Raw genomic sequence first — 52428 nt, 5'->3', positions numbered from 1 at the left:
GTTCGCTTCTGATCCCCACAGCGGGTCTTGCCGGGGCGCCAACGGTCTCATTGCGGCCTGTTGCCCGTGGCGCCGAGTTGAGCGGTGCCGAACGCATCATTCAGGCGGCGCGATTGAAGGGCGAAGTGGTCTTCGCCGTGGCAGACGTAAAAACCGGCGCGCAACTGGAGGAATTCGGCGGGGCCCGCGGCTTGCCGCCGGCCAGCGTCGCCAAAGCCCTGACCGCGCTTTACGCGCTGGACGTTCTGGGGCCGGACCATCGGTTCGAAACAAAGCTGATCGCAGATGGTCCGATTGAAAACGGGATCCTCAAGGGTGATCTGATACTGGTCGGAGGCGCCGATCCGGTATTGGATACCGATGCTCTGGCCATGATGGCCGCCAACCTGCGCAAGGCCGGACTGACCGAGGTTCGGGGGGCGTTCAAAGTGTACAGCGGCGCATTGCCCTATGTATTCAGCATAGACCCCGGTCAGCCTGATCATGTGGGCTATAGCCCTGCGATCAGTGGAATTTCCCTGAACTTCAACCGTGTGCATTTCGAGTGGAAACGCCAAGGGTCCAGCTATGACGTGACCATGGACGCACGCAGTGCCAGTTATAGGCCGTCGGTGGACATGGCCGCGATGCGGATCGAAAATCGCAACCTTCCGGTCTACAGCTATCAACCCAGCGCGCGGCAGGACCGCTGGACAGTTGCCAAGGGCGCGCTGGGTAATGGTGGCGCCAGGTGGTTGCCCGTGCGCAAACCGGGTTTGTATGCCGGGGATGTGTTCCGCACTCTGGCCCGGGTGAACGGCATCGTCCTGGGGCGGGTTCAAGTCACACGCGAGGCCCCCAGCGGCACCGTTCTGGTCACGCATCAGAGCGATGAACTTACCAGCATAGTGAAAGGGATGCTGAAATATTCGACCAACCTCACGGCCGAGATGGTGGGGCTGGCTGCGACCGTCGCGCGGGGTAGGCGGCCGCAAACACTGGCAGAGTCCGCGGATGAGATGAATCGCTGGTCGGCTCAGACCTATGGCGCGTCCGGTATTGCTATGGTGGATCATTCGGGGTTGGGCGATGCTTCGCGAATGGTGCCGTCTGGCCTGGTCAAAGTTCTGGTGGCCGCTCAGCAACATGAAACGCTGCGACATCTGTTGAAGCCGTTTACCCTGACCGACGCCAAAGGCCAGCGGATCCAAGGGCACCCGATCAAGGTCGACGCCAAGACCGGAACCCTGAACTTTGTATCTGGCTTGGGCGGGTATCTGACCACCGCCGAAGGATCCGAGTTGGCCTTTGCGATATTCACTGCCGATCTTCCGCATCGGGCGACCATCGCGCGTGAAAGCCGCGAACGCCCTGAAGGCGCGCGCAGCTGGAATCGCAGGTCTCGCAAACTGCAGCAGGCCCTCATCGAGCGCTGGGGCGCGCTTTATGGCAGCTGAATCCGATCAGACGGTGTGACGCGCCCGTGCGCCGCGCTCGATCGCTGCGGCGTGCAGCCGATCGATCTCCAACTCATACCGGATCTCTTCCAGCAGCCGCAGTTCGGTTTCGGCCAGCGAGCCGTCGGCGGCGGCGACATCGCAGGCCAGAGCATAGGCCGTTTCGTTCAACCGCTCAGGCAGGTTGTCCCGGATCAGACCAAACAGTGCGTCCAGACCATCTTCCTGCTCGAACAGATCAAACACGATCTGCGAAACCCGGCGCATACGGTCGATATCGTAGTCGGCAAACACAGGCAGCATATTCACGGCTGTCTCGATCTTGACCAGTTCGACGGTGCGGATGTTCTCGTCCGAGGCTGAGACGGCCACCATGATCGCCACAAGGCAATCCTGCGGCGACATCGGGTGGGAAACGGGTTGGGTCATGGGAACGTCCTGCTTGGCTGTCTTTGATCGCGCACGATATGGGGCAGGGCCCGCGGGTTCAACACCTTGTTTCGCCGGCGACCGTAGTCTGGAATTGCAAGTACGGCGAACGTTTACCAGCAGAGTTGCGCGTTTGCCGCCCATCGGTCACAACGTGGTATGTGTTTCGTAGTTGGTCCGCGCAGGGGCCAATTCACCCTGAACAACAGATCTGACGGAAACGGTTGAACGAATGTCATTGAGCAGCAGAAAAATCAGGAAACTCTTTGGAAAGACGCCGACGGACCCAAGGCAGTTTTTGACTCACTATACGACTACCAATTCCGCGGGCGCTGAAATCGGCGTCTGGATGGGCGATTTTTCGGAGATGGTTCTGAGTACGGGCAGCATCGCGAAGTATTACCTGATTGATCCCTACGAGTTCATGCCGCAATTCCCGAACAGGATGTATGGGGGGAAAGTCGCGCAAAATCAGGGCGACATGGACGAAATTTTTGAGCGGACGCAGTCTAGACTGGCACATTTGCCTGGCGAAAAGATCTTTGTTCGGAAGAGATCCGCGGAAGCGGCATCCGCGGTGCCCGACGAAAGCCTGGATTTTGTCTACGTTGACGGCAACCACTACTATGACGGTGTTCAGGCGGATATATTGTCGTACCTAGGCAAGCTGAAAACCGGTGGTTTTCTTATCTTCGATGACTGGAACTGGCATGATGACGAGGGGAAAGCCTCGGTGAAGCAGGCCGTCTGCGATTTTATTGCAGCCAATCCTGGTTGTTTGCAATTGGTTGATCTGCAAGCGGGTCAGGCCGTGTTCCTGGTCACGAGCAACCGTCTGAAATCGTAGCAGGGGCGGCGTTTCTCGCCTGTGGTCATTGACTCACGCTGCATCTGCGCAATAGGAGATGCCGGTCGGTCGCATTGAGCGACCCTCGCTGATTTCCCGATGGAGAACGAACGAAATGTCTGAACTGCGTGAAACCGCCATGACGTCAAAGGCCTGGCCTTTCGAAGAGGCGCGCCGGTTGCTCAAACGCTATCAGAAGTCTCCACCGGAGAAGGGCTTCGTTCTGTTCGAAACGGGATATGGCCCGTCGGGCCTGCCGCATATCGGCACTTTCGGTGAGGTGGCACGGACCACGATGGTCAAGCGCGCCTTCGAGGCCCTGTCGGACATTCCCACCAAGCTGATCTGCTTTTCGGATGATCTGGACGGAATGCGCAAGGTCCCCAGCAACGTGCCGAACCCCGAGGCCCTTGAAGCCTATCTGCAGCAGCCGCTGACTTCGGTCCCTGACCCGTTCGGCGAGTATCCCAGCTTTGGCGAACACAACAACGCCATGCTACGTCGGTTCCTTGATACGTTCGGGTTCGAATACGAGTTCTATTCGGCGCGCGACTTTTATCGTTCGGGTCAGTTCGACGAAATCCTTAAGCGTGCAGTCGAACGTTATGACGACATCATGGCCATCATGCTGAAAAGCCTGCGCGAGGAGCGTCAGCAGACCTATTCGATCTTCCTGCCGATCCATCCGGAAACGGGCCGGGTCCTTTATGTGCCGATGAGAAAGGTGTGCGCCGAGACCTACACCGTCACCTTCGATGATGAAGATGGCAAGGAGTGGACGCTGCCCGTGACCGGCGGCAATGTGAAGTTGCAGTGGAAGCCGGATTTCGGGGCGCGCTGGGCGGCGTTGGGCGTCGACTTCGAGATGTATGGCAAGGAACATGCGACCAACGAAAAGATCTATGACGCGATCTGCCGGGCGCTGGGCGGCCGTGCGCCCGAGCATTTCTCGTATGAGCTGTTCCTCGATGAAAACGGGCAGAAAATCTCGAAGTCGTCCGGAAACGGTGTTTCAATCGACGAGTGGCTGACCTATGCGCCGACCGAGAGTCTGGCCTATTTCATGTATCAAAAGCCGAAGACGGCAAAGCGGATGCATTTTGACGTCATCCCCAAGGCGTATGATGAATACCATCAGCAGTTGCGTGCCTACCCCGGGCAGGACCTGAAGGCTCAGTTGAACAACCCGGTCTGGCACATTCACGGCGGTGACGTGCCGGAATCGACGTTGATCGTTCCCTTTGCAATGCTGTTGAACCTCGCGTCGGTTTCAGGTGCCGAGGACAAAGAGACGCTATGGGGCTTCATCCGCCGCTATGCGCCGGAAGCCACGGCCGAAAGCCACCCGGACCTCGACAAGGCTGCCGGTTTTGCAGTGCGCTACTTCAACGACTTCGTGAAACCGACCCGCAAGCATCGGGCACCGACGGAGCAAGAGCGCGAGGCGCTTGAAGCCCTGAAGTCGGCGCTTGAAGCCTATGACGGTCCGGTCGAGGACGAAGCTCTGCAATCTGTGGTCTATTCCATCGGCCGCGAGCGCTTTGACCCGATGCGCGGCTGGTTCACAGCCCTTTATGAGGTGTTGTTGGGCGCCAGCCAAGGCCCTCGGTTCGGCGGGTTCATCGCCCTTTATGGCGTCCCCGAAACGATTGCACTGATCGACAAGGCCGTGGCCGGAGACCTGGTCTGATTTGACCACATACTGCATGGGGCTACCTTTCCGGCAGGAGGTGGTCCCATGCGTCGACTTTTGCTTGCAGTTTCCCTGAGCGCCGGTCTGGCAACAGCCGCAGTTGCCCAAAGTGGCGACATCGAAGCCAATATTGCTGCGCAGATTGAAGCCTTGAAGGCCGATGACTTCGCCACGGCCTTCACCTTCGCCAGCCCCAACATCCAGACAATGTTCCGTACGCCCGAGAATTTTGGCGCGATGGTGCGCAACGGCTATCCAATGGTATGGCGCCCAGCTGAGATCCGATTTCTGGAATTGCGGCAGATCTCAGGGTTCTGGTGGCAGAAAGTGATGGTGGTGGATGCGAACGGCCGGGTTCACATCCTGGACTATCAGATGGTCCAGCTGGAAAACGGCTGGAAGATCAACGGGGTGCAACTGCTTGGCAACTCCGACCCATCCGCCTGACGCAACACCCACCGTCACGATGATATGAGCGACGGTTAATCCCTTTTCGATATTCAGACCAGCGTGTCCGGGCGGCTTCCGGATCCGAAATCTGGCATGCGCCATAGCCTGAAGAGTGGGCGCGTTTGGGAAAGGGTATTCAATGAACAAGGCAATCACCGACGGCATCGTTTTCACGCCGCCGCAATTCGCGAATGGTCTGGATGTGTGGTCCAGCGGCGACGGCACTCCGGGCTCACCGACCTATGACGGATCGGGAACGGGAGTGTTCGTGCCTGCAGATGCGGAGTTTGGCGGTTGTCTTGAGATACTGAAGGTCAATCCCACGCAGCAACTGCGGTACATGGGGCAGACGCCGCTTCTGCCGGGCTGCTATTTGCAGATCAAGGCGCGGGTCAAAGCGATCAGCGGGCCATTGCCGCAGGTCCGGATCGCTGGATGGGCCGGAGGGGCCGGCGACGTGCACCTTTCCGGACTGACCGAACAGGGCCCGGCCATTCAGCTGTCGGCCTATGGCGTGGTGCACGAGGTCACCGCCATCGTCGGGATTGGACAGCGGCCGGGCGTGGACATGCCTTGGGGCATTTCGGCGCTATACGGGCATTTCGGCCTCGATATCGAGGGGGCAAACGGCGCGCTCGTTCGGATCGATGATATCGAAATTACCGATGTCACCGGGATCTTCTTGCGCGACATGATCAGCCTTGTGGACGTGCGGGACTATGGCGCGTTAGGAGATGGTGTGGCCGACGACTCGGCCGCGTTCGAGGCGGCAGACCAAGCCGCGGGAGGTCGCCGCATCTATGTGCCGCAGGGAACCTACCACCTGGCACAGGATGTTGGGCTGGACGCGGAGGTCGACTTTGAGGGCACGGTCACGATGCCTGATGACAAGATGCTTCTTCTGACCAAGAATTTCGATCTGCCGACTTACATCTCCGCCTTCGGCGATGAAGCCCTGGCCTTCAAAAAGGCGTTTCAGGCGCTGTTGAACAACTCGGATCATGAATCGCTGGACCTGGGCGGCCGCAAGATCTCGGTGTCCGAGCCGATCGACATGCAGGCCGCCGTACCCAATCGCGGCAGCTACTCCACTCGCCGCGTGATCCGCAACGGGCAGTTCGACGTCAAGAGCAGCGCCTCATGGGACACCGAGACCTTTACCTCTGTCGCAACATACGATCCGGCGGATCCTTACAAGTTGTCCGGTGTGGCCAACGTGGCCAATATCCCGCTCGGGTCGTTGGTTCAGGGCAGCGGCGTTGGACGTGAGATCTATGTTCGGTCCAAGGATGAAGGTGCCGGTGAGATCACCTTGAACGCACCTATCTATGATGCGGCTGGCACGCAGACATTCACGTTCGTTGCTTTCAAGTACCTGTTGGATTTCTCGGGCTTCAGTGCGCTCCAGAAATTCGCCATGGAAGACATCGAGTTTCAATGCAACGGGCGCTGCAGCGCGATCCGCCTGTCGCCGGGCGGGAACACGTTCGTTTTGAAGAACTGCTTTGTTAGCCGTCCGTTGGATCGCGGCATCACTTCAATCGGGGTGGGGTGCCAGGGCATGTTGATCGACGGTTGCCAGTTCCTGTCCAGTGAAGAGTCTCTGGACGTGCCCGACCGCAGTTCGATTGCCATCAACGCCAATGCCAACGACGTCAAGCTGCGCCACAACCGCGCCGTTCGTTTCCACCACTTCGCGGTTCTGGGCGGAGACAACAACCTGGTTCTGGGCAACCACTTCTTTCAGGGCGACAGCGTGCCGAACGGTGTGCGCAATGCGGGTTTGGTGATGATCGGGGCCTACAACAGTTCTTCGATCGCCGACAATTATATCGACAACTGTTTCATCGAGTGGAGCAATGAGCGCGATGCCGAACCCGACTACACCTCGGGCTATTCCTTCAGCGCCATGAGCATCACCGACAACATCTTCTATTCAAGTGACGTTGCCCCGTGGTTCGCCTATATCGTCGTGCGCCCGCATGGCGTCGGGCATTTTTTGAACGGAATGACGGTCACGGGCAACAAGTTCCGAACGGCGAACGGGTCAATCGACCGCGTGGACAAGGTTGATACAACTTTTGCCGATCTGAATCCTGATCGGCATGTGAATGTCACGTTCGCAGACAACACGTATCACAACGTGACACTCAAGACCGCGAACCCGCTGCGGGTCCGACACGAACAGAATACGGCGGCCTCTGCCTGGACGGTGGACTCGGATGGTGCATTCCCCTTTGGTGGGCAGGCCCGCAGCTGTGACAGCGTCGTCGTGCTGGACGGGCTGAGAACCGCCTTTGGAACTCTGCGCTATACGGCCCCCTATGTTCAGTTGCAGCAAGGGACGAACCAGGACCAGATCAAGTTGCGTTGGTCCGAGGCCTTGAGTGGTGAAGTTTCGGTGATCATGCGGATCGAGGTCTGATCCGTGTCGGCCGGTCGCTTTTGGGGCGGCCGGCGCGCAGCATTCAGAACTCGCGCCACAGCGCGAATCTCAGGCCTGGCCTGTCCCGGGCGGCGTTGCGCTCGACCCCGATTATCCAGGTGTTGGGGCCGCTTTCGGATCGAAACATCGCCGAGGGTCGCGCGCTCCAATAGAGCGGGCGGCCAGGTACATAGGACGTTTCGATCTGGAGCAGGGGATTGACCCGACGGTGCGACGACAAACCCACTGTCAGGTCCAGTTTTCGGATCAGAGCGTCATGGCTTCGGTACTCCAGCGCGGCATCAGCCGCCAGCCAGCCACTGCCATATCGGGCCTGAAATCCTTTGCCCCAAGACAGGGTTGCCTTGTACATCGCCCATGCGCGGGTTTCACGGTGATGCGCGCCGACACCCAACTCGGCCGCCAGACGCCCACCGTTGGAAAATTCGGCAACCGGTAGGCGCGCAAACACCACGGCGTGACCGTAGAGTTCTTGATGCTCTTCCGCGTCCAAACCCAGCGTCAGATTTGGGCGCATTCCCCATTCCCCATAGAGCGAGGACTTGAAGCGGATGCCCTTCCCGGGCTCGGAAAACGCCGTCAGGGCCAACGATGTGAACGAGGCGCCTTCTTCACGAAGCCATGCCCCGGCCAAGGCCGGAGTCGAAAACACAAGACTTGCACACAGGAAGGCGATCAGGCGGTCCATTTGCGCAGGATCATCAACCTTGGTTAACGGAAGGTTAGCGCACGGTTCATTTTTCGGAAACTTTTTCGCGCCAGTTCAACGAAAGGCAAGACGTTTGAAAAACCTGTGCTAGGCTTGGGTCAGACAAGGGAGATGACCGATGCCGAAGATATCAAAAGACGCCAGTGTTCAGACCGTTATCACCACTTTCGAAATGACCCCCGGAACCTGTCAGGACCTGCTGGAAGCGTTGACCGACGCCTATGCGAACTTCATTTCCAAGCAGCCCGGTTTTGTCGCGGCCGGACTGCATGTCAACGATGCCCAGACCCGAATCGCGAACTATTCGCAGTGGGAGCGGCGGGAAGACTTTCTGGCCATGCTGCGAACGCCTGAAATGCGCGAGCGCAACCGCAAGATCAACGAATTGTGCAAAAGCTTCGAGCCGGTGATGTACGACGTGGCCGAAACATTTGACTGATCCTGACCTGAATCAAGGTCAGAAGACTTTGGCTACTGCTATCTGAACGCGAAACTCAAGGAGACGCCAGCCATGTATCACAATATTCTTGTCCCGATTTCCTTCGATGCCGAGCGTGACACGTCGGGGCCGCTGAAACTGGCCAAGCTGTTGGCGACGCCAGATGCCAAAGTGACCCTGTTGCATGTTGTCGAGCATATTCCGGACTACGCAATCTCTTACATGCCGGCCGAATACCTGACCGAAGCGCGGCGCGCGATCCAGGATGAGCTGAACATTCTGGCCGCCAAGCTACCGAACGCCAAGGGCGTTGTGGTCGAGGGCCATTCGGGGCGCACGATTCTGGATTGGGCGGAAACCAACAAACCTGACCTGATCATCATGGCGTCGCACCGACCGGGGATGCAGGATCTGTTGCTCGGCTCGACCGCGACACATGTGGTGCGCCACGCCAGTTGCGCAGTTCACGTCGTTCGCTGATTTGATGGCGGGCAAAGGTCTTCGCGTGTCATCTTCCACGCTTTGCCGAACCCGCCATTGAGAAGCCCATCGACAATCTCGAAACGCACAAAACGGAAATCTGCGAAGTCGATATATAGTCCGGCCTTCGGACGCTGTGACAAGTAGCTTGCCCGAAGCGCGGTATGCTCCTCGGTCGCCCGTGGGATCGGGCGCGCCGTGCAGTGCAGGGTCAGCCGGGGATGGGTCAGTGGATCACCTTTGTCAGCGGGCTCGCCGATCAGCAACGCGCAGGCCGGATTTGCCTCCAACGCGCGTGAGTGCTCCGCCAGATCCGAGATCAGGGTGAGCGGCCATCCAGCACTGTCGGTGGCCAGTGCGATGCGGCTGATCGACGGCAGTCCGTTGTCCGGATGTACCACGGCAAGCGCAGCAAAACGGGCCTGCGTGATAAGATCAAGGGCCAGTTCCCGCGCAGTCTCGTCGACCGGTTGAAATGGGTTTCGAGTGTTCACGTGGCGCCCTCGCTGGATTGCGTCATTCCGATGCCTCGGCTTTGCCACATAGTTGGTGTATCGCCAAGTTTATGAAGCTGAAGACAACCGTATACAACGAACCCGCACCAGATCCGCGCTTGGCACGTCGGCAGCGTAAGGCTGATGCCCTGCGCCGACATGCGCTGTCCCCGCTGCGCATTCTGCTGATGGTGCTGGCCCTGCCGCTGACGACGGGGATGATCGCGCTGGGTGTATATCTCCGGACCTCGGATCTGGAGCGGACCGAAGCCGTGATGCACCTTGTGGCGCTGGCTGGTTGCGACGCGGCACGCTCCGTTGGTCTTGGACCGATGCGCGAGGGACAGCTTGGATACCACAAACGCAACGACCCTGACGGCGACGGGATCGCATGCGAGTCCAGTGTCCGCGCCGCAACGCGGTCGGCTGTGCCGGTCCAGGCTCCTGCGTCCACGCAAAGCGCGGCGCCCAAACCGCGGGCTGTCGGAAACGCCAAATTTGTCCGCCCCTGACGGTCCTTGAAGACACCTATCTTCATGGTTGAACCTTTTCTCGCACATGATCGCGTTGCCTGTGTCCCTGCGTGATTTGGGCAGGACGTGGTAGGATCATAACGTCCGCTGGCAGTTTGCCGCGGTTCGGGGTCTGGACCCCATGCGAGGGAGGACAACCATGTTTGCACGCGTTACCCAGTTCAAGATGAAGCCCGGCACCCGCGAGGCCGCCACGGCCCGAATGAACGATCTTAAGGATCAGATCATGGGCATGCCCGGTATGCACTGCTTTACGAATGTGATGAACGAGGATGGCAGCGGCTATGTGATCTCGGTCGTCGAAAGCGAGGCGACATCAAACGCAAACGCCCCCAAGGTTGCCGAGTTGTGGGGCCAGTTTGCCGAGTATCTTGAGGGGCCTCCGACGCCGATGGGGTATGATGTCATCGCCCATTGGGACAAGGGGTGACATCGGCCGCCACTCGGGGATGGCCGGATGCCTTACAAGATCACACCGCGTATTGCCGCCGAGCTTATCTCGCACGAAGCGATCGTGCGCGAGGCCTATCTGGATTCCGTTGATGTCTGGACCTGGAGCGTGGGGATCACGTCGGCCTCGGGCCACACGGTCTGGCCGCGTTATCTGGACAACCCCCAGACCTTGCGGCGCTGTTTTGAAGTGTATGAGTGGGCCATCCGCACCAACTATCTGCCTGCGGTGGAAACGGCCTTTGCCGGCCACGCCCTGACCGAGGCGCAGTTGGGCGCGGCCTTGTCCTTTCACTACAACACCGGGGCCATAGACCGGGCCGTTTGGGTGCGCAGATGGAAGGCCGGGGATGTGGCCGGTGCTCGACGCGCGATCATGTATTGGCGGCGGCCGCCTGAAATACGCCCACGGCGGCGCAAGGAGCGCGCTCTGTTCTTCGATGGCGTCTGGTCGGGCACCGGCACCGGAACCGAGTACCAGGTGCGAAAACCGTCCTATCGGCCAGACTGGTCCAGCGCGGCAACGGTGCAGATCGGCGACGTTCTGCAAGACCTGTTCGGTTAGGCCCGACAGGTCATGCTTGCTTGCGAAATCCTTGCCGGACGGTCAGGATCGGCGTCATGACCCGGGACGAATTCAACACCTTCTGCGCCTCTCTGAAGGCCACAAGCCACGTCGTGCAGTGGGGCAATGCGGATGTGTGGAAGGTGGGCGGCAAGGTGTTCGCGATCTGCGGCTGGAACGACGGCACGGACGCCTTTACCGTCAAGGCCACCGACCTGGCCTATGAGGTGCTGCAGGATCAGCCCGGCATCCGGCCCGCGCCTTATCTGGCCTCACGCGGCATGAAATGGCTGCAGGTTTACGACGAACGCGGGATGAGCGATGCGTCCCTGCGCGACCACATCGTGACGTCCTACGAGATGGTCGTGGCCAAGCTGACGAAAAAGATGCGGGCGGAACTGGGGCTTTAACCCTTCATCGCCTGCAGCAGTTCGATCAGCCGCTTGCGGTCATCGTCATCGGCATAATCGCCCGCGGCCAACCGTTCAGCGATGCGCAGGCGCAGGCGCTCGTGCTGGGTGCGCACTTCCTCGCCTGCGGTTTCGGCCAGCGTCTTCATGATCACCGCCACCGCCTGCTGCCGCTTGGTGGTGGGGTTGGCGATGTAATCGACTAGGCTCTGCTGCCCGGAATCGAGGATGTTTTCGGCCAGCGCCCGCAACTGTTCGCCATTGGGCAGCAGCGGGGCGGGGGTGCCTTCGGGCGGCAGGATCTCGGGTGCGCTACGCGGGGTTTCAGCCAGGGCGTTGGCGCCGTCGACGAAGGCCTCGGTGATCATCCGGGTGATCTTGATCGCGCGCGGGTCCTTGAACAGGGTCGAGGCGATGGCCACGCCGTAATCGGTATAGACCCAAGGGTTGACCCGCCGCCCGCCGCGGCCTTTGGGCTTTGAAATCACATTCCGTGATATCAAATCGGCCACCTCGTCGTCGGTCAGTTGAAAGCGGTAGCCCTCGAACAGGTCCTTGTTGCGCGAGACGGCCTGATTGAAGGCGCTGACGGATTTTCCGTAGAACCGCGCCAGATCCTCGGCCAGCACCACGCGGGTGCCGCGCACCCGGTGAATGGCACTTTGAACCTGATGCGTGGAGGGCAGGGTGTTGGCGTTCGTCATGGGAACCGTTTGGAATCACAATTTGTGATTTCAAACGTGGAGGAGGGGGCGCTGAGCTGCAAGGTAGAAGTGAAGGGATGTTTAAAGATGGAGCCTCACCAAATCACGCACTCAAAAATCCGAAGTGACGGATTGGAAACCCATCTTAAGCTTGCTGACATCAGTACGGATGCGTGTTACGATCAAACAGTTGGTTAATAAATTGCGAGAAATGCGTGAGACACTCTAAGATCTTACTTTTCTGTGCTTTTTCGCTCTTAACTTTCGAGGCTGATGCGGCAGAAGAGCGCAACGAGGATGACAAAAAGGCTATTTTGTCGTGCGAAGAGTTGCAGAAAAAAGTAGACAGCAATGAGCAACTAAATACTGAAGAAAATGACATCTGGATATTTTGCGGCCCCGGAATGGGTTTTCCTATTCAACCAGATGGTGTTCCCGGTGGCTTGCAGGCGCATCAACCTCCTACGGGATTCTTTGACCGGAATTGGCGTTTGTTTCCAGAGTTTGGGTTGGGAGGCGAAGCTTGATAGGTATTTCGACAATGCTTGCCGCATTAGCAAAGGCAGGCAGTTTGTTTCTTTTGGCAATAGTCTTTGCGGTGCTGATTTACTCCGTTCTGAAACTTTTCCAAACCAAATTTGAACTAACGGAAAAAGAAATACGAATTTGTGCTGCGATAGCAGTTGTTTTTGGATCGCTTGCTTTGGCTGCGGGAGTTTTACTGGGGGCATCTAGGGAGAGTGCGGCTGATGCGCTTATCCCAGCGTTGATTACGTTCATTGGGGGTATAGCGGTTTACCTCATCGGAACCACTGCTGCGAATGTACTAAGAATAGGGGTGTCTGTAGTTTGTTTTTCGTTTTTGTTGATTGTTGGGACGACGCTTGGCTACTACGAGCGTTACGAAAGTGATCTCCAAGCATTGGAAGACCAATATGACCTTCGCATTTTGAAGTGGAAAGCGGACGTCGAATACAGAATTAACACCTACCGAAAAAACAAAGGACTGGGACCCGCATTCTAAGAGATAACGGCTCAGTTTATCTCTTCCGCCGCTTTACATTCCCACCCCGCTGCCCCGGCCGCCCGGCTGTTGACCGCCCCTGTGACCGGACCGCGTCTTCCGAGGCCTTCTCGACCGCCCATTGCCGCGCCATGGGGTCGTCGGCGACGGCGAGGTCGACCGCTTCCAGACGCTTGATCTCATCCCGGATGCGGGCGGCTTCTTCGAATTCCAGGTTCTCGGCCGCTTTGCGCATCTGCTCGCGCAACCCGTCCAGATGGGCCTCCAAGTTCGCGCCATGCATCGGTTTGTCGATGGTGGCGGTGACGCGGTTCATGTCCACGTCGCCGGCATAGAGACCGGCCAGAACGTCCTCAACATTCTTCTTCACCGTCTCGGGCGCGATGCCATGTTCCTCGTTATAGGCGATCTGCTTGGCGCGGCGGCGGTTGGTTTCCTCCAGCGCGCGCTCCATGCTGCCGGTGATGCGGTCGGCATACATGATCACCCGGCCCTCGGCGTTGCGGGCGGCGCGGCCGATGGTCTGGATCAGCGAGGTTTCCGAGCGCAGGAAGCCTTCCTTGTCCGCGTCCAGAATGGCGACCAGACCGCATTCGGGAATGTCGAGCCCCTCGCGCAGCAGGTTGATGCCCACCAGCACGTCGAACGCCCCCAGCCGCAGGTCGCGCAGGATCTCGATCCGCTCGATTGTGTCGATGTCGGAATGCATGTAGCGGACCTTGATGCCCTGTTCGTGCATGTATTCGGTCAGGTCTTCGGCCATGCGTTTGGTCAGCGTGGTGACCAGCGTGCGGAACCCCTTGGCCGAGACCTTGCGTACCTCGTCCAGCAGGTCGTCGACCTGCATCTCGACGGGGCGGATTTCGACCTCGGGGTCCAGCAGACCCGTGGGGCGGATCACCTGTTCGGTGAAGACTCCGCCGGTCTGCTCCAGTTCCCACTTGGCCGGCGTGGCGCTGACGAAGACCGACTGCGGGCGCATGGCGTCCCATTCCTCGAATTTGAGGGGGCGGTTGTCCATGCAGGAGGGCAGGCGGAACCCGTGTTCGGCCAGTGTGAACTTGCGCCGGTAGTCGCCGCGGTACATGCCGCCGATCTGCGGCACGCTGACGTGGGATTCATCGGCAAAGACGATGGCGTTGTCGGGGATGAATTCGAACAGCGTCGGGGGCGGCTCGCCCGGTGCGCGGCCGGTCAGATAGCGCGAGTAGTTCTCGATCCCGTTGCAGACGCCGGTGGCTTCGAGCATTTCCAAGTCGAAATTGGTGCGCTGTTCCAGCCGCTGCGCTTCCAGCAGTTTGCCCTCGCCCACCAGCTGGTCGAGGCGCTGGCGCAGCTCCTTTTTGATGCCGAGGATCGCCTGCTGCATCGTCGGTTTCGGCGTGACGTAGTGCGAGTTGGCATAGACGCGGATCTGCTCCATCGTGTCGGTGCGCTCGCCGGTCAGGGGGTCAAACTCGGTGATCGCCTCCAGTTCTTCGCCGAAGAACGAGAGTTTCCACGCGCGGTCTTCCAGGTGGGCAGGCCAGATTTCCAGGGAATCGCCCCGCACCCGGAAGCTGCCGCGCTGGAAGGCCTGATCGTTGCGGCGGTATTGCTGAGCCACCAGATCGGCCATCACCTGCCGCTGGTCGTATTCGTTCCCGACCTTCAGATCCTGCGTCATCGCCCCGTAGGTCTCGACCGAGCCGATGCCGTAGATGCACGAGACCGAGGCCACGATGATGACGTCGTCACGCTCGAGCAGCGCCCGGGTGGCCGAGTGGCGCATCCGGTCGATCTGTTCGTTGATCTGCGATTCCTTCTCGATATAGGTGTCGCTGCGCGGCACATAGGCTTCGGGCTGGTAGTAGTCGTAGTACGAGACGAAATACTCGACCGCGTTGTCCGGGAAGAAGCCTTTGAACTCGCCGTAAAGCTGGGCCGCCAGCGTCTTGTTGGGGGCCAGGATGATGGCGGGGCGCTGGGTTTCCTCGATCACCTTGGCCATGGTGAAGGTCTTGCCGGTGCCCGTGGCACCCAGCAACACCTGATCGCGCTCGCCGTCCAGGACACCGGCGGCGAGTTCCTTGATGGCCGTTGGCTGATCCCCGGCCGGTGCAAACTCCGTATGCATGACGAACCGCTTGCCGCCCTCAAGCTTCAGGCGGGCGCGGACATCGTCCACGGTCAGCTGGGTTTTGTCAGAATGTGCATAGGGCATCGGCAGGCTCCGCTTGGGCTTCTTACATTTGTTCTTATTTTGTCCGCATGCAACCCCTGCAGCGCCGGTCATTTGCATGGCCCTGCGGCATTTGCAATCTTGTCCCCGCCCGCACTCTGACGCATAAACGGTCGCGACCAACCGAGTATGGAGAGGCGACATGCGCGCACGGATTTACCAGCCTGCAAGAAATGCGATGACGTCGGGTATGGCCAAGACCCGCAAATGGGTTTTGGAATTCGCGCCTGCGTCGGCGCGCGAGGTTGATCCGCTGATGGGCTGGACATCGTCTTCTGACACGCAATCCCAGGTTCGCCTGAAGTTCGACACCAAGGAAGAAGCGTTGGACTATGCCAAGGATCATGGCATCGAAGTTCTGGTCAGCGAACCGCACAAGCGCAAACCCAACCTGCGCCAGCGCGGGTATGGCGAGAATTTTGCAACAGACCGCCGCGGTCCCTGGACCCACTGAATGATTGACATCCGCGAAGCGGATCCGACTTCGGCTGCCCTGCGGCCGGTGGTCGAGGCGCATTTCGCGCACAGCGAAACCGCGGGACCCGCCGAAAGCAATCACACGATGGATGCCGAGGCGCTCTCTGGGCCGGGTATTCGGTTCTGGGCCCTGTTTGACGACGACGAGCCTGTGGGGTGCGGCGCATTGAAGGCTTTGCCGGACGGGACGGCCGAGGTGAAGTCGGTCCATATCCTGGCCAAAGCACGTGGGCGCGGTTTGGCGCGGACGATGATGAACCACCTGGCCGAATGCGCACGCGCCGACGGAATCTCTGCTCTGGTTCTGGAAACCGGCGCTGCCCATCTGGCCGAGTACGACGCCGCACGCAAACTCTATGAAGCGTTGCGATACAGCTATTGCGGTCCGATCTTTGGGTATCGGGACGATCCCAACAGCGCGTTCATGCGCTTGGCTCTTGAACCCCGGCCCTAAACCGATCAAGAAGGGCCCAGCGGTCCCGTAGCTCAACTGGATAGAGCAGCTGACTTCTAATCAGCAGGTTGAGGGTTCGAGTCCTTCCGGGATCGCCAGTTCCTGATCCTAGTGACGTTCGACATCCAAAGTCCGTTTTTGCGACAAAAAACGGTTTTTTGAATTGAACTCGAATCTGCTTTGTTTTTAGCGCAGTTCTTTCAACAACTTGTGCGCCGTGTAGCGGTTCGTTCATTCCGGCCGGGTTCGATGGCGCAACCCAATCAGGATGCATTGACACGCAGCATGTTAGATGTTCCCTAATCGTTCCACAGGTTCCGGAACCTTTCACACCCATCAGCCCCGCCCGCCCCGGCGGTGTGGACACCAGCGCGGCAAGCCCTGTCGCGCCACGAAAGGATTCTGCGATGCCCCGTGCCACGACCACGATTCCATTCCATGCGCTGCGGTTCGAAGACGACCTGCCGACGCTGCACGAGGTCGAGCGGCGCCTGAAGACATTTCTGCGCGGCCTCCGCAGGCAACGCCAGGCGGCCCAGACCGGTGACGATGAAGACGGCCGTGACAAGATGGATCAGTTCTTCGACTATCTGAATGAGGCCGATCGGCGGAAGATCCGGCGTCGCGCGCACCGCTACGTGCAGCGGCTGGACGCCCTGTCCGGCCTGTCTCATCTCAGCGAGGAGAACCGTGCGAAGCTGACGCCCTTGCGTGGCGGGCTGCCGGTCACCCGCATCACCACCGAACACGAGGCGGATGAGATCGCCGCCGCGCTCCACGCCGAGATGCCCTGGATGGCGCCCGCCAGCGAAGCCGTCTGGCACGGGCTGCGGGCCTCGGCGCGCGAGGGCCTGCCGGGTGTCCGGTTCACCCCGCTCGTCCTGATCGGCCCGCCCGGCATCGGCAAGAGCTTTTGGGCCCGGCGGCTGGCCCATCATCTGGAGGTGCCCGCGACCAAGATTGACGCAACGGGCGAGCCGGCGTCCTTCGCGCTCACCGGATCCCAGCGCGGCTGGGGCAGCGCCCACGCGGGCAAGCTGGTCAACACGGTCTTGAACAGCCGGCATGCCGGACCTCTGGTGATCATCGACGAGATAGAGAAAGCCGACGAGGTCCACTCCAACAAAGGCACGCGGCACACGCTGACGGACGCGCTCCTGCCGCAGCTGGAGCGGATGACGGCAGCAACCTGGGAATGCCCGTTCTTCCAGGTCAAGATGGACATGTCCTGGGTCAACTGGGTGATGACGGCGAACAGCAGGCAGGGCCTGCCGGAACCGTTTCAAAGCCGCTGCGTGGTGCTGGACCTGCCGGATCTGACCACGGGGCAGCTAAGGGACTTCGCCATGACCGAAGCCGCGCGGCGGAACCTTCCCGCGCCTGCTGTCGACGCCCTTGCCGCCATCTTCGAGACCGGTGCCGTCAGGCAGAGCCGCCCAAGCCTGCGCTCCGTCGCCCGGATGCTCGACCGCGCCGAGACGCTGGCGATGCGCCCCTTGCTGCATTGAAGACACCGCCCTGACCCATGTGACCATTCCGTACCAGACCGGCCCCCCGTGGTTCTTGGCGACCTGCATTTCGCCCGCTATCAGCGCCATGGGCTCGATCCGATCAAGGCCTGGGGGCTTGAGGACATCCTGTGGGAGGCCGATGTGCTCACCTTGGGAAAACGGCTGCTGCGAAAGCTTCAACGCACGGTTCCGCGATGAACTGCACAACGGCGAGCTATTCTACGGCCTAAGGAAGCCAGAATTCTGATCGAGTAATGGCCTGTCCACTACAACGCCGTCAGGCCACACAGCTCACTGGGCTACTGTCCGCTCGCGCCAGAATGCATCGTGCCGGTGGACCAGAGGCCGATAATGTACCAACAATCAAACCCCACCACCCGACGGGGGCACGCCAAGTGCCTCAATTAGACAAGCCACAAAACAAGGCAACATGCGATTGATCCGAGGGACAGGCTCCCAACAACCAACTGCAAGTGGAAGCGAGATGCCGGTTGGGCGCTGTGTGCTTCCAATCGGGAATACACGCGGCGGGCGTTCATCCAGGCTCCCCAATAGATCAGCAGCGAGATCAACACAAAAAGAGTGGCTGCGGCTTTCGCCAGCCACTCGGGCTCGACGGCGGAAAATACGGCCTTGAGCCCAAGGGCGATGGCTACGCATGCCATTCCGGTTCTCATCCAGCCTGCAAATGTGCGCTCATTTGCCAAAATCGTGCGGTCTTCGGCCCAGTCGGTCCGCTCCTCGGCCAAGTTTTGGCTTTTCGTGTTTTTTCCAGACATTGCCGCCCTTTGGACTGGTCACCAGATTGAAATGTGCAGGCTTGCCGGTTTTTCGGCAAGCCTGCGCAAGACCTTAAACGCGCACGGTTGGGTCGCAAAACGACACACGCGCCCGGGCACCCCGTCAGCTTGATTTGGAGATCGCCCGCAGCATCCACGCTGCCTGCTCATGAAAAGCCGAACGTTCGGTCGCCAGATCTTCGGTCACGACGTCTTTGCGGCTTCCTGCAAGCTCGGTCAGGGCGTGCAGGCGGTGCGCCACTCGTTCGTGATCAGCAGCCAGATCTTCGATCATGTCGGCGGCGGACAGGTCCCCTTCGCGATCTTTGATGGCCGAGAAATCGAGGATGTCGGACATACGCGAGGGTGCCAGATGACCCAGCGCGCGGATGCGTTCCGCGATCTCATCAGCGGCGGCGAACATGTTTTCGTACTGTTCTTCGGTCAGCTTGTGAATCGAATAGAACAGCGGGCCTTCCACGTTCCAGTGATACGCATGTGTCTTGAAGGTCAACCGGTAGGTATCGGCCAGAACATCAGCCAGACCCTTGGCCAAGGGCGCGGTGTCGCGCACGCCAGTGGAAACGGGGTTTTCGTTCGGGACAACGTTCAATGCGTCGGTCATGACAACTCCTTTTTTCTACTGGGGAAGAAACGCCCAAAGGCGGATTTGGTTCCACTTTCGGCGGAAAAATCAGGTGACGGTGGGCATCCCGCCATCAGCCGAATAGTCGACCGACACCCGCAGCAAGGTCGGAACGGCGACGTCAGCCGCCGCCTGCAGCGCAGGAGCAAGTTTGCTGTGACTTTCGATATCGTGGTAGATCCAGCCAAAGGATCGGGCCAGTGACTCCCAATCGGGGTTGCCGAAGGAAAACTCGCGCGCACCTGGCTGTTTTTCGTCGATCAGACCATAGCCGTTGTCTTCCCAGATCAGAACGGTAATGGGCACGCACAACCGGGCCGCCGTCTCCATCTCCTGAACGTTCATCAGGAAGTCCCCATCACCGCAAACGGCGATTATCCGACCCTCGTCCAACAGACGGGCAGCTTCGATCGCTCCGGGCAGCGCAAGGCCCATACCGGCCAGGCCGTTCGGAATGATGATTTGACCCGCCCGGCGTGCTTGAACCTTGCTGGCGACCCAAAGCTTGTGCAGGCCTACGCCAGACAATAGAACGTCGCTTTCGCGAAGCGTTTCGGAAATCGCGTGACAAATGTCCGACGGCGCGATGCAGTCGGCATTGGAAGCTGTTGCTCCACCTTCCAGCGAGGCGTCAATCCTCCGCTGGAGATCTTTGAACCAGCTTTGCGTGGGACGTTCGGCCGTGGCCTTCGCCAGAACGTCGATGCAGTGCGGAAGGTCGCCTGTTAGAGCGGCCTTTACCGGCCAGTCCACATCAACAGTCGAGGCCACGTCCGAGATCTCGAGAACCGGCTTCTTACCGCCCATCGAAATATTCGAGGGCGGATATTCAACTGGGTCAAACCCGATGGCAATGATCAGGTCGCACAGGTCGAAGGCTTCAGACGCCAATTCCTTGCCCGGCTGACCGATCGAATGCAGCGAGAGCGGGTGCCCCGGAGGCAGAACGCCTTTGGCCATGAATGTCGTGACGACCGGGGCAGACAGGCTTTCCGCAAGTGCCCGAACGTCGCTTGCGGTGCCGGATCGGATCACCCCGTGTCCTGCAAGGATCAAGGGCTTTTTCGCCTCAGCCAGCAGGCGCGCGGAACGGATGACCGCATCGACTGCCGGTCGTACCTCCGCTGGCGGCGGCGCCACGAAAGGTTCGGCCAGAATCGGGACCTCGGCCAGATCTTCGGGCAGGGAAAGATGGACGGCTCCGGGTTTGTCGAGCTTGCTCAACCGCACGGCCTCGGCAACGACTTGGGGGATTTCATCCGCGACCATCAGCGTTCGGCTCAACTTGGTGACTGGCGCGAAGAGCGCTTCGAGATCAATGATCTGATGGCTTTCGCGGCCCAGCCTGGACCGCGCGCCTTGCCCCGTGAGGGCGATCAGCGGCACATGGTCAAGCGTAGCGTCAGCCACACCGGTGACAAGGTTGGTCGCTCCAGGTCCAAGCGTCGAAAGGCAAACCGCCGGGTTCCCCGTCAATCGACTGTGAACCGATGCCATGAACGCCGCCGATTGCTCGTGCCGGCACAGGACGAAGTCGATGCTCGACTTGTCGATTGCGGCGATCAGATCGGTTGTTTCCTCACCCGGAACACCGAATGCACAGGTGACGCCGTTGGCCTCGAGGCAGGCAATCAGCAATTCGGCGGCGGTTTGGGTATGGACGGCATCTTTCATAGGGGTTTGAACCTCGGGGTACTGTTTCAGGGAGTGCGGATGCGCCGGGGCTTACCCACGGATCAGCCGCAAGATCAGCGAACCGATGAACAGGACCAGAAAGATCACGAAAAGGATCTGTGCGATACCGGCCGAGGCCGATGCGATGCCGCCAAACCCGAAGATGCCAGCAACGATAGCAAGTGCGAAAAAGATCAGCGCCCAAGACAACATGGGATTTCCTTTCATTTTTGTGACTACTGACGGGTCAACGCTTGGAACCCCAGATTCGTTCCGGATCATTTTGGTGGAACCTTTGGCGACCGCCCGCGTTGGGTCGATGAAAGGAGATCTGACATGACACAGAAAACGGCGAAGAAGGCCCCTCAGGACACTCCGCATGTCGAGATGGCGGCGCGGATCGACGAAGTGGCCAAGGAGGCAAAATCAGCGTTGGAAGATGGCGTAACCGCAACGCGTGACACGTTGAAGACGGCGCGCGACGAGGCGAAAAAGCAGCTGACACAGACATCCGAGAAAAGTGCCGCATTCGTGCGCGAGAACCCGGGCTTGGCAATGGTCGGAGCGTTGGGCGTGGGTGTCCTGCTGGGCCTCGCGTTGCGCAAGGCGGACCGCGGTTAGAACACGCGGTACACCGCGACCGATATGGGCATCGAATACGTATTGCCGGCCATGCTCGGCTTGGGTTTGGCCGGTCTACTGATCTGGTTTTTCATCAGGAATCGCTGACAGCGCTATTCGTCACTGCCACGCCAACCAGCCCGCCATCCCAACGACCCAAAGCGCCTCAGCCGCGCTTTGGGTCTTCTTCTATTTCGGGTTTGATCTGGGCGTAGGCCAGCATCGTGAAGACAGCGGTTCCTCCGATGATGTTGCCGGCGAGAACGGGTAGGAAAAAGCTGAAAACGGCTGCGCCTACTGGCAACTGCCCCTGAAGCATCAGAACCGCCATTTCCACCGATCCGGCAACGACGTGGGTAAAGTCACCGGCCGCAATCATCCAAGTGAAGATGACGATGACCAGCACCTCGTTGTTCTGTGCCGAAGGCAGCATCCAAACGATCGCCGCAATTAGGATTCCCGCCGGTATTCCGCGCAGAAAGCCAACCCAGGCGCCCATGCCGGTGGCGTGGTGGCTCAGGTCGTTGATGACCGAGACGAGCTGGGGCGACAACACCGGCGTATGGATCAGGAAGGCAGATATCGCAAACGCCCCCAGCACATTGGCACCCAGTACGATTGCCCACAGCCTCGCGGTTTTGGTGAAGCAGGCAACGGACGGATTTATCATGGCTGGAACAACAGTCGTAATCGTGTTTTCGGTGAATAGCTGCATCCGCCCCAAAATGACCAGGACAAAGCCGAGGGAATAACCCAGGTTCTCGATCAGAAAGCGCCCGCTGGTTTCGGGCAGATGTGCTCGCAAGATCGCTTCGCCGAGCACCGAAAAGCTGATCAGCACGCCTGCGGCAATCCCGGACCAGAACAACGCTTTGGTCGGGCGGTCCAGTTCCTCCTCGCCGTTTTGGCGGATGGTCTCGAATATCAGGCGCGGAGACAGGCCGGACGCTTCTTCGACCGCTTCGCGCTCACTTTCTTTCTCGACAAGATCTTTTCGCGGCGCTTTGATTTTATCGGACATTTTGACCCCATGTATCGACCTTCAAACCCAACGTTCTGCCGGTCGTTTTGGTTCCGTCAGGTACAAAGTTCCTCAAACCTTCTGAAAGAACTGGGATCACGCCCAGATCTTTGTCGGGAACTTTCGGCTACCTATCGCGTTGTTTCCTCGTAGGAACAACGACACGTAATTCGAAAGGAACTTCGGTATGGTGGAAGTATATGGCATTGGCGGTCTGATCGTCCTGGTTTTGTCGATCTGGGCCATAATCTCGATCATCGGTTCGTCTGCGACGAACGGTGCGAAAATCCTGTGGGTCCTTTTCGTTCTGTTGCTTCCGGTCATCGGATTCATCTGCTGGCTGATCTTTGGCCCGAAGGCCGCGCGCAGCGCGATCTGATCAGTTCGAAAATTGTTAGTACAAAATCAAAGCGCGGCATCGGCCGCGCTTTTTTCGTTCAAGGATATTGGGGGCACAATGCGCCCTGCGCCGACTCACCCAGGATCTGAACCGACCTTCAAGCCGTTCCCACTGAAATCGATGGATGCGATCTTGCGTGCAAGATCTGCGGCCGTGAAAGGCCGTATCAGAGCCGCGCATTCAAATTGCGCTTGCACCTCGGGGGACGGGTCCAGCAGCAACAGTGCACTGCCGCGTTCAACCAACAGCCGCGCGACGGCGTCAAATGACGTCTCACTTCTGCGATAGCTCAGAACGCTCAGGGCCGGGGCGAATTCGGGGTCCTGCCAGAAATGCCCGCCCGCGTGCAGCTCGCGGATATGGACAATGCGATCGGGCGAAACTCCGGGGATGGCGTCACTGATGTCCGCTGCTTCGATAAAGTTTTCCGTAACAATAAAAACATCTGCTACGCTGCGGGAAGAGGCTTCCATAAATACCATCCTGAAATCTGTTCGATGCCACCGTAGGGCAATCCTGCAGCGCCGCAATAAACTATGACACAGAAACGAAAAATTTCTCTGATCGCATGTGCGGACTGTCCGCTGAGGCAGATGGATGTCTTCCTGCCGTTCTCGGGAGACGACCTGCGGTTCATGCAGAGGTTCAAAACCGGCGAGATGCAGGCCGAACCCGGAACACAGCTGTTCATCGAGGGTGCGAAATCCGCGCATCTGTTCACGGTTCTGAGCGGGATAGGCGTTCGTTACAAAACGCTGGAAAACGGTCGCAGGCAGGTCATCGGCTTTGTGCTTCCAGGCGATCTGGTCGGGTTGCAGGCTGGGGTCATGGGCGAGATGCGGCACTCGGTCGAAGCGACAACCGCGATGCGGCTGTGCGTTTTCAATCGCTCTCGGCTGTTCGAGTTATATCAGAACCAGCCTGATCGGGCCTTTGACCTTACATTCCTGGCAGCCGTCGAAGAGCATTTCCTGGGCGACGCCCTGACAACCGTTGGCCAGCGCGGCGCGATCGAGAAGATCGCGTGGAGCCTGCACCGCTTCTACACAAGGTCGCAGGCCGTCGGATTGGCCAAAGGCTTGCGGTGTCCGCTGCCCTACCGGCAGCAGGATCTTGCGGATGCGTTGGGCTTGTCGCTGGTTCACACGAACAAGACCCTGCGCCGGCTGAAGGATCTGGGCCTTGCCGAGTGGTCCAACAATGTGCTGCAGATCAACGATCTTGAGGGTCTGGCCGAGCTTGGCTTGGTCGAAATCACCGAGGCCGTTCCACGACCGCTGATCTGATCGCGGCGGATGGACGGGAATTAAAGAACCGCCGACCGAAAAATCGGCCGGCGGCTTGATCACATGCTTTGCGACTGAGGAGCCGTTTACGACCCTTCGTAGGCCGGCATGTCCTTCAGCATCTCCTTGTCCGCGTGAACGAAGGCATAGGTGGTATCACCATCGACTTCACGCATCAGCGACACGCGCGAGAAATCGATCAGAACATCCTTTTCCCCCAAGCCGAGGAACCCGCCGACGCCGATCACGGCACCATCGACCGATCCGTCCATGTCAACGACGACCTCTTCGATCTCGCCGATCCACTCTTGCGAGACGTCATAGACGCGCATGCCGGTCAGATCTTCGGCCGGGATGGTGCCTTGGGCAACGGGGACATAACCCTCGATGTCGATGGTGGTGGGGTCGACTGCATCGGCCACCTGCCCAGCTTTTTCGCTGATGTACTCACCGGTTGCTTCGGCTGCCTGGTCGACGTCTTCCGCCGTGTTCTGCGCAGCGTTCTTGATATCCTGCGCGGTATTCGACAGCGCATCACCGGCTGCCTCGGCTGCCTCTTCCAGGTTCTTGCTGACTTCTTCGACATTCGAGCTTTCTGCATAGGCCGATGCCGACATCACCAGAACGATCGAAGTTGTGGTCAGAAAACGTTTCATAGCTCACTCCTTTGGTCTGTTCTGACCGCATTTCCCGCGGTCTTGTTGAACAAACGAATGACGCCGCGACTTGTTCCCAAAAGAATGCAAAAATATTTGTTTTAAAAAGAAAAAACCGCGCATCTGCGCGGTTTGATAAGCCGTGTCCAGATACTCAGACCGGGTGCAGCGGATCGGAAGATCTGGACAGAACCATGTAGTGTTCGTCGTCGGGAATATTGCGTAACTCGGCGAATGGAAAACTCAGGATATCTGGTCGCCCGTCGATCAGAAGAAACCGCAGTGCCTTGGTGTCAGGGTCGAACTCAATATCCTTGAATCTGCCCAACTCACCAGTCGGTTCGAACACGGGGTTGCCCTGCAACTTCGTAAACCATCGGAAATTGCTACCGGGTGGCGTGGGTTGGGGGCGTTGGCGGAGGGCGTCATTCAGGACCGCCCCCATCACAACCGGTGCAATCGCGTTGCCGAACGGCCCTATGACCAGGGGCGGCAGGCCTTCGATGGCCACTGCAAGGGGATCTTCGTCGTCTTTGCGCTGATGAAGGTGATCCAATTGTTGTTGGGAGAACGCGCACTCTATCTCGCTTGCGCCAAGATCGAGCGTATCGGCCGTGAACGCCACCGGGTCATTCCCCCCGGTCATGCTCAGATTGACCAAGACGTACTCCAACTCGGTCTGCCCAGCGCGGATGGCGATATCGGAAACGCGACCAATTGCGTGGTCGGTTCCAGCTGAGACAACGGGCGTGTTGATGAGGTCAGACAGCTTCATGCGCTCGTGATTACCTTTGGGGTCGGTCTTGGGAGTGTGTGGGGCGCCGTTGGTTTGACGCCACCCCACGCGATATGTGCATCCAACTTTGCGCTACATGTCCTTCATCAGGCGATCCACGATTTCCCGAACGTCCTCTTTCGAGTCTCCGTATTTCTTTTGGATGATGCCTTCCAGTTGTTCGCGATCGCCGCGCGCTTGTTCGATTTCGTCATCAGTCAGCTCGCCGAAACGCTCGATCAGCTTGCCTTTGAATTCGGTCCAGCGTCCAAGAATTTGGTCCCAGTTCATCGTAATTTCCTTTCGATTGCTTCGTCGCTGTCAGTGAAACGCGCCAAACGCGAGCTGGTTCCGGGCGGCGGCGTTTTTTCTGCAACTGACAACGTGCAAGGGCGATCTGACGGTATCCGAACTGCGTCAACCGTGGCGTTCGAACCGGACTTGGGAACAATCTCGCCGGCCATGCGTTTGGGGACCGAGACCTCAACACAGGAGATCGAACCATGCCACGTCGAACCGAGACCACGGAGAAAGCGAAAGCCCATGCCCAGGATCTGGCCGGCAAGGTCAAGGACACCGTGACCGCAGAGGCTTCGGCCCGAGCCGAAGCCTTGAAAGACAGCGCAGCGCAGGAGGCTGAGAGTGCCGCTCATGCAGCTGACGCAGCTGCCGATGCATTTCCTGACCAATCAGTGCAGCATCAGGTCCTGTCGAGGATTGCCGACAACATGGAGGCCGTGGCTGGGCAAGTGCGCTCTGCCGATTTGGCCAGTATGAGCCGAAAGGTCTCTGATTTCGCCCGGCAAAACCCGCTGTTGTTCGTCGGATCGGCTGCCCTGGCCGGGTTTGCCGCAGCCCGTTTTCTGAGCGCGCGCAATACGGGCGCGGCTCAATCCGCATCTTTTGGTGCAGATCCTTGGGATATTGATCCGTCGCCGCTGCATGGGACTTCGGTCGATACGTCGGGCCACACCAGCGCGCTGGCGCGGATGAATGGTGGCCGCGATGCATAACCCCAACGATCTGCGATCGGCACCGGGGCTTTTGGCAAACGCGCTCAAACATCTGTCGAGTTTGCTTCAGGCTGAGGCGAAGCTAGCCAAGGAGGAGTTGTCCCGAAACCTGACGCGAGCGGGCGTAGGGCTGGCCTGCATTGGCATTGCTCTGATCCTGTTGATGATCGCGCTGAACCTCATGGCCACAGCCCTGGTCGCGTATTTCGCCGCCAATGGATTGTCGGTGGGTATGGCCTCGTTGCTCGTTGGCGCGGGCTTGGCACTGGCTGCTGCGTGCCTGGCGCTTTTTGGCCGGTCCCGCATGTCCGCCACCGCGCTGGTCCCCGAGAAAGCCATGAAAAACCTGCAGCGCGACATCGAAGCGATGAAGGAGTCGACCCATGTCTGACCTGACACCCCTTGAAACGCAGATTGCATATGAACGCAGCGCCCTTGCGCGCTCGCTGTATGCTCTGTCGGATACGCTGGCGCCGCAGCGCCTGGCAGACGAGGCGAAATCGACGCTCGAAGCCTATGGTGGGCAGATCGGTGCGCAGCTCTGGTCCGCGGCTCGAAAAAACCCGGCCGCCTTCGCTCTGTTCGGTGCAGGGGCAGCCCTTTTGGTTGCGGGCCCCGGGTCCGGCGCAAAAAGCACCCAATCCCCGCCCCAGGCCGTACCTCCGCAGCAGGCCTTCAACGGGTTTGATCAGCGTGTCGCCGACGCCGACAGCCGCATGAAACAGGAGATGACCGGAATGACTGAACACAGCCAATCTGCCAGCGTGCTGTCCGCCGCCTTGGACCGAGGTCTGGACAAGCTGTCCCCCCAATCCCGTGCCCGGGTGATCGAGGCGCGCAAGGCCGCAATCAGTGCGCAGCAAGCGGTCGAGAAGCGTGCGCGGAAGGCGGCGAAGGCCTCGCAAACCTTCGTTCATGATCAGCCGCTGGCGGCCGGAGCATTAGCGCTGGGCGTAGGTATTCTGGCTGGCGCTCTGTTGCCCAACACCCGCAAAGAGGACGAGTTGCTGGGCCATCGGCGCGATCAGCTGATGCGACAGGCCCAACGGGTTTTGAACGAAGAACTGGACAAACTGCATGCCGCGGCCAACGCACGGCTGGATGAGGCCGCTGATCGGGCCTCTGACGCTTTGCGCAGTCAGTGAAGCGCACCCATGCAAACTGCTTTCAGCTCTCCATCGGCCCTGCGTGCGATGCTGGCGATCCTGACTGGGATCGCCATCATCACCGCTTTGTACCTGGCCCGGTCGATCGTTGCGCCGATCACCTTCGCTTTGGTTTTGGGGGTCGTGGTTGCCCCGCTTGCGGACAAGCTTGAGAAGGTCGGTTGCCCGCGTGTGATATCCGCCTCGGCACTGCTGTTCGTGACCAGCACCGTCATCGTCGCGGCATTCCTTCTGCTTGAACCATTGCTGTCCACGCTGGTCGAACAGTTGCCTGCCATCAAACGCGAGTTGCGCTCTTGGGTCGCCGCGATGTCCGAGTTCATTCGGGGTATCGAAACGCTTGGACGCGAGATCGAGGAAACCGTCGGCGCCGATGGGGCAGCGGAAACGGAGTCCGCCCTTCCGTCAGTGATGGATGCCTTGTGGCTGGCGCCCAATTTCGGATCAAAGATCCTGATTTTCATCGGCACGCTCTTCTTTTTCGTTTTGACCCGACCCGAGCTCTATGCCGCAGCCGGCCCGTTGACGGAGCGGCTGTATCTGGCCGACCGCGCGGTCTATCGCTATTTCGCTGCCGTGACGTTGGTCAATATCGGCCTCGGGACTGTTACGGCCGTGGCCTTGGGGCTGATCGGCATCAATGACGCCGTGGTCTGGGGGGTGGCCGCCGGCCTTCTGAATTTTGTGCTGTATCTCGGCCCGCTGATGATACTGACCGGCCTTCTGATCGCCGGCTTAACCCAGTTCGGCGGAGCCGCGGCCCTGTTGCCCCCCCTGATTTTCCTGGCGATCAATCTGTCCGAGGCACAATTCGTAACACCCGCCTTCGTCGGCCAACGTCTGCAGGTGAACCCGCTGGTCGTATTCATCGCCATCATCTTTGGGCTTTGGCTGTGGGGACCGGTCGGCGCCATCGTCGCGCTGCCGATCCTGCTGTGGTTCGGTGTTTTGATGCACCCCAAGGTCATGAGCCCGGTCTAGACCACCTAGACGATGTTTTCAGTTACCCCCGGAAGAGGTTGCCGCATATCGCGCGCAACGTCTGCGTCATGCGGGACCAGGAAACCGCTGCGCGCTTCGGGGCGCCGCACGCCGTTGGCGCGAACCTCTCGCTTCCACCACGCGAACATGGCATCGGGCTCGATCTGTTTGCGCAGATCGTCCGAGAACCACCAATGGTCCACCAAGGCCTGCCGCAGAACCGCGACCCGCTGCCGATCGGTGATCCGAAGGGCGACCTCTGTGTCCCACCGCAAAGACCGTCCGTTCAGGTTGGCGGACCCGACCAAGGCATGGCTGTCATCCACCACCAGAACTTTGTTGTGAACGTGAATGATCGGAGACCCGCTCAGAACTTCAGCGCTGGCATCGGCCCCACTGGTCGAAATCGGTTGGACCGGGGTCGACACCGAAACCCGGTTTTGGAACCCCTGCTGGATGATCTCCAGACATTTGGCCTGCAGGTCCAACCCGTATTGCGCGTCCAGTCCGTCATGCCCGCCAAAGGCCACTTCCTCGGGCAAGGCTGGCAGAACAAGCACCAGTTTCAGATCCTGCTTGGCTTGGCCTGCTTCAGCCAGAGCCTCGGCCAGCCGGGTTGATCTGAAATACTGGGTCTCGATGTGCAGAAGTTGCCGCGCGGCTTGAAAGGCGGCGATGTGCTCATCCTCGATCTCATGCGCGATGGTCTTTGGCGACAGCCGCCAGAACGCAAACCGGCGCGGGCTTGACAGGGTGCGGCGCAGGTGGGTTGCCTTTGGGTCCGGTTTTCCGGTTGCGATTTCATGTTCGAACCGGTCGATATGGCGCGCGGCTTCGGCGGCCTCGGATCCGCGGACCAGCAATTGAACGTCTGACCAGGTGTTCTTGGCCAGACGGTCGTGATCCGGCGTGTCAAAGCGCCTTTCGTTCAAGTCCAATCCGCCTAGGTAGCAGACCTCATTGTCGATCACGGCAACTTTCTGATGGTGCGACACGGTGTGAAGCCGGGGCAGCGTGTCCGACCCCAGCCGTACCGCCTGCCGTTCGCGTCGTTCGCGGGACAGTTCCTGAATCCGCTGCGCTTTTTTTCGCAAAACCGCGGGCAACAGCGTGGCCCTAGGCAATGCGCCGGCCTGCGCGGGATGCATGGACACGCGAACGCTCAAGCGCGCGACCAGATCTGGGCCAAGGATTTCCGCAAGCGCAATTGCCTGCCGTTTGGTGCGCCAGCTCAGTTCGTGCAACTCGGTCGCAAAGATCGGATCGAAATCGCTGATGACCAGATGAAACGAGACACCCTTGCGGATGACATGCTCGATCAGGTCAAACCAGGTATCGCCAATCCGGCGCGCCTCATCGCTGCGCAGCCGTGTCATGAAATCGAATATCCGAAAACTTGCCTTGATCTGGTGCCGGGCCTCCAGAACCGCTTTTTCCAAGGCGGGCCAGGCTTGCTCGGCCGTGATCAGGACCTCAAAGTCATTCTGCTGCGGCACGGGCATCACCGCCTCTCTCATCCGCAATGGTCTGTGGTTCGCTATCCCCTTCTACTTCGGCGATTTCGAACGTCACCTCATATACATAATGCGATGATGTCTCGGTTATGGTTTCGTAACCGTCCAATTGGCGAAGGAAGGCCTGCATCAGCCGTTGACCGATCCCGCCACTGTGGAACAAATCCGCACCGTCGTCTGTCTGCCCGCGCGTGTTGGAGATTTTCAGATGCAAGATGCTCTCCTCGGGTCGGGTTAATTCCACCGAGATTGTCGGCGGTCCGTCCTGCGGTACGCCTACGTATTTGACCGCGTTCGTCAGCGCCTCGGCCACCAGCATCGACATCGTGACGGCCTGATCCTGCCCCAGTTCGACCGGCGCGATCCGGCAGTCGACCTCGACCACCTGACCCAGAATTGGCGGTCGATGCGCCAGTTCGGCCACCAAATGCCCGATGAGAGCCTCGGTGTTGATCGTCGTCATCTGCGAGTTCTGGTTCAAGGTTTGGTGCACCATGGCCAGGCCGCGAACCCGACGCTGCAACTGTTCCAGCAAGCGCCGGGCCTCGGGGGTTTCAGCCTTGCGCAAATGCATGTTCATGATCGAAGCGATCAGTTGCAGGTTGTTTTTGACACGATGGTGAACCTCGCGCAACAACAGCGTTTTTTCGACAAGATCCCGTTCGTGCTGTGCCTCAGCCTCGCGGATCAACAAGACCATGCGGTTGAATGCAGTCTGGATTTGCTGAAACTCCTGCGGCGCGCCCGCAAGGCTTTCAATCGGGTCGCGCTCGCCCAAGGCAAAGCGACGAACGGCGGAACGCAAGCTGTCGAGATGCCGGATCACCAATCGATGCAGGCCCCACAGGGCAACTCCCAGTCCGGTAACCCACATCAGGATGGGAAACGCAATGGTCAGGGCCGTACTGCCTGCACCAACAGAGGCCAGAGCCGCCTCGCGCGGCCAACTGCCGATTACGGCAACTTCGCCCGGAATGATGGTGGCAACTGCAAAAACCCGATCCTCGCCTCCGACCGTCTTGGCGGAAAAGGTCTTGCCGGAACTGGACAGAACCAACAGATTTTCCTGCACGGGCGGCAGGAATTTCTGGACCTCATCCAAGCCCACATTTGATGACAGAACTTCTCCGGTCGCGTCGAACAGGGCGATGACGACGTCTCTGCCGATGTTGCCAACGTCCAAAGGTGTCCGTGCCAGCGCATGAGGTATCGAGATGGAAACGAACCCCACAAGCTCGGTCCTGTTCAGGACCGGCTGGGTCACGATGATCACCGATTGCCCGGTCGCCGCGCCGGCACGATTGACAGAAAACGTAAGCTGCGGATTTTCCTTGATCTGCCCGAAACCCGGCGCGTCCGACAAATCGATGGCCCGTTCGACGGTCGAGCAAGACATGACCCCGTTTGGCTGGATAAATCCGGCAAATACAAACTCGGGCTGGCGTTCGACGAACCGGCGCATGAGGTCCGAACAAGCGGCATTGTCCAGGCTTCCCTCCGCAAGCGCGGCGGTCAGTCCCGAACTTGCACCTACAGCTTTTTGCAAGAGCTCCCGTTCCCGGCTGGCCGCCTCAATCGTGCGCGCCAGCACCGAGGCCCGCGATCTTTCGTCGGCCTCGGTAATAACAGCGCGTGTCTGCAATACCGCAATCAGCCCCAAAGGTAGAAGTGCCAGAGTGACCAGCGCGGCAAGATAAACGGTCAGGCTGCGCGGCTTCGCATCCATCGATCGTCAGGCCGCCGGTTGCGTCTGAACGATTGCCGCCGTTACCGCATCGGTCAATTCGATGGGTTCGTCATCTTCCAAATCCATCAGTTCGGCCAGTTGCGCGCGGGCCCGGTTCACCCGGCTTTTGATCGTTCCAAGGGCGACGCCGCACATCTCGGCCGCTTCCTCATAGGTAAACCCTTGTGCACCGACCAGCACCAACGCTTCGCGCTGCTCATCCGTCAACTGATCAAAAGCAACCGCAAAATCTTTCAAGGCCAAACGTCCGTCATGGTCGGGCTTCTGCGACAGGCTCTCGGCCATGACACCATCGACATCCTCGACCTCGCGCTTGCGTTTGCGGTGCAGGGAAAAATAGGTGTTCCGGACGATGGTGAACAGCCAGGCCCGCATGTTGGTGCCTTCCTGGAACGAGTCGATATTGCTCCATGCCTTGATCAATGCGTCCTGCACGATGTCATCGGCCGTGGCCCCGTTTCGGCACAGGCTGATCGCAAAGGCACGCATCGCGCCAATATGTTCGACAAGCTCTTCTCGCGGATCAACCATCCGAGCCTCCCGTGTAACCGCTTTTGGAGACACTGGTCTGATTGCGCAGTTTTTCAAGAAGATCGACGAACCGATCCGGAACCGGTTCGCTGGCAACCTCATCGAAAGCCCGCTTGAGGTTTTCGTCGATCCGCTTTTCTATTTCTGGCCGATGTTCTCGGCTGGGTTGTGGTTTTGTCATGGCATCATCAAAAATTTTTTCTTTTGCTGGAACCATAACGCCCCAGTAAGCGTTTGGTTCCCGAGTTTAGAGAAAAAAATGAGGAAAACATAGATGACCGAGCTGACCGGAGTTTCCGTCGCAGATCAAATTGGCCCGCTCTTGCCGTTTCTGCGCCGTTATGCCCGTGCCCTCACCGGCTCACAGGACAGTGGCGACGCCTACGCCGCTGCATCGCTTGAAGCGATCCTTGCAGATCCCGCCCAGTTCGATGCCGATCTCACGCCGCGGGTCGCGTTGTTTCGTGTTTTTCACGGTATCTGGTCAACGTCGGGAATGCCTGTTGACGCAGATGGCCACAGCTCTGACATCCAAACGCGCGCCCACGCCCAGTTGGCACGCCTGACGCCGAACACGCGCGAGGCCTTGCTGCTGCGCACGGTCGAAGAGTTCTCGGTCAGCGATATCGCCGCGATCATGCAGATAGAACCCGCCGAGGCTCAGAAACTTATCGATATCGCCTACGAGGAAATGGCCCGGCACACTTCTGGCCGCATTTTGATCATCGAAGACGAAGCAATCATCGCGATGGATCTTGAAACGATGGTGACCGACCTGGGCCACCGAGTCACTGGGGTCGCACGCACCGAGACGGCCGCCATTGACCTGGCCGAGCGCGAGCCGTTCGACTTGATCTTGTCGGACATCCAACTGGCGGACAAATCCAGCGGAATCGATGCGGTGAACCGCATCATTGCCCAGCACGGCGATTGCCCCGTCATTTTCATTACCGCCTTCCCCGAGCGCCTTCTGACGGGCAAAGGTCCCGAACCGGCCTTTTTGATTTCCAAACCCTACACCGAAGAACAGGTCAAATCGGCCGTCAGCCAGGCCATGTTCTTTGCCTCTAGCGCCGTGATCGAGGTGTGACGCGGCAGGGCCGCGCTGCAAGACACGAAAACTCAGGCGATGAAATTCGAGGAACACCATGGAAAACGAGATTGCACAGACCGCAGAGACCGTGACGAACACCGTTTGGGCCGAACTGTCGCAAGTTCTGAATACCGAGCTGTATGACGGGAAATCGCTGAGCGACCTGCTGACGCTCGAGGCCCTTCTTGGCCTCGTCGCGAACACGATCGCCGCGCTGATCCTATTGGTTCTTGGGCTTGTGATTTCAAGATATGTCAGCCGAAAGATCCGGGGCGTCGGTGAAAAATCGGAACGTCTTGACGACACGCTTTTCAACTTTCTTGGCAATCTGGCGCGCTATACGATCCTGGCGTTTACGGGGTTGTTCATCCTGAACACGTTCGGGGTGCAGACGACGTCGATCATCGCGCTGATCGGTGCCGCGGGTTTGGCCATTGGTCTTGCCTTGCAAGGCACATTGTCCAACGTTGCAGCCGGCGTGATGATCATCCTGTTCCGGCCGCTCAAGATCGGCGATTTCGTCGACGTAAATGGGGTGCTCGGAACCGTAAAAGATATCACCCTGAACTACACCGAAATTGCGGATATGGGGAACGTCAAGGTTATCGTTCCCAACGCCGAGGTATGGGGCAACACCATCAAGAACTATTCCGTCTATGAAACCCGTCGTGCCGAGTGGACGTTTGGCGTTGGATACGGCGTCAACCTGGCGGAGGCCGAGCGTGTCATTCGCGATACGATCATGTCGGACGCCCGTTCGTTGGCTGACCCCGAACCGTTCATCCAAGTGAACAATCTTGGCAACAGCAGCGTCGATTTTCTTGTCCGCGTTTGGTGCAAGTCTTCGGACTACTTCCAGTACCAGGCAGACATGAAGCGCAAAGTCAAAGAGGCACTGGACGAAGCCGATATCAATATTCCGTTTCCGACCCGCACGCTGCTGATCGAAGACGTCGAGAGACGGCAAGAGAAGGCGATCGCGGCAGAGTAACCTTGACTGTTGATCCTGGGGGTCTGAAGCCAGAACGCCAAAAAAAACGAACGACATCGGGGTGCCGAAAGACAGTATTTATGCGTCGCAGGACGGGCTTTGCATGTCGAGCGTCACCTGGTGGGAGCCAAAGGCCCTAGAATCGATAGGTTGCGCCAATGACCGGACCGGATTGGTGGAAGCTGAAGTCATTGCCATTGATGTCGTGATCAAAGGAAATGTATCGGTACCCGCCGCGTAGCAGCCAGCGGTCGTTGATCGCATAGTCCGCAGTCAGAAGGACCTGCCAGGTTTCGCTGTCGCTGCGGAACCCGCCATAGTCCAGGAACCCGGTTCCCGACCATTTGTCCGAAAACGCGACCCGGGCACGGACGCCGATCACCGGATCAGTCCAGCTGCTGTCGACCGACCTCTGATTGCCGGGCGCTGTTCCGGGCAACAGGTTGAACTTTGTTTCAGTGCTGAACCATCTGAACCCGCCAGCCAGATCGACGCTGGCTGTTGGTGTTTCTAGGACGCGGTAGCCGACATAGCCGCTCAGGAACTGGGTTTTGAACGATGTGTCCAGACCCGAACTTGCCGGTCCTGGAGTCTCGTTCGAGAAGGACAGGTTCGTATAGTTGTAGTCCGCAAGGAACGACCAACGGCCGTTCGACGCGGTAAACGTGCCCATGAACGCCAGGTCGAGGTTTTCCAGCGCGTCAGGGAAGCTGAGTGTGCCATCCAAGGTTCCCGCCGGTGTGTCCAACGACACTTCGGTTTCAGGGGTGAACAGGTAGATCGTGGCCGAATAGGACCAGTCGGACTGCTGAGAGAGTGCCGAGGTCGCTGCTGAAATCGCCAGCGACAGGCCAAGCATCAGGGGTTTCGCGATCCGTACCGTCTTCATGATGTCCCTCCGGTGAGCCCGTTTTGGCTTTGACCCACAATAAAGGAGGCTGCCGGCAAGCCAAAATAGTATTTTGATTTGTGCATGGGTTGGCGCGACGAGCCGGAAATCGCAGGTCATACCCGCGCAAATACTGAAAATGGAGAAGAGGTTGGGATGGTGGGTGATGAGAGACTCGAACTCCCATGATGTCACCGTAAGTCCCTTATTTTTATGGCTTTGTCGAGACACGCCACTGATCACGATGTACCAGCGGCATGTCCCAGTGTCAAACCGCTTCCGTTTTTGTTGTGGCGCTCAGCATAGCTCGATGTAATTTCTCCACTGTGGTGGTCGCGTTCTTAACACGCGCTGCCAAATCCCCACGCCTTTTCTCTGGGACAGCCAATTGACCAGTGGTGCTGGAGATGAGGGAGGACAACCTTTGGGCTTGTTCTGAAGGCCCAGTACTCAACTGCCGCAGCCCAGCCTGAACCGCAGTGATCATTGCGCCGGTCGGCAATACAGGTTGGCCTAACGCCTCGTTATCGATTGGATTATGGAACCCGAAAACCATTTCGAGTGCTTGTGCAAAGGACTGAGTACCGTCAATCTCAAGCCCGTCCGCCTTTGCCGCTGAAGTTAGCCCAGCAGTGGCCAATGCTGCGGTTACACCTGCGCATTTTGCCTCGTTAAGCTCATTTTGTGCAGTTCCGTACTGTCCACGCAACAGCATGGCTGGATTTCTGGGCGCAGCTTCCAACGCGATCCATCCGCCCAGATGCGCTGCAACGCGCTGCGCGAAGGCTGCGGCTTCGTGGTCGTTCTTCCAGTCGCGTTCGTCCTCCGGCAGCGACACTCCGCCAACCTCTGCCCCTGACCCGTCGGTCACGACCCAATCCCAGACATCAGCTATTTGCGAAACATGCGGGTACTTTGTTCTCTGCGCCCTTGCCTTGTTGCTCTTCGCTCCCCAAAGAAACGCAAAATTCACTGTGTTCTCCTCTGTCTTTTGAAACAGGAAAACTACAGTCTTTGGGATTGTCTATAGCAATGCTATCAAAAAGTTAGCCTGTGGCATCCAACCTCTCCAACACCCGCTTCACCTGCGCCGCTGACCACATGCCGCCCCGCGCCGTGTGAACCCCTGCCTTGTCCAACTCCCCTGCAATCTCCCTGAGGCTCTTTCCAGCTTCCCTGAGGGGGACCACAATCCCCGCGATCTTCTCTGCTCGGCGTTGGGCATTGGCCTTCACCGCCTCGTTGCGCTTCATGGTCTTGTCCCGCAGTCCGCCGAGTTTCTGCCCTCTGGCCTTCGCTGCTGCAAGAGCTGCCTTTGTCCGCAGTGAGATGAAGTCCCGCTCCTGCTCTGCAAGCGCCGCATAGATGTGGAGCTGGAACTTGTCTGCGTTCGGCATCGACGCCACTCGCAGCTGCAGCTTCTTGTCGTCCATCAAGGCTGCGATGAAGGAGACCCGCCGGGACAGCCTGTCCAGCTTAGCAACCAACAACTCAGCGCCTTCACGCTTCGCAAGCTCAATCGCCTTCTTCAGCTCTGGCCTATCGTTGTCCGTCCCGCTCTCGACATCCACAAATGCAGCAACAACTTCGAACGGCACATCCGAGTAGTTCTGCAGGAAGAGGTCTATGTCACGTTGCTGGGCGTCCAGCCCCAGACCGCTGCGCCCCTGCTCCGCTGTACTCACTCGCATGTAAGTCACGTACTTCCGCATGATCAGAAACCCCTTGACGATCCTCTTGCCTGCAGCGTATCAGATGCATGTTGCAATCGTCAACGTTGGTTGTGCATGTTACAACAGCGTAAGAAGAGCCCGTAATAAGTTGCCGTCCCCACTGTCGCGGCAGCGACATTTCCCCCAGCTCTTTGAACGGGTAGGTGTTGACCCATCCCAGAACGTAGCGCATTTGTTTGTGAGGCCTTTTTGACTTTCAGTGGAGAACAATGGTGCCACTATATCAGCCCCTCACACTGCGAGACCTGATGGATTGGGCAAGCAGTGTCGGAACTACTTTCTTACACGACATGTTTTTGGCTCTCTCTCAGAGTCCACTGGACTGGCCGTTGTATTTGCTGGGCCTCGTGATCTTGATCGTGATTTTCTTGTTGCGCCGTATTGCGGAGCTGGTTGAGGTGGTGAGTGCTTTTCTTAAGGGGCGCAATGTAGCGGCAATGCAGGTTTTCTATGGCTTGTTTTTCTGGTTGGTATCTACAGTGATCCTCCTTTCCGGATTTATGCAGAAACCGCAGTACGAAGCGAGTGCGAACTTCTATCTGTTTCTTGCGGCAATTATTCCCGCCGCAGTGTTCGGGGCTGTTTTTTTGTTGGCTCGCAGAGGGCGAAAAACGAGCAAAGCTGCCGACGACAACACCTATACCTCGAAGAAGTAGTTTTCTTGGCACCTATCCCGTTCCGTTCTGCAGCGGTCCGGCGCAAAGAATTGATGCTTTGCATGGGGAATGATGGTAGCTGTTAAGTCACCCAAGATTCCGCCCCCCAACGCGCTGTGTGAGGCGCTCAGGGACGCTGCAGGGAGAGGGGCCACCCCCTCCCTTTTTCATCGCCCCCACACCCCTCCAAGAAGTCGATGGGGGAGGAACCGACCCAACGGATATGCGATGAGGCGCTGACATTTTTGCTGCTCAGAAGGGCGCGGGATCGTCCTCCTGTTCTTCAGCGTCTTCATCTTCATAGACGCCGTAGTCCGCAAAGCCGATCCCCTCAGCGTATTCTTCAGCGAACTCATTGATCCTGTGCTGCCCCATGCGCTGGGCGAGGAAGATCATTGCCGCCTTGGGGTAGCGATGCATGAAGACCCCGAACTCATCGCCAATCTTCGCGTCCAGCTCCTGCGCCTTGGTCTCGTTCATGTCGTCCTCGTTCTCTGGTGTCCATTCACTTCCTGACAGCCCTTTGGCCTTCTGCATGGCCTGTCCCCATCCGCCCGGTAGTTCAACTTCATCAGGCTCCAGTTCTTCCACCGCTCCAGCTTCCTGCAGCTGCTTCTTGATCCGCCGCATCTTGGATACGGTCCCGTCTGCCACAGTCGTCTTGCTGACGATCTCTCTGCGGCTATATCCCCCGTCACACACGAGCTTCCACGCGATGTCGCTGCGTTCCTGGGCGGTCAGTGGCTTGTGGGTCCTCCTGTTCCCTTCGACGCTGAGCAGAACGGCTTCGCGCTTGTCGCAGTCATACACCTGCACCGGGATCAGCCGTCGCCACTTGGCCTTGCGGTATGCCTCTAGCCTGTGATGTCCGCTGAGTACCGTGTGCCTACCAGTGTCAGGGTCACGCCATACCCACAGGGCATCCAACGGTTTCTTGTTGATCTTCAGTGCCTTGGCAAGATCAGCCACATGGTGCCTGTCTATGCCATCACGTCGATGCTGAAAGCTGCCTACATCGGTGTCGATTTCGCACAGTTTCAGCTTCACCTTTTTCGGTGTCGCCATGTCATTTTCCTTCGGTTTGTTAATTGGTTAGCGAGAGTTCGCGCATCGTACGCCCAGCTCTCGAGCCTGTGCAGAATGCACATACAGAGGCTGCACACCCCAGCTTCCCTGCCGCCTTCCCAGCAACAGCTATCTGGGGTCTTCCCTCAGCGTTCCTGTCGCGGGCTTTGGGTGTCCACTGGAGAAGCTGCAGGGGCTGTGTGTGGCTTCGCTGTAGGGACAAGGCCCGTCCGACAGGACATCCAGCCACCCGCAGTCAACACCGCTCTGCAGCGGTCCCTGTGCTTCTCAATGGTGGAACTCAGTTCGATGGTGGGACGCAACACGTCACAGGTAAGGTTTGATCTTCCGCATCTGTTCAGCCAGCCCCGGCAACAGCGCCTCGCTCTTTCCGTACCCTTCGTCCGATGTGCCTTTGGATCGCCCGGTGATGTACTTCTTGGCGGAGTCCTGCATCCCAGAAGCCACGGCCATATCTTCGAAGAGGTGCCGCCATCCGTGGTTTGGTGCCATCTCAGGGCGGTCCAGCTTCAGCTCCTCGCGCACCCAGTCACGTACGTTGCCTTGCGCCCGCTTGGGGAACAGTGGTTCGCTGGGGCCATGCGCACCAACGAACTCCATCAACTCTTCGGCCACCAAAGCTGGATGCACTGGTACACGACGGATGCTGTGCGTCCCCTTCAGCTGCTTTCCGCCTCTTGTCGTGATGCGGTAAAACCAGTCGTCCCCCAGCTTGAAGAAGTCACCTGCCGTCAGCTGCGCCGCCTCGTTGATCCGCGCCCCTGAGTAAGCGCATATCCACGGTAACCAGCGACGGTCAGGCTTCGTCTCGCTACGCGCCGCTTTCAGAATTGCTGTTGCCTCGTCCAGCCGGATAGTCCTTTCCGAACTGTCAGCCAACTCCTTTCGAGGCAGCGTGACCGAGTCCAACGGGTTCCTGTCGGGAAACATCTCCCCATGCGAATGCTGCCTCGCCCACTCAATGACAGTCCTGAGGTTCTTCATGCGGTCGATGATGGTTTTGACGCTCAGTTTCTCAGCGTCCAACATGCTCATCATCCACGTGTCAGCTTCCCTTGCGGTGACTGTGGTGACGTCGTGGCTTCCTCGTGCGCTCGCAAATTCATTGGTTGTCCTGCGGTACTTCTTCTCAGAGCTTGCCCTCAGCGGTGCGCCCCGAAGTCCCGCTGTACGTCTCCTGACCTCTTCGTCAATGACCTCTCCAAACGTGGTTGAAGCTGTCTGTGTTTCCGCCTGCTGTAGCTTGCCCTTGGGCTGTTGGAAGGAAGGGTATCTGTCCGTCTGCCCGCTGTTTGAGTAGTCGCCCTGCGCTTTGGCCTTGTTTACCTCCGCCGCCTCGCTCATCGACGTTGACAGATGTCCCAGCAATTTCATCCGCGATGCTGCGGTTACGCTCAAGTGGTGGTTCCTGAGAACAGCATCGACGAACCCGCCGAACCTCGCTTCAAGCGTTTCCTGTGTCTTCCTTGGGTCGTCAACTTCCACCTGCAGCTCGTTGACCAGACCCCGCTGCGCCAACTCGTTCCACTTCAGTACGTTGCTCCACCGTTCCGGGTCGCCGGGGTTGTCATCGAAGACATCCACGAACACGCCTCGCACTTCGCCAGCAAGAGCCAGAGCCTGCTTGTGCGTCAGTTCGACTGGCCCGTGCCTCAGGCTGTTCCAGTGCGCCTCGACCGCAGCCAGAGCTGCAGGGAACCTGCGCCTCGCCTCCTTCAAGTCCTTAGTTCGTAGTGACGCCTTGGCGTGTGTTTTCACCTTTGTAGTGGTCGTGGTCTCGCCAACAGGGATTGTGATCAGCGTTCCCTGCGCTTCTTCGGCTATGTCCGCAGGGACTGTGACCCACAGGTAGTATGTCCCGTTGTCACGTCGGACAGGGTTCGGCATCAACTTCACTCGCTTCAATGTACCACCTCCATGTACCAGACACGGCGGCGTCTCGCCCTTAAAGCCAAGGGGAGCCAGTAAAACAAGGGAGAAATGATGGTGGGTGATGAGAGACTCGAACTCCCGACATCTTCGGTGTAAACGAAGCGCTCTACCAACTGAGCTAATCACCCGTGAGGGGGATTTAGCCAAGCTGGTGGGCCGGCGCAAGAGGGTCTTTCAGAATTTCTGCGCCGGTGGCTGTGTGTCTCAGGGATTCATGTCCTTCAATGCGGTCAGCAGCTGCGCAACTTCGTGCTCGGTGTTGTAGTGGCACAGCGAAATCCGGATGCAATCGGACAAGCCCAACGGGTTCAGCACGTTCCCGCTGTAATGGTCGGCCTTGCGGGTGTGGGTTCGGATGCCCTGCGCGTTCAGGCGCGAGACCACGTCGGTCGAGGGCATGTCGCGGACCACGACCGACACCAGTCCTTCGCGGGCGGGGTTGTCTTCTCCGGCCAGAATCGCGACGTGATCCATATCGCGCAGGCCGGGCAGGTTGCCCACGCCGTTGATCATCGCGTTGGTCAGATGGGTCTCATAGGCATGAATCGCCTGGCCGGCGGCCTCGATTCTGGTGCGTTGGTCAGGGGCATCCGACACCTGGCCGCCCAGCCAGTCGAAATAGGCAACCACGTCGGACATCGTGGCGTAGGCGCCGGTATCGCGCGTGCCGAATTCCCAACCATCAGCGGGCGCGTCAATCAGTTGGTCATGGGGCAGGGCGGTCAGCCGGTCGGAGATCCAGGCAATGCCGTAGCCATGCCGGGAAAACACTTTGTAGGGTGAAATCGCATATCCATCGACTTCATAGCTGTCGATATCCAACTGTCCGTGTGCTGCGTGCTGGATGCCATCGACGATGATGAAACAATCCGGCGACACCGCCCGGATCGCGCGCGAGATTTCAGCCACGTCCATTCCCATTCCCGTCACCGGCGAAGCGTGCAGGATCGTGGCGACCGCGACGTCCGGTGTCATGTGGTCCGAATAATCTGCGGCAGTAACCAAACCTGTCGCGTCGTTATGCGGCACGTTCACATAGTCCAATCCGGCAAGGCCCGCCCAGCGGCGCGCGGCGCTGCGGCTGGCGGGATGTTCGATCGAGCTGCCGATCACCTTTGCCCCTTTTGGCGCATTCACGCAGCCCGTGCGGATCATGCGGAACAGCAGCTCTGTTCCGCTTTCACCCACGAAGAACTGCCCCGAAGGCGCATTCATAAACACGGCAAGATCTGCCTTGGCACGGCTGATGATGTCGACCAACGCGTGACTGGCGGGGTTGTCCCGCCCCTGATTGTCCGGGATGGCCGCAAAACGGGCCGAGGTTTCGACCACCGAGTTCAAGGTCAGTGCGCCGCCGGCATTTTCGAAAAAGATGCGGGGACCCTGAAAGGGGCAGCTGTCCACATGGGCAAACCGCGCGCGAACGGTGTCGATCAATCCCGGGGTTTGGTGCAGCATGGTGTACGTCCTGTTTAGTTCATGCCCAGACTCGTCTTGCGAGTTCGCGACATCAATTTCGTTTGCGACAGATTGCGGGTTTGGGATGCCGCCTTTTTCTCCGGGCTTACTCTTTCGACGCCGGAAAGACCAATTGATTCCGGACTCTGCATGGCACGCCGGCGGGAATACACCTTGCCTGCGGCCCGCTGCCTCCGATATGCCAAAAGCAGTGCGACCGTCCGAACAGGAGAGCCGGGGATGCAGTTCGACACATGCCGCCGTCTTGTTGCGGTTGCCGCCGTTTGCGGCGCGTTGGTTGCCCCGGTTCGGGTTGCGGCGGCTGAGGTCCTGGTGTTCGCGGCGGCCAGTCTCAAGACCGCGCTGGACCAGATCGCTCCGGAATTCGAGGCCGCGACAGGTCAACAGGTTACGGTTTCCTTCGCAGCCTCTTCCGTTTTGGCCCGGCAGATTCAGCTGGGCGCGCCGGCCGATCTGTATATCTCGGCCAATACCGCCTGGATGGATGTTCTTGAGCGGAACGGAGACATCGACCCGGCGTCGCGCGTCGATCTTGTGGGCAACGGGCTGGTGCTGATTGCGCGCGCAGGGCAGTCCAGCGAACAGACGCTTACGCCGGACTTCGATCTGAGCGGTCAATTGAAAGGCGGCTATCTGGCGATGGCCCTCGTTGATGCGGTTCCCGCCGGAATCTACGGCAAGGCCGCGCTGACTGCCCTGGACCTGTGGAACGATGTTCAGGATCAGGTGGCTCAGGCCGACAACGTGCGCGCGGCCTTGGCGCTTGTCGCAAGTGGCGCGGCACCAATGGGTGTTGTCTACCGATCCGATGCGCAGGCCGAGGCTCGGGTGGATGTGGTCGGAGTTTTCCCTGAAGTCACGCACCCGGTGATCGTCTATCCCGCAGCCCTGACCGCGACCGCACGGCCTGAGGCGCAGGTCTTCCTCGACTACCTGCAGAGCGAACCGGCGACCGGCATATTCAAGGCGCAGGGTTTCACCCTGCCGCACGGATAGCGCCATGGGTTGGCTGGGCCCCGCCGAGATCGAAGCGTTGCGATTGTCTCTGCGCGTCTCTTTCTGGGCGACGATCGTTTCGCTGCCACTCGGGATATTCGTCGCCTACGCACTGGCCCGCTGGAGGTTTCCCGGCCGACAAGTGCTGAACGGTCTGGTGCATCTGCCGCTTATCCTGCCACCGGTCGTGACCGGTTATCTGTTGTTGCTGACCTTCAACGTACAAGCCCCGGTTGGTCGGGTGCTGGCTGATCTGGGCGTCGTTGTGGCTTTCCGCTGGACCGGAGCCGCACTGGCCGCCGGGATCATGGCATTTCCGCTGATGGTTCGGGCAATCCGCCTGTCGATCGAGGCGGTTGATCCAAAACTGGAACAGGCCGGAGCGACGCTTGGGGCATCGCAGCCTTTTGTCTTTGTCACCGTGACTTTGCCTATGATTTTGCCGGGGATCATCGCAGGGGCAATCCTTGCCTTCGCAAAGGCGATGGGCGAGTTCGGAGCCACGATCACCTTCGTGTCGAACATTCCCGGCCAGACCCAGACTCTGCCGTCGGCCGTTTATGCCTTCCTTCAGGTGCCGGGCGGTGAGAGCGCCGCGATGCGGCTGGTCATCATCTCGATCGTCATCGCCATGGGGGCGCTGCTTCTGTCGGAATATGTGGGGCGTCGCGCAGCGGCCCGGGTGGCCGGAACATGAGCCTGTCCGTGCAGATAAGACACCGCCTGCCGGGCATTGACCTGGACATCCTGTTCCAGGCACCGCGGGGTGTGACGGTTCTGTTCGGACGATCGGGGTCGGGCAAAACCACCATTGTGGATGCCGTGGCCGGTTTGCTGCGCCCCCAGGCTGGGCGGGTCGCGGTGGATGATTGGGTGCTGTTCGATACCGAGCAAGGCCATTGGTTGCCGCCGCATCGCCGCCGGCTGGGGTATATCTTTCAGGAAGGCCGCTTGTTCCCGCACCTGACCGTGCGCCAGAACCTGTCGTACGGCCGGTGGTTCGCTCCCCGGGACGCGCGCCGTGAAAACCCCGATCACGTGATCGAGATGCTGGGCATCGGCCACCTGCTGGACCGTCGCCCCGCCCACCTGTCGGGCGGTGAAAAACAGCGCGTCGCCATTGGCCGTGCTCTGCTGGCAAGCCCGCGGTTGATCCTGGCCGATGAACCTCTCGCTGCGCTGGACGAAGCCCGAAAGGCCGAGATCCTGCCCTATTTCGAGCGATTGAGGGACGAGGTCTCGGTGCCGATTCTCTATGTCACGCATTCTGCGGCCGAAGTGGCCCGCATTGCCACCTCGGTCGTGGCGTTGCAGGACGGCAAGGTGCTGCGGCAGGGACCGGCCTCCGAAGTGCTGGCGGATCCCTCGGTTGCGCCGACAGGTGTGCGGGCTGTGGGTGCGGTGCTTGAGGTCAGTGTGGCCGCGCATCACGAAGACGGCCTGACGGAACTGACGGCAAACGGTGTCCGACTGTTCCTGCCGCGCATCCCGCATTCGGTTGGCGACACGCTTCGGATCCGCATCCCCGCCCAGGAAGTCATACTGTCGGACCGAAAGCCCGAGGGTCTGTCGGCGCTGAACGTCCTGCAGGGTACCGTCGAGTCCGTGCGCGCGGGCGAAGGGCCAGGGGCGATCGTTTCGGTCCGAACACCGGCGGGCACGCTGCTGGCCCGTGTGACGCGCCGGTCGGTCGATGCCCTGGCGTTGCAGCCCGGCAAACCGTGCCACGCGGTCGTCAAGACCGTAGCGCTGGCACCGCAGGATGTCGGTGGACGGGTCGCCAAATCTTAGGCGGCAGGGTCAATCACCCTGTTCTTTCAGAAGCTGCGAGAACTCTTTTTTCCGGTACAGCTTCATATGGACCTTGCCGGCCTCATCCCGGGTCCATTCGACGATGCGGTTTCGGGTCATGTCGCTGTCCATGCGGTTCGTGCGCACCCTCGGGTGCGGAATCTCGCGTTTCAGAATCTCGACCATCTGGTTGGTCTGTCCGAAAGGTGCGACCAAATCGACGATTCAGAAAGATGAACCGCTGGTGAAATCAGTATCCATCAAAGGCTTTTCCTGCACCGCATATCGGTATTTCGCTTCAGGACTGAGCCCGGCAAAGGTCACGAAACCGCGCGGGAATCCGTTTTGGCGAAAGATGTGATACTGCCCCAGCCGCAAAGGCGTTTCGAATGCTTACAGAACCTGGGCGAGGCTGCGTTGCTGGTGGGTTTTGGCCAGCCCGGCAAGGTAGAAGAGCGCGCCGAAATCGGCGTATTTCTCGGGAGAGATATCAAACCAGTCCTTTGGAAATTTTCTGCTCAAACCTGACCTCAACCCCTTGGGACATCGGCAGTATATCGGGCAAAGTCTTGAAATGGTACTTGTTTTCTGTCGCCGCCGAAGCTGAGAGGGCGTGTGGGCGCGGCCTGTTTCCAAAGGTGACCGGGTTTGGCTTTACTCAATGGACATGCGGCCTATGATTGGCACAACCCGGTTTTTTGGCGGATAGTTTTGATGAAGCATTCGATTTCAGCCTTGGTTCTGTCTGCAACTCTGTTGGCTCCGATCGCCGCACAAGCTGTCGGGTTTGGCATCGGCGTCCGCCCGACCTACCGCACCGAGATAAGATCCGTCGGAGACGGTGTGTATGAGGTCAAGGCAATCGGGTCGTCAGCACCGGTCAACTACTGGTGCGGGATCGGCGATTTCGCCATTCGGCAGTTGGGTGTCCCCGGTTCGCAACGGATCTACATCTGGAGGGCTTACGAGCCGGGTGTCCGAACCGTGCAATTCTCGTTGAAGCCGCCGCCGGGCGTGGATACCACCCCCGGCTATTCAATCACCGTCAAGCGGGTGGGCGAGAACATGTCAGCGTCCTCGGCGCAGAACTACTGCTACGACAACTTCATGGATTTCGGGTTCTGACGTCTCAGACCCACTTGGCCAGCGGCGGCAGGCTCATCAGCACGGCGTCTGGGTCATGCCCGGTTTCCAACCCGAATTTCGTGCCCCGATCATAGACCAGATTGTATTCGGCATAGAGCCCGCGGTGCACCAACTGGGTGTTTTTGTCCGCTTCGGTAAAGGGCTGCGCGCGCCGCTTTTCGACCAGCGGCAGAAAGGCCGGCAGGAAAGCGCGGCCAATGTCCTGGGTCAGCGCGAAATCGGCCTGCCAGTCGCCGGTGCAGTAATCATCCATGAAGATCCCGCCGACGCCCCGCGCGCGCTTGCGGTGCGGGATATAGAAATACTCGTCGGCCCACTCCTTGAGGCGCGGATAGTGCCCTGGTCCGTGCGGGTCCAGAAGCGCCTTCTGCGTGGCGTGGAAATGCGCCGTGTCCTCGGGGTATTCGATGCAGGGGTTCAGGTCGGATCCGCCGCCGAACCACCAGGCATGGGGCGTCCAGAACATGCGGGTGTTCATGTGAACGGCCGGGACATGCGGGTTTTGCATATGCGCCACAAGGCTGATGCCCGAGGCCCAGAAACGCGGGTCGTCGGCCATACCGGGGATGCCCTTGCGCGCGGCCATCGCCTGTTGTGCCCGCTCGCCGAGCGTGCCGTAGACGGTCGAGACATTGACGCCGACCTTCTCGAACACGCGGCCACCGCGCATGACCGACATCAGCCCACCGCCCGCGTCCGAGCCATCCTCAGACTGGCGTCGAGTTTCCTTGACTTCGAACCGCCCGGCGGGGGCATCGGAAAACGGCCCCGCGTGGTGGCTGTCTTCCAAAGCCTCGAAGGCCGCGGCAATTTCGTCGCGCAACTGGCGAAACCAGGCCGAGGCGGTGGATTTTTCCGTTTCAAACATCGTCAGGCTCAATGCGCGGGGGCGGCAACCGGGTCCAGAAGGGTCCGTCCACCGTCAATTGTCAGGACTTGCCCGGTAATGAACGCAGCCGCGTCCGAGGCAAGGTATTGCGCCGTTTCGGCCAGCTCGGCCGGGGCGGCAATGCGGGCCAGTGGGGTATGATCCTCAATGTCCCGCCGATAGTCCCGATTGTCTTTCAGGGTGGCCTGCAGTGATGCGCTCATGACCGACCCCAACGCAATCGAGTTCACGCGGATCCGATGAGGCGCAAGCGCCACTGCTAGGGACCGGGTCAACTGGTCCTGCGCGGCGCTGGAAACCGAATAGGCCAAAAGGCCTGGATGCGCGCGCTGACCGGCGATCGAGGACAGGTTGATGATCGAACCATTCGGTCCCTCTTCCTGATCCTCGGATTGTTTGATCATCCGCTTGGCCACAAGCTGGCTCAGCCGCAGGGCGGGCATCAGGTTCTGGTTCAGAAGGGTGCGAACCGAGTCGTCTTCCAGGTCCAGCGGATCCGTCGGGATGACCTGTCTGGCCCCGTTGACCAGAATATCGACCTGATCGAATGCATCCAGAGTGGCCGAAAGGAGGTTGGCGATCGTCAGCTTTTCGCGCAGATCACCGGCGAAGTAGCGGACGTTGCTGTCGTCGGCCTGTTCGCCCAGTTCTTCTGCCAGACGTTTCTCGTCCATGTCGGCGAACATCACGTTGGCGCCCGCATCGGCAAAGTGACGGCCGATGGCAAGGCCGATGCCGTTGGCGCCTCCGGTAACGATGGCGGTCTTGCCGGCTATGGAAAAGGACATGTGTTTCCTCCTGAGTCGCGGCGCAGGTTAATCGGCTTCACCGCCGAGGGCGAGAGGCGTGGAATACCTTGAACCGGTTGTCGCCTGCAATTTCCTCGACCCGCGCAAACGCGTCAGTCAAAGTCGTTTCATAGGGGAGATGGCGGTTGGCGACCATCCACAAGTGGCCCGAGCGGGACAGGTTGCGCGCGGCGGCGGTGATGAACCCACGCCCCAGGTCGGGATCGGCGCTGCGCGACGTGTGAAACGGCGGGTTCATGACAACGGTGTCCACGGGTTCTGGCGCAGACCACGTCACCGCATCTGCCCAGTGGAACTGTGCCCTTGGGTCGGGCACGTTGGTCCGGGCGCATGTCAGGGCAGTATGGTCGGCTTCGACGAGATGCAGCGTGCGCACAGTGTCATCCTGCAGCAGCCCGGAGGACAAATAGCCCCACCCGGCACCCAGATCGGCGACCCGAGGTCCAGGCTTTGGTGGAAGGGTCTGGCGCAACAGTGCCGAAGCAGGATCGACCCCGTCGGCCGAAAACACCCCGGGCGCGGTTTGGAAGCCATCCGCCATCTGTCCTGTGGACGCGGCCCAGTCTGCAAATGCGTCGGGATCGGCCTTGAACCAGAAGATCTTGCCATGCGCCTTGGCGATGGGGCCCTCGATCTCGACCCGCTTGCGAACGTCCTTCAGCAAGCTGTCCACGCCATCTGTCTTGGCACCATCAACGGCAACCGTTCCCGAGGCCCGGCTGCACGCATGATGGATCATGGCGCGTGCCTGCGCTTTGGCGCGGGGCAGAAACAGAACCACGTCTTCGCAGGCGCTGTCGGTTTCGGGCACAGCTGCAAAGCCGCGGTCCCGGAAATGGTCGTGGAATGGTTTGAAAGGTTGAACAATCTCGACACCGTTCGGCAGCGCCGACAGGTCATGATCCGGCGTCGGTCCAATGACCGATATCGGTTCCGACAGGGTCAGGCCCGAGTCGAGGGCGAGAGACAATCGTGAGGACATCAGAGCGGGTTGAAGGGGGCAGAGGCGCGCGTCGCGACCCTACTCCTCTCTCTCCATGGTGCATTGAAGCGGGTGTTGGTGCCGACGAGCGAAATCCATCACCTGCCCAACCTTGGTCTCGGCAATCTCGTGGCTGAATACGCCGACCACGGCCACACCTTTCTTGTGCACGGTCAACATGATCTCGAAGGCCTGCGCATGGGACATCCCGAAGAACCGCTCGAGCACATGAACCACGAATTCCATGGGCGTGTAGTCGTCGTTCAACAGCAGCACCTTGTACAAGGGCGGTCGTTTGGTCTTGGGCTTGGTCTGAACAAGGATTGACGTGTCGCCATCGTCTTCCGATTTGCCAGCCATCATCCAACGGGCTTCAGTCATGTCGCGAGATTTTCCGATTCACACTTCGGGTCGTTTCAGGGCTTATATAACGTCGACCCACCCAGAGGAAAGAGCAACCGGGCAGATTCGAAATGGATGAAAACCTGACCATCGTCGCTTTCGACGCTGACGACACCTTGTGGCACAACGAGCGTTTCTTTCAGCTGACCCAAGCGCATTTTGCTGCGCTACTGGCGGATCATGCGGACCGTGACCATCTGATGGAGCGGTTGTTGGCGGCCGAGAAGCGCAACATCCGCCACTATGGGTATGGCATCAAAGGTTTCGTCCTGTCGATGATCGAAACCGCAATCGAGGTGACGGAAGACAAAGTCCCGGCCAGGGTCATCCGCGAACTGATCGAAGCCGGGCAGGAGATGCTGTCCCACCCGATCGAGCTGTTGCCTCACGCGCGGGAGACGGTCGAGACAATCGCAGGCACCCATCGCATTGTTCTGATCACCAAGGGTGATCTCATTGATCAAGAGCGCAAACTGGCCCAATCGGGATTGGGTGAACTGTTCGACGCGGTCGAAATCGTGTCGGAAAAGACGCCCGACACCTATAGCGAAGTCTTTCGGCGGATGGGGCAGTCACCTGCCGGTGCCATGATGGTCGGCAATTCGATGCGGTCGGATGTGGTCGCGCCGATCCAGGCGGGGTGCTGGGGCGTGCACGTACCGCACGGTCTGGTGTGGGAGATCGAGCAGGCCGAGATCCCGACAAGCCATCCCCGTTTCCGGGAGATCCGCGATTTGGGAGATCTTCCTGATCTGGTCCGGCAGATTTCCTGACCTGTGACAGATTGGCCCCAGTTTCAAACTTTTACGACGAGGCCGCGCCAACTTTTTGACATCTTCGCCGTTTTGGTGGCGGCCATCCGTTGGGCCGCAACATCTAGACGCCACCGAGCGGAGCCGCTGCCGCGGATTTTTCAGCTTTCGGTTTATTTCAACAGTGCTGTGTGTTAGCCTCGACCACATAATCAAAAAGGCTGACCGGGAAAACTCGGCGGCGCGAGGCAGACAGAGGCAAAGATCGTGCAGATTCGGCGGATAGTTCCGGCGCGGGCGGGCTTGCTCGTAGTCACAATGGTATGGATGGCGCTTGTCTTGGCGACTCAGGCGCTTGCGGCTCCTTATGCGGCAATGGTCATTGACGCCAGAACCGGTGAGGTTCTGCACTCCCGCAACGCCGATACCAGGCTGCACCCTGCTTCTCTCACCAAGATGATGACCCTCTATATCGCCTTCGAAGCGGTGCGGAACGGTGAGATCACGCTGGACACCCAGGTGCGGATCACCAAGGCCGCGGCGGCCGAGCCGCCCTCCAAGCTGGGCCTGCGGGCGGGCCAGACCATCGCGTTCCGTTATCTCATCCGCGCGGCCGCTGTGAAATCGGCCAATGACGCCGCGACCGCGATCGGCATCGCTCTCAGCGGATCCGAGGCCGCCTTTGCGCGCCGTATGACCCGCACAGCCAAGGCCATGGGCATGAGCCGCACAACCTTCAAGAACGCACACGGGCTGACCGAAGCGGGCCATCTTTCGACTGCGCGTGACATGACCACGCTGGGTCGGCACCTGCTTTATGACTATCCTGAGTATTACAACCTGTTTTCACGCCAATCGACACATGCGGGCATCAAGACTGTTCCGAACACCAACCGGCGGCTGCTGGCAGCCTACCGGGGCGCCGACGGCATCAAAACCGGGTACACGCGCGCTGCGGGCTTCAACCTTGTTGCTTCGGCCAAGCGTGGGGACAAACGAATCATCGCAACCGTGTTCGGTGGCAAATCCAGCACTTCGCGCAACGCCAAGGTGGCCGAGCTACTGGACATGGGATTCCGGCGCGCCCCGTCGCGCGCTCCGATCCGCAAACCTGCCCGTCCGGCATATGCCGGGAATACCGAGCTGGGTGGAGCCACCCAATTGGCCAGTGCGGTCCGCGCACCACAGCGCAGCCTTCGACCTGTGATGCGACCCGGGGCTGGGGTGGCCATCCAGGTTGCCGGCGCCGTGGCTGAAACCGCAGCCAAGAACGGTGCACGTATTCAAGACGGCATCGCCGCGGCGATCGCCGCAGCGGATATCGCGCCGACGGCGCCTCCGGTCGAGAATGCCGACACGCGCCCGGCCCTGCGCCCCGAGAACCTTGTGCTTGCATCGACCGAGCCCGCAGAAGTCGTGGCCGAGCCCGAGCAGGAGGTCGTTACCCGTCTGTCCACGTCGGGCGGGCATCTTTGGGGCGTCAATGTCGGGCGCTACACCACCCGCTACGAGGCCGAGAAGGTTTTGCTGAAAACGGCTTTGTCGGAGATGACGACACTGGAAGGCACTTTGCGCAAAGTGAACCAGAGTTCGCGCGGGTTCGACGCGACCTTCCAGGGCATGACCCGCGAGCAGGCGGATCTGGCCTGTCGCCGCCTGAAGGCACGCAATGTCACCTGTTTCATGATCGGGCCATCATAAGGTCCGAAGCTCTCTCCTGAATCGTTGCTGGCCGCGAATGGATTTCGCGGCCTTTTTTTGTGCCTTAAATGGGGTGGTCATTCGGTCCGGCCGGAGGCCAATGGCGCTGTGCGCGTCAAGTACATGGGGGAGGCGCAATACGCTGTGTTCGGCGCACCAACGCTTGTGCGTTCCGAGCCGCCAATCGGGCACAGAGTGAGTCGACTCATGGGGCGCGAGTCGAGTGTTCTTGTGGTGATGTCAGGGCGCTTTCGCTATATATAGTGGTCTGGTGAGGTCGGGCTTAAAAACCAGCGGGTCGGGCTTGATCTACGGGGGTGAAATTCCCAACGGTGGAGCTAGGTGGCTGTTGTCTAAGTATCTGACAAGCATTGATAAAAATAAAATCAGCAAAAAAGTTCGGCAGTTTGTCATTTTCTGCTTGCGGTGATTTGTAGTTATCCTTAGAACGCCCTTCACCGGCGCTGCTGAGGCGGTGTTGGTTGGTCGGATGGACGGCCTGACGGACTGGAAAGACGG

General features: G+C 59.4%; 65 protein-coding genes, 2 tRNA genes and 1 pseudogene (1 of these 68 only partly in view). 35 read left to right on the top strand and 33 right to left on the bottom strand.

Features of this window, described 5'->3' with window-relative positions; translation table 11 throughout:
* Positions 1-1436: the 3' portion of a D-alanyl-D-alanine carboxypeptidase/D-alanyl-D-alanine endopeptidase gene (gene dacB / locus AC2FML_RS15205; protein ID WP_496783780.1), read on the top strand. Its footprint begins 43 nt before the window's first position; only the last 1436 of its 1479 coding nucleotides appear in the window; the start codon falls outside the window, past its left edge; its stop codon occupies positions 1434-1436.
* 6 nt (positions 1437-1442) lie between these two features.
* Here dacB and AC2FML_RS15200 read toward each other — a convergent pair whose 3' ends face one another.
* Positions 1443-1865: a tellurite resistance TerB family protein gene (locus AC2FML_RS15200; RefSeq protein WP_093963405.1), complete on the bottom strand. Its 423-nt coding sequence runs from the start codon at positions 1863-1865 to the stop codon at positions 1443-1445.
* Between the two features lie 232 nt (positions 1866-2097).
* Between AC2FML_RS15200 and AC2FML_RS15195 the strand changes: the two genes are divergently transcribed.
* From AC2FML_RS15195 to AC2FML_RS15180, 4 genes are all read left to right on the top strand, one after another.
* Positions 2098-2712 (top strand): class I SAM-dependent methyltransferase, encoded by a 615-nt coding sequence (locus AC2FML_RS15195; protein ID WP_170445683.1) that lies wholly within the window; start codon positions 2098-2100, stop codon positions 2710-2712.
* A gap of 115 nt (positions 2713-2827) precedes the next feature.
* On the top strand, positions 2828-4402 hold the full coding sequence (locus AC2FML_RS15190; RefSeq protein ID WP_170360254.1) for a lysine--tRNA ligase: 1575 nt from the start codon (positions 2828-2830) through the stop codon (positions 4400-4402).
* A gap of 48 nt (positions 4403-4450) precedes the next feature.
* Positions 4451-4852 carry a DUF4864 domain-containing protein gene (locus AC2FML_RS15185; protein WP_496783779.1) on the top strand — a complete coding sequence of 134 codons (402 nt, stop codon included), beginning with the start codon at positions 4451-4453 and terminating at the stop codon, positions 4850-4852.
* 142 nt (positions 4853-4994) lie between these two features.
* Positions 4995-7280 carry a glycosyl hydrolase family 28-related protein gene (locus AC2FML_RS15180; RefSeq protein ID WP_496783778.1) on the top strand — a complete coding sequence of 762 codons (2286 nt, stop codon included), beginning with the start codon at positions 4995-4997 and terminating at the stop codon, positions 7278-7280.
* A gap of 43 nt (positions 7281-7323) precedes the next feature.
* Here AC2FML_RS15180 and AC2FML_RS15175 read toward each other — a convergent pair whose 3' ends face one another.
* Entirely contained in the window at positions 7324-7989 is a 666-nt protein-coding gene (locus tag AC2FML_RS15175; protein WP_170445689.1) for a hypothetical protein, read from the bottom strand.
* A 139-nt stretch (positions 7990-8128) separates the two neighbouring features.
* On the opposite strand from AC2FML_RS15175, the gene AC2FML_RS15170 reads away from it, so the two are divergent.
* Together AC2FML_RS15170 and AC2FML_RS15165 are read left to right on the top strand one after the other, a co-directional pair.
* Positions 8129-8449, top strand: coding sequence for an antibiotic biosynthesis monooxygenase family protein (locus tag AC2FML_RS15170; RefSeq protein ID WP_093963400.1), 321 nt, complete (start codon positions 8129-8131; stop codon positions 8447-8449).
* A 72-nt stretch (positions 8450-8521) separates the two neighbouring features.
* On the top strand, positions 8522-8929 hold the full coding sequence (locus AC2FML_RS15165) for a universal stress protein (protein ID WP_093963399.1): 408 nt from the start codon (positions 8522-8524) through the stop codon (positions 8927-8929).
* Here the strand turns inward: AC2FML_RS15165 and AC2FML_RS15160 are convergent.
* The gene (locus AC2FML_RS15160) at positions 8914-9423 is read right to left on the bottom strand and encodes a pyridoxamine 5'-phosphate oxidase family protein (RefSeq protein ID WP_170360263.1); all 510 of its coding nucleotides are present in this window, start codon (positions 9421-9423) and stop codon (positions 8914-8916) included. The genes AC2FML_RS15165 and AC2FML_RS15160 overlap by 16 nt on opposite strands.
* 119 nt (positions 9424-9542) lie before the next feature.
* On the opposite strand from AC2FML_RS15160, the gene AC2FML_RS15155 reads away from it, so the two are divergent.
* The 4 genes from AC2FML_RS15155 (at position 9543) to AC2FML_RS15140 (ending at position 11381) form a co-directional block, all read left to right on the top strand.
* Positions 9543-9935, top strand: coding sequence for an excalibur calcium-binding domain-containing protein (locus tag AC2FML_RS15155; RefSeq protein ID WP_254435647.1), 393 nt, complete (start codon positions 9543-9545; stop codon positions 9933-9935).
* A gap of 160 nt (positions 9936-10095) precedes the next feature.
* Positions 10096-10386, top strand: a complete 291-nt coding sequence (locus AC2FML_RS15150; protein WP_170360267.1) for an NIPSNAP family protein — start codon at positions 10096-10098, stop codon at positions 10384-10386.
* A 27-nt stretch (positions 10387-10413) separates the two neighbouring features.
* On the top strand, positions 10414-10971 hold the full coding sequence (locus tag AC2FML_RS15145) for a lysozyme (protein ID WP_170343256.1): 558 nt from the start codon (positions 10414-10416) through the stop codon (positions 10969-10971).
* 56 nt (positions 10972-11027) lie between these two features.
* Entirely contained in the window at positions 11028-11381 is a 354-nt protein-coding gene (locus tag AC2FML_RS15140; protein WP_496783777.1) for an MmcQ/YjbR family DNA-binding protein, read from the top strand.
* Here AC2FML_RS15140 and AC2FML_RS15135 read toward each other — a convergent pair.
* Positions 11378-12085: an ORF6N domain-containing protein gene (locus tag AC2FML_RS15135; RefSeq protein ID WP_496783776.1), complete on the bottom strand. Its 708-nt coding sequence runs from the start codon at positions 12083-12085 to the stop codon at positions 11378-11380. The two genes, AC2FML_RS15140 and AC2FML_RS15135, sit on opposite strands and share 4 nt — an antisense overlap.
* Positions 12086-12300: 215 nt before the next feature.
* On the opposite strand from AC2FML_RS15135, the gene AC2FML_RS15130 reads away from it, so the two are divergent.
* Both AC2FML_RS15130 and AC2FML_RS15125 read left to right on the top strand, forming a co-directional pair.
* Positions 12301-12612 (top strand): hypothetical protein, encoded by a 312-nt coding sequence (locus tag AC2FML_RS15130; protein WP_170460830.1) that lies wholly within the window; start codon positions 12301-12303, stop codon positions 12610-12612.
* On the top strand, positions 12609-13109 hold the full coding sequence (locus tag AC2FML_RS15125) for a hypothetical protein (protein WP_170460828.1): 501 nt from the start codon (positions 12609-12611) through the stop codon (positions 13107-13109). The genes AC2FML_RS15130 and AC2FML_RS15125 overlap by 4 nt, the downstream gene beginning before the upstream one ends.
* Before the next feature lie 16 nt (positions 13110-13125).
* On the opposite strand, the gene uvrB is transcribed toward AC2FML_RS15125, so the two are convergent.
* Positions 13126-15312, bottom strand: a complete 2187-nt coding sequence (gene uvrB / locus AC2FML_RS15120) for an excinuclease ABC subunit UvrB (protein WP_496783775.1) — start codon at positions 15310-15312, stop codon at positions 13126-13128.
* 160 nt (positions 15313-15472) lie between these two features.
* On the opposite strand from uvrB, the gene AC2FML_RS15115 reads away from it, so the two are divergent.
* The 6 genes and pseudogenes from AC2FML_RS15115 to AC2FML_RS15090 form a co-directional block, all read left to right on the top strand.
* The gene (locus AC2FML_RS15115; RefSeq protein WP_093963390.1) at positions 15473-15784 is read left to right on the top strand and encodes an ETC complex I subunit; all 312 of its coding nucleotides are present in this window, start codon (positions 15473-15475) and stop codon (positions 15782-15784) included.
* On the top strand, positions 15785-16261 hold the full coding sequence (locus tag AC2FML_RS15110; protein ID WP_170343251.1) for a GNAT family N-acetyltransferase: 477 nt from the start codon (positions 15785-15787) through the stop codon (positions 16259-16261).
* Between the two features lie 21 nt (positions 16262-16282).
* A tRNA-Arg gene (locus tag AC2FML_RS15105) sits at positions 16283-16359 on the top strand.
* Between the two features lie 309 nt (positions 16360-16668).
* A complete protein-coding gene (locus AC2FML_RS15100; protein WP_496783774.1) occupies positions 16669-17769 on the top strand; it encodes an AAA family ATPase in 1101 nt (366 codons plus the stop codon).
* A gap of 48 nt (positions 17770-17817) precedes the next feature.
* Positions 17818-17970, top strand: coding sequence for a hypothetical protein (locus AC2FML_RS15095; protein ID WP_244952476.1), 153 nt, complete (start codon positions 17818-17820; stop codon positions 17968-17970).
* Positions 17918-18180 (top strand): annotated as a pseudogene (locus tag AC2FML_RS15090) (integrase core domain-containing protein); the annotation flags it as partial. The gene AC2FML_RS15095 and the pseudogene AC2FML_RS15090, both read left to right, overlap by 53 nt.
* On the opposite strand, the gene AC2FML_RS15085 reads toward AC2FML_RS15090, so the two are convergent.
* The 4 genes from AC2FML_RS15085 to AC2FML_RS15070 all read right to left on the bottom strand — a co-directional run bounded on the left by AC2FML_RS15085 (position 18177) and on the right by AC2FML_RS15070 (position 21084).
* A complete protein-coding gene (locus AC2FML_RS15085; RefSeq protein WP_170360284.1) occupies positions 18177-18551 on the bottom strand; it encodes a YidH family protein in 375 nt (124 codons plus the stop codon). The pseudogene AC2FML_RS15090 and the gene AC2FML_RS15085 sit on opposite strands and share 4 nt — an antisense overlap.
* Before the next feature lie 124 nt (positions 18552-18675).
* Positions 18676-19176 (bottom strand): Dps family protein, encoded by a 501-nt coding sequence (locus AC2FML_RS15080; RefSeq protein WP_170360286.1) that lies wholly within the window; start codon positions 19174-19176, stop codon positions 18676-18678.
* Positions 19177-19245: 69 nt separating this feature from the next.
* Positions 19246-20871 (bottom strand): acetolactate synthase large subunit, encoded by a 1626-nt coding sequence (locus tag AC2FML_RS15075; protein ID WP_496783773.1) that lies wholly within the window; start codon positions 20869-20871, stop codon positions 19246-19248.
* A gap of 51 nt (positions 20872-20922) precedes the next feature.
* Complete coding sequence (locus AC2FML_RS15070; RefSeq protein ID WP_093961673.1) at positions 20923-21084, bottom strand: DUF1328 domain-containing protein; 162 nt, start codon at positions 21082-21084, stop codon at positions 20923-20925.
* Positions 21085-21207: 123 nt separating this feature from the next.
* Between AC2FML_RS15070 and AC2FML_RS15065 the strand changes: the two genes are divergently transcribed.
* Positions 21208-21492, top strand: a complete 285-nt coding sequence (locus tag AC2FML_RS15065; RefSeq protein WP_496783772.1) for a hypothetical protein — start codon at positions 21208-21210, stop codon at positions 21490-21492.
* A 166-nt stretch (positions 21493-21658) separates the two neighbouring features.
* Here the strand turns inward: AC2FML_RS15065 and AC2FML_RS15060 are convergent, their stop codons facing one another.
* On the bottom strand, positions 21659-22513 hold the full coding sequence (locus AC2FML_RS15060; protein ID WP_170360292.1) for a formate/nitrite transporter family protein: 855 nt from the start codon (positions 22511-22513) through the stop codon (positions 21659-21661).
* Positions 22514-22700: 187 nt separating this feature from the next.
* Here AC2FML_RS15060 and AC2FML_RS15055 point away from each other — a divergent pair, with 187 nt between their 5' ends.
* On the top strand, positions 22701-22892 hold the full coding sequence (locus tag AC2FML_RS15055; protein WP_496783771.1) for a PLD nuclease N-terminal domain-containing protein: 192 nt from the start codon (positions 22701-22703) through the stop codon (positions 22890-22892).
* 95 nt (positions 22893-22987) lie between these two features.
* On the opposite strand, the gene AC2FML_RS15050 is transcribed toward AC2FML_RS15055, so the two are convergent.
* The gene (locus AC2FML_RS15050; protein WP_496783770.1) at positions 22988-23395 is read right to left on the bottom strand and encodes a hypothetical protein; all 408 of its coding nucleotides are present in this window, start codon (positions 23393-23395) and stop codon (positions 22988-22990) included.
* Between the two features lie 54 nt (positions 23396-23449).
* On the opposite strand from AC2FML_RS15050, the gene AC2FML_RS15045 reads away from it, so the two are divergent.
* Positions 23450-24199 carry a Crp/Fnr family transcriptional regulator gene (locus tag AC2FML_RS15045; protein WP_496783769.1) on the top strand — a complete coding sequence of 250 codons (750 nt, stop codon included), beginning with the start codon at positions 23450-23452 and terminating at the stop codon, positions 24197-24199.
* Positions 24200-24285: 86 nt separating this feature from the next.
* On the opposite strand, the gene AC2FML_RS15040 is transcribed toward AC2FML_RS15045, so the two are convergent.
* The 3 genes from AC2FML_RS15040 to AC2FML_RS15030 all read right to left on the bottom strand — a co-directional run bounded on the left by AC2FML_RS15040 (position 24286) and on the right by AC2FML_RS15030 (position 25921).
* Positions 24286-24855 carry a PRC-barrel domain-containing protein gene (locus tag AC2FML_RS15040; RefSeq protein ID WP_496783768.1) on the bottom strand — a complete coding sequence of 190 codons (570 nt, stop codon included), beginning with the start codon at positions 24853-24855 and terminating at the stop codon, positions 24286-24288.
* A gap of 154 nt (positions 24856-25009) precedes the next feature.
* Complete coding sequence (locus AC2FML_RS15035) at positions 25010-25630, bottom strand: PRC-barrel domain-containing protein (protein ID WP_496783767.1); 621 nt, start codon at positions 25628-25630, stop codon at positions 25010-25012.
* Between the two features lie 93 nt (positions 25631-25723).
* Positions 25724-25921, bottom strand: a complete 198-nt coding sequence (locus AC2FML_RS15030) for a CsbD family protein (protein ID WP_170365257.1) — start codon at positions 25919-25921, stop codon at positions 25724-25726.
* Positions 25922-26133: 212 nt separating this feature from the next.
* On the opposite strand from AC2FML_RS15030, the gene AC2FML_RS15025 reads away from it, so the two are divergent.
* From AC2FML_RS15025 to AC2FML_RS15010, 4 genes are read left to right on the top strand one after another with little or no spacing between them, the layout of a single operon-like run.
* Positions 26134-26643 carry a hypothetical protein gene (locus AC2FML_RS15025; protein ID WP_496783766.1) on the top strand — a complete coding sequence of 170 codons (510 nt, stop codon included), beginning with the start codon at positions 26134-26136 and terminating at the stop codon, positions 26641-26643.
* The gene (locus AC2FML_RS15020) at positions 26624-27034 is read left to right on the top strand and encodes a phage holin family protein (RefSeq protein WP_496783765.1); all 411 of its coding nucleotides are present in this window, start codon (positions 26624-26626) and stop codon (positions 27032-27034) included. Before AC2FML_RS15025 ends, AC2FML_RS15020 begins: the two co-directional genes overlap by 20 nt.
* Positions 27027-27788, top strand: a complete 762-nt coding sequence (locus tag AC2FML_RS15015) for a hypothetical protein (RefSeq protein ID WP_496783764.1) — start codon at positions 27027-27029, stop codon at positions 27786-27788. The genes AC2FML_RS15020 and AC2FML_RS15015 overlap by 8 nt, the downstream gene beginning before the upstream one ends.
* Positions 27789-27797: 9 nt before the next feature.
* On the top strand, positions 27798-28790 hold the full coding sequence (locus tag AC2FML_RS15010) for an AI-2E family transporter (RefSeq protein WP_170420620.1): 993 nt from the start codon (positions 27798-27800) through the stop codon (positions 28788-28790).
* 5 nt (positions 28791-28795) lie between these two features.
* Here AC2FML_RS15010 and AC2FML_RS15005 read toward each other — a convergent pair whose 3' ends face one another.
* Genes AC2FML_RS15005 through AC2FML_RS14990 form a run of 4 tightly spaced genes read right to left on the bottom strand, consistent with a single transcriptional unit; the run spans position 28796 to position 32799 of the window.
* The gene (locus tag AC2FML_RS15005; RefSeq protein ID WP_496783763.1) at positions 28796-30292 is read right to left on the bottom strand and encodes a phospholipase D family protein; all 1497 of its coding nucleotides are present in this window, start codon (positions 30290-30292) and stop codon (positions 28796-28798) included.
* On the bottom strand, positions 30270-32030 hold the full coding sequence (locus tag AC2FML_RS15000; RefSeq protein WP_496783762.1) for a sensor histidine kinase: 1761 nt from the start codon (positions 32028-32030) through the stop codon (positions 30270-30272). The genes AC2FML_RS15005 and AC2FML_RS15000 overlap by 23 nt, the downstream gene beginning before the upstream one ends.
* 6 nt (positions 32031-32036) lie before the next feature.
* The gene (locus AC2FML_RS14995; protein WP_496783761.1) at positions 32037-32582 is read right to left on the bottom strand and encodes an RNA polymerase sigma factor; all 546 of its coding nucleotides are present in this window, start codon (positions 32580-32582) and stop codon (positions 32037-32039) included.
* Positions 32575-32799, bottom strand: coding sequence for a NepR family anti-sigma factor (locus tag AC2FML_RS14990; RefSeq protein WP_496783760.1), 225 nt, complete (start codon positions 32797-32799; stop codon positions 32575-32577). Before AC2FML_RS14990 ends, AC2FML_RS14995 begins: the two co-directional genes overlap by 8 nt.
* Before the next feature lie 57 nt (positions 32800-32856).
* Here AC2FML_RS14990 and AC2FML_RS14985 point away from each other — a divergent pair, with 57 nt between their 5' ends.
* Together AC2FML_RS14985 and AC2FML_RS14980 are read left to right on the top strand one after the other, a co-directional pair.
* Entirely contained in the window at positions 32857-33672 is an 816-nt protein-coding gene (locus tag AC2FML_RS14985) for a response regulator (RefSeq protein ID WP_170510848.1), read from the top strand.
* A 58-nt stretch (positions 33673-33730) separates the two neighbouring features.
* Positions 33731-34666, top strand: coding sequence for a mechanosensitive ion channel family protein (locus AC2FML_RS14980; protein ID WP_496783759.1), 936 nt, complete (start codon positions 33731-33733; stop codon positions 34664-34666).
* A 136-nt stretch (positions 34667-34802) separates the two neighbouring features.
* Here the strand turns inward: AC2FML_RS14980 and AC2FML_RS14975 are convergent, their stop codons facing one another.
* The 3 genes from AC2FML_RS14975 to AC2FML_RS14965 all read right to left on the bottom strand — a co-directional run bounded on the left by AC2FML_RS14975 (position 34803) and on the right by AC2FML_RS14965 (position 37267).
* Complete coding sequence (locus tag AC2FML_RS14975) at positions 34803-35555, bottom strand: outer membrane protein (protein ID WP_170446227.1); 753 nt, start codon at positions 35553-35555, stop codon at positions 34803-34805.
* A 268-nt stretch (positions 35556-35823) separates the two neighbouring features.
* The gene (locus tag AC2FML_RS14970) at positions 35824-36528 is read right to left on the bottom strand and encodes a hypothetical protein (protein WP_496783758.1); all 705 of its coding nucleotides are present in this window, start codon (positions 36526-36528) and stop codon (positions 35824-35826) included.
* A 73-nt stretch (positions 36529-36601) separates the two neighbouring features.
* Complete coding sequence (locus AC2FML_RS14965) at positions 36602-37267, bottom strand: recombinase family protein (RefSeq protein WP_496783757.1); 666 nt, start codon at positions 37265-37267, stop codon at positions 36602-36604.
* 269 nt (positions 37268-37536) lie between these two features.
* Between AC2FML_RS14965 and AC2FML_RS14960 the strand changes: the two genes are divergently transcribed.
* Positions 37537-37944, top strand: coding sequence for a hypothetical protein (locus tag AC2FML_RS14960; RefSeq protein WP_496783756.1), 408 nt, complete (start codon positions 37537-37539; stop codon positions 37942-37944).
* A gap of 252 nt (positions 37945-38196) precedes the next feature.
* Here the strand turns inward: AC2FML_RS14960 and AC2FML_RS14955 are convergent, their stop codons facing one another.
* The 4 genes from AC2FML_RS14955 to AC2FML_RS14940 form a co-directional block, all read right to left on the bottom strand.
* Positions 38197-39009: a ParB/RepB/Spo0J family partition protein gene (locus AC2FML_RS14955; protein ID WP_496783755.1), complete on the bottom strand. Its 813-nt coding sequence runs from the start codon at positions 39007-39009 to the stop codon at positions 38197-38199.
* 327 nt (positions 39010-39336) lie between these two features.
* Positions 39337-40926: a DUF6538 domain-containing protein gene (locus tag AC2FML_RS14950; RefSeq protein WP_496783937.1), complete on the bottom strand. Its 1590-nt coding sequence runs from the start codon at positions 40924-40926 to the stop codon at positions 39337-39339.
* Between the two features lie 88 nt (positions 40927-41014).
* A tRNA-Val gene (locus tag AC2FML_RS14945) sits at positions 41015-41090 on the bottom strand.
* Positions 41091-41166: 76 nt separating this feature from the next.
* A complete protein-coding gene (locus tag AC2FML_RS14940; protein WP_496783754.1) occupies positions 41167-42420 on the bottom strand; it encodes an aminotransferase class V-fold PLP-dependent enzyme in 1254 nt (417 codons plus the stop codon).
* A 240-nt stretch (positions 42421-42660) separates the two neighbouring features.
* Between AC2FML_RS14940 and modA the strand changes: the two genes are divergently transcribed.
* From modA to modC, 3 genes are read left to right on the top strand one after another with little or no spacing between them, the layout of a single operon-like run.
* Positions 42661-43437, top strand: coding sequence for a molybdate ABC transporter substrate-binding protein (gene modA, locus AC2FML_RS14935; protein ID WP_496783753.1), 777 nt, complete (start codon positions 42661-42663; stop codon positions 43435-43437).
* Positions 43438-43441: 4 nt separating this feature from the next.
* Entirely contained in the window at positions 43442-44134 is a 693-nt protein-coding gene (modB, locus tag AC2FML_RS14930; RefSeq protein ID WP_170342025.1) for a molybdate ABC transporter permease subunit, read from the top strand.
* Positions 44131-45228, top strand: coding sequence for a molybdenum ABC transporter ATP-binding protein (gene modC, locus AC2FML_RS14925; RefSeq protein ID WP_496783752.1), 1098 nt, complete (start codon positions 44131-44133; stop codon positions 45226-45228). The genes modB and modC overlap by 4 nt, the downstream gene beginning before the upstream one ends.
* 9 nt (positions 45229-45237) lie before the next feature.
* Here the strand turns inward: modC and AC2FML_RS14920 are convergent, their stop codons facing one another.
* Genes AC2FML_RS14920 through AC2FML_RS14910 form a run of 3 tightly spaced genes read right to left on the bottom strand, consistent with a single transcriptional unit; the run spans position 45238 to position 45750 of the window.
* Positions 45238-45414: a hypothetical protein gene (locus tag AC2FML_RS14920; RefSeq protein ID WP_244952465.1), complete on the bottom strand. Its 177-nt coding sequence runs from the start codon at positions 45412-45414 to the stop codon at positions 45238-45240.
* A gap of 39 nt (positions 45415-45453) precedes the next feature.
* Positions 45454-45606, bottom strand: coding sequence for a toxin-activating lysine-acyltransferase (locus tag AC2FML_RS14915; RefSeq protein WP_496783751.1), 153 nt, complete (start codon positions 45604-45606; stop codon positions 45454-45456).
* A gap of 15 nt (positions 45607-45621) precedes the next feature.
* Positions 45622-45750: a hypothetical protein gene (locus tag AC2FML_RS14910; RefSeq protein ID WP_496783750.1), complete on the bottom strand. Its 129-nt coding sequence runs from the start codon at positions 45748-45750 to the stop codon at positions 45622-45624.
* A gap of 192 nt (positions 45751-45942) precedes the next feature.
* On the opposite strand from AC2FML_RS14910, the gene AC2FML_RS14905 reads away from it, so the two are divergent.
* Positions 45943-46353 (top strand): hypothetical protein, encoded by a 411-nt coding sequence (locus tag AC2FML_RS14905; protein WP_093963058.1) that lies wholly within the window; start codon positions 45943-45945, stop codon positions 46351-46353.
* A 4-nt stretch (positions 46354-46357) separates the two neighbouring features.
* Here AC2FML_RS14905 and hemF read toward each other — a convergent pair whose 3' ends face one another.
* Genes hemF through clpS form a run of 4 tightly spaced genes read right to left on the bottom strand, consistent with a single transcriptional unit; the run spans position 46358 to position 49435 of the window.
* A complete protein-coding gene (gene hemF / locus AC2FML_RS14900) occupies positions 46358-47242 on the bottom strand; it encodes an oxygen-dependent coproporphyrinogen oxidase (protein WP_170360341.1) in 885 nt (294 codons plus the stop codon).
* A gap of 8 nt (positions 47243-47250) precedes the next feature.
* Positions 47251-48051 carry an SDR family NAD(P)-dependent oxidoreductase gene (locus tag AC2FML_RS14895; protein WP_170343228.1) on the bottom strand — a complete coding sequence of 267 codons (801 nt, stop codon included), beginning with the start codon at positions 48049-48051 and terminating at the stop codon, positions 47251-47253.
* A 37-nt stretch (positions 48052-48088) separates the two neighbouring features.
* Complete coding sequence (locus tag AC2FML_RS14890; protein ID WP_496783749.1) at positions 48089-49054, bottom strand: class I SAM-dependent methyltransferase; 966 nt, start codon at positions 49052-49054, stop codon at positions 48089-48091.
* A gap of 39 nt (positions 49055-49093) precedes the next feature.
* The gene (gene clpS / locus AC2FML_RS14885; protein ID WP_170406531.1) at positions 49094-49435 is read right to left on the bottom strand and encodes an ATP-dependent Clp protease adapter ClpS; all 342 of its coding nucleotides are present in this window, start codon (positions 49433-49435) and stop codon (positions 49094-49096) included.
* Positions 49436-49527: 92 nt separating this feature from the next.
* Here clpS and AC2FML_RS14880 point away from each other — a divergent pair, with 92 nt between their 5' ends.
* Positions 49528-50229: an HAD family hydrolase gene (locus AC2FML_RS14880; protein WP_170342015.1), complete on the top strand. Its 702-nt coding sequence runs from the start codon at positions 49528-49530 to the stop codon at positions 50227-50229.
* 297 nt (positions 50230-50526) lie between these two features.
* Complete coding sequence (locus tag AC2FML_RS14875; RefSeq protein WP_170360372.1) at positions 50527-51909, top strand: D-alanyl-D-alanine carboxypeptidase family protein; 1383 nt, start codon at positions 50527-50529, stop codon at positions 51907-51909.
* 283 nt (positions 51910-52192) lie between these two features.
* Here AC2FML_RS14875 and AC2FML_RS14870 read toward each other — a convergent pair.
* A partial coding sequence (locus tag AC2FML_RS14870; RefSeq protein ID WP_496783748.1) for a hypothetical protein occupies positions 52193-52428 on the bottom strand: 236 nt, incomplete at its 5' end.

The organism is Ruegeria sp. BHSC029, from assembly GCF_059613085.1.
The sequence above is the reverse complement of the archived record's forward strand: the minus strand, read 5'-3'. Positions and strand labels throughout refer to the sequence as shown.

Bases quoted from the DNA above. Each gene is read 5' to 3' on its own strand.
- AC2FML_RS14920 (WP_244952465.1), bottom strand. From the start codon at position 45,414: ATGGTCGAGATTCTGAAACGCGAGATTCCGCACCCGAGGGTGCGCACG.
- AC2FML_RS15170 (WP_093963400.1), top strand. From the start codon at position 8,129: ATGCCGAAGATATCAAAAGACGCCAGTGTTCAGACCGTTATCACCACT.
- AC2FML_RS15135 (WP_496783776.1), bottom strand. From the start codon at position 12,085: ATGACGAACGCCAACACCCTGCCCTCCACGCATCAGGTTCAAAGTGCC.
- AC2FML_RS14980 (WP_496783759.1), top strand. From the start codon at position 33,731: ATGGAAAACGAGATTGCACAGACCGCAGAGACCGTGACGAACACCGTT.
- AC2FML_RS15025 (WP_496783766.1), top strand. From the start codon at position 26,134: ATGCCACGTCGAACCGAGACCACGGAGAAAGCGAAAGCCCATGCCCAG.
- AC2FML_RS15195 (WP_170445683.1), top strand. From the start codon at position 2,098: ATGTCATTGAGCAGCAGAAAAATCAGGAAACTCTTTGGAAAGACGCCG.
- AC2FML_RS15070 (WP_093961673.1), bottom strand. From the start codon at position 21,084: ATGTTGTCTTGGGCGCTGATCTTTTTCGCACTTGCTATCGTTGCTGGC.
- AC2FML_RS15040 (WP_496783768.1), bottom strand. From the start codon at position 24,855: ATGAAACGTTTTCTGACCACAACTTCGATCGTTCTGGTGATGTCGGCA.
- modA (WP_496783753.1), top strand. From the start codon at position 42,661: ATGCAGTTCGACACATGCCGCCGTCTTGTTGCGGTTGCCGCCGTTTGC.
- AC2FML_RS15100 (WP_496783774.1), top strand. From the start codon at position 16,669: ATGCCCCGTGCCACGACCACGATTCCATTCCATGCGCTGCGGTTCGAA.
- AC2FML_RS14890 (WP_496783749.1), bottom strand. From the start codon at position 49,054: ATGTCCTCACGATTGTCTCTCGCCCTCGACTCGGGCCTGACCCTGTCG.
- AC2FML_RS14985 (WP_170510848.1), top strand. From the start codon at position 32,857: ATGACCGAGCTGACCGGAGTTTCCGTCGCAGATCAAATTGGCCCGCTC.
- AC2FML_RS15045 (WP_496783769.1), top strand. From the start codon at position 23,450: ATGACACAGAAACGAAAAATTTCTCTGATCGCATGTGCGGACTGTCCG.
- AC2FML_RS15115 (WP_093963390.1), top strand. From the start codon at position 15,473: ATGCGCGCACGGATTTACCAGCCTGCAAGAAATGCGATGACGTCGGGT.
- clpS (WP_170406531.1), bottom strand. From the start codon at position 49,435: ATGACTGAAGCCCGTTGGATGATGGCTGGCAAATCGGAAGACGATGGC.
- AC2FML_RS15185 (WP_496783779.1), top strand. From the start codon at position 4,451: ATGCGTCGACTTTTGCTTGCAGTTTCCCTGAGCGCCGGTCTGGCAACA.
- AC2FML_RS14875 (WP_170360372.1), top strand. From the start codon at position 50,527: ATGGTATGGATGGCGCTTGTCTTGGCGACTCAGGCGCTTGCGGCTCCT.
- AC2FML_RS14965 (WP_496783757.1), bottom strand. From the start codon at position 37,267: ATGCGGAAGTACGTGACTTACATGCGAGTGAGTACAGCGGAGCAGGGG.
- AC2FML_RS15015 (WP_496783764.1), top strand. From the start codon at position 27,027: ATGTCTGACCTGACACCCCTTGAAACGCAGATTGCATATGAACGCAGC.
- AC2FML_RS15110 (WP_170343251.1), top strand. From the start codon at position 15,785: ATGATTGACATCCGCGAAGCGGATCCGACTTCGGCTGCCCTGCGGCCG.
- AC2FML_RS15050 (WP_496783770.1), bottom strand. From the start codon at position 23,395: ATGGTATTTATGGAAGCCTCTTCCCGCAGCGTAGCAGATGTTTTTATT.
- AC2FML_RS15175 (WP_170445689.1), bottom strand. From the start codon at position 7,989: ATGGACCGCCTGATCGCCTTCCTGTGTGCAAGTCTTGTGTTTTCGACT.
- AC2FML_RS15005 (WP_496783763.1), bottom strand. From the start codon at position 30,292: ATGCCCGTGCCGCAGCAGAATGACTTTGAGGTCCTGATCACGGCCGAG.
- AC2FML_RS15065 (WP_496783772.1), top strand. From the start codon at position 21,208: ATGACACAGAAAACGGCGAAGAAGGCCCCTCAGGACACTCCGCATGTC.
- AC2FML_RS15075 (WP_496783773.1), bottom strand. From the start codon at position 20,871: ATGAAAGATGCCGTCCATACCCAAACCGCCGCCGAATTGCTGATTGCC.
- AC2FML_RS15150 (WP_170360267.1), top strand. From the start codon at position 10,096: ATGTTTGCACGCGTTACCCAGTTCAAGATGAAGCCCGGCACCCGCGAG.
- AC2FML_RS14995 (WP_496783761.1), bottom strand. From the start codon at position 32,582: ATGGTTGATCCGCGAGAAGAGCTTGTCGAACATATTGGCGCGATGCGT.
- AC2FML_RS14990 (WP_496783760.1), bottom strand. From the start codon at position 32,799: ATGGTTCCAGCAAAAGAAAAAATTTTTGATGATGCCATGACAAAACCA.
- AC2FML_RS15055 (WP_496783771.1), top strand. From the start codon at position 22,701: ATGGTGGAAGTATATGGCATTGGCGGTCTGATCGTCCTGGTTTTGTCG.
- AC2FML_RS14975 (WP_170446227.1), bottom strand. From the start codon at position 35,555: ATGAAGACGGTACGGATCGCGAAACCCCTGATGCTTGGCCTGTCGCTG.
- AC2FML_RS15060 (WP_170360292.1), bottom strand. From the start codon at position 22,513: ATGTCCGATAAAATCAAAGCGCCGCGAAAAGATCTTGTCGAGAAAGAA.
- AC2FML_RS15035 (WP_496783767.1), bottom strand. From the start codon at position 25,630: ATGAAGCTGTCTGACCTCATCAACACGCCCGTTGTCTCAGCTGGAACC.
- AC2FML_RS15180 (WP_496783778.1), top strand. From the start codon at position 4,995: ATGAACAAGGCAATCACCGACGGCATCGTTTTCACGCCGCCGCAATTC.
- AC2FML_RS14905 (WP_093963058.1), top strand. From the start codon at position 45,943: ATGAAGCATTCGATTTCAGCCTTGGTTCTGTCTGCAACTCTGTTGGCT.
- AC2FML_RS15000 (WP_496783762.1), bottom strand. From the start codon at position 32,030: ATGGATGCGAAGCCGCGCAGCCTGACCGTTTATCTTGCCGCGCTGGTC.
- AC2FML_RS15080 (WP_170360286.1), bottom strand. From the start codon at position 19,176: ATGACCGACGCATTGAACGTTGTCCCGAACGAAAACCCCGTTTCCACT.
- AC2FML_RS15140 (WP_496783777.1), top strand. From the start codon at position 11,028: ATGACCCGGGACGAATTCAACACCTTCTGCGCCTCTCTGAAGGCCACA.
- AC2FML_RS14895 (WP_170343228.1), bottom strand. From the start codon at position 48,051: ATGTCCTTTTCCATAGCCGGCAAGACCGCCATCGTTACCGGAGGCGCC.
- AC2FML_RS15200 (WP_093963405.1), bottom strand. From the start codon at position 1,865: ATGACCCAACCCGTTTCCCACCCGATGTCGCCGCAGGATTGCCTTGTG.
- AC2FML_RS15085 (WP_170360284.1), bottom strand. From the start codon at position 18,551: ATGTCTGGAAAAAACACGAAAAGCCAAAACTTGGCCGAGGAGCGGACC.
- AC2FML_RS14960 (WP_496783756.1), top strand. From the start codon at position 37,537: ATGGATTGGGCAAGCAGTGTCGGAACTACTTTCTTACACGACATGTTT.
- AC2FML_RS14880 (WP_170342015.1), top strand. From the start codon at position 49,528: ATGGATGAAAACCTGACCATCGTCGCTTTCGACGCTGACGACACCTTG.
- modB (WP_170342025.1), top strand. From the start codon at position 43,442: ATGGGTTGGCTGGGCCCCGCCGAGATCGAAGCGTTGCGATTGTCTCTG.
- AC2FML_RS15190 (WP_170360254.1), top strand. From the start codon at position 2,828: ATGTCTGAACTGCGTGAAACCGCCATGACGTCAAAGGCCTGGCCTTTC.
- AC2FML_RS15030 (WP_170365257.1), bottom strand. From the start codon at position 25,921: ATGAACTGGGACCAAATTCTTGGACGCTGGACCGAATTCAAAGGCAAG.
- AC2FML_RS15145 (WP_170343256.1), top strand. From the start codon at position 10,414: ATGCCTTACAAGATCACACCGCGTATTGCCGCCGAGCTTATCTCGCAC.
- AC2FML_RS15020 (WP_496783765.1), top strand. From the start codon at position 26,624: ATGGTGGCCGCGATGCATAACCCCAACGATCTGCGATCGGCACCGGGG.
- AC2FML_RS15165 (WP_093963399.1), top strand. From the start codon at position 8,522: ATGTATCACAATATTCTTGTCCCGATTTCCTTCGATGCCGAGCGTGAC.
- hemF (WP_170360341.1), bottom strand. From the start codon at position 47,242: ATGTTTGAAACGGAAAAATCCACCGCCTCGGCCTGGTTTCGCCAGTTG.
- AC2FML_RS15010 (WP_170420620.1), top strand. From the start codon at position 27,798: ATGCAAACTGCTTTCAGCTCTCCATCGGCCCTGCGTGCGATGCTGGCG.
- modC (WP_496783752.1), top strand. From the start codon at position 44,131: ATGAGCCTGTCCGTGCAGATAAGACACCGCCTGCCGGGCATTGACCTG.
- uvrB (WP_496783775.1), bottom strand. From the start codon at position 15,312: ATGCCCTATGCACATTCTGACAAAACCCAGCTGACCGTGGACGATGTC.
- AC2FML_RS14955 (WP_496783755.1), bottom strand. From the start codon at position 39,009: ATGGCGACACCGAAAAAGGTGAAGCTGAAACTGTGCGAAATCGACACC.
- AC2FML_RS14940 (WP_496783754.1), bottom strand. From the start codon at position 42,420: ATGCTGCACCAAACCCCGGGATTGATCGACACCGTTCGCGCGCGGTTT.